Genomic DNA, 55228 nt, shown 5'->3' on the forward strand with positions numbered 1-55228 from the left:
CACTACCGGGATCCGGCCCGGGAACCGATCAGATCGGGTTGCTGTCGAGGAACGCGCGGATTTCCGGCACCAGCACGTCCTGCTTGTCTTCCAGCACGTAATGGCCGGCGTCCTCGAAGGCATGCACCTGGGCCTGCGGCAGCGCGGCCTGGAAACCCTTCAGGAAATGATGGTCGAACACGAAGTCGCGCAGGCCCCAGCCGAGGAAGGCCGGGCGGTCGGCGAATGACGGCAGCGCCTTGCCGGCGCGCTCCAGCAGCGACCAGGCCTTGTCGGCCGGTGACAGCGGGATGTCCTGCATGAAGCGGATGGTGCTGATGCGGTTGGCGTAGCTGTTGTACGGCGACACATAGGCACGGCGCACATCGGCCGGCATCTTCCGTTCCACGCCCAGCCACGAGGCGCCGGACGAGAACGCATTGAAGGTACGGATGATCCACTCACCGATCTTCCAGTGGCGGCCCAGCGCGATCTGCCACGGCATCTTTTTCGCCGCCGGCATCGGGAACGCGGCGGTGTTGAGCACCACCAGGCGCTTCACCTGCTCGTGGTGCGACAGCGCCCAGCCGAAACCGATCATGCCGCCCCAGTCGTGCACGGCCAGGGTCACCGGGCCGGTGATGTCCAGGTGCTTGAGCAGCGCATCGAGGTCGTCCACCCGCGACTGCAGGGTGTATTCGTAGCGGCTGTCGTCCGGCTTGTCCGACAGGCCCATGCCGATGTGGTCCGGCACGATGCAGCGGTACTTGTCCGACAGGCCGGCCACCAGCGTGCGCCAGTAATAGCTCCACGACGGATTGCCGTGCACCATCACCACCACTTCGCCGTCGCGCGGGCCTTCGTCGAGATAGTTCATCGACAGGCTGGGGCGCACGTCGAAACGCTGCGGGTGGGCGGGGTAACCGGGAAGCTGGGACATCGGATCGCACCTGTAGAAAGGGCCGGTAAACCGGCCCTTGGACACTTGGAAAATCATCGCTTTCCGTCGCGAGCGATTGGCCAGGCAATCGCGCAGCAGGTCAGCGGCGACTTTTTTACCAGACCACTTCAGCCATCGAGCAGTTCAGGCCCGAGCCGATGCCCAGAAGCGCGATACGATCGCCCTTCTTCAGCTTGCCCAGCTGCTTGAGCTTGCTCAGCACGATCGGCACCGAGGCCGGACCGATGTTGCCGTGCTCGCCGAAGATGGTCATGACCTTCTTCGGGTCGATGCCGAAGTTCTTGATGAACGCGGCCGTGTGCGGCTGGCTGACCTGGTGGATCACGAACTGGTCCAGTTCTTCCACGGCCCAGCCCAGCGCGATCTTGGCGGCGGTGAAGGTCTTCTGCGCCAGCTTGATGCCTTCGATCAGCAGCAGGCGGGTGTCGGTGACCATGCGGTCTAGGTTGCCCAGGCACAGCTGGTTCCACTCGGTGGCCGAGCGGGTCACGCCACCCTTGTAGCGCGGGGCGTCCGGCACCAGCTCCGAGCGCGCCATCACCATCGCGGCGGCGCCCGAACCGGTGGTCAGCGCGGCCAGTTCGTTGCGGAAGTCGTCGGCGGTGACGTCCGGGGCGGTCATGCGCTCCAGGGTCTTCTCGTACACCAGGTTGGCGGTCTCGCCGTCCACCACCAGCGCGTAGTCGATGTCACCGCGCTCGATCATGCGCGCGGCGATATCCATGCCGTTGATGAAGGCCAGGCAGGCATTGGCGACGTCGAAGGTCATGCACTCGTCGCTGACGCCCAGGTTGCCCGAGACGATCGACGCCGTGGACGGCTCGAGGTAATCGCGGCTGACCGAAGTGTTGACCAGCAGGCCCACCTGCGTCGCTTCGATGCCTGCGTCTTCCAGCGCCTTGCGGCCCGCCATGGTGGCGGCATCAGAGGCCAGCACGCCGTTGTCCCACAGGCGGCGGGCGTGGATGCCGGCGATATCGCCGAGCACATCGGTGCGGATACCCAGGCGATCCAGCGTCGGCTGCAGCCGCTCGTTGATTTCCTTGGTCGTCAGCGTATGCGGCGCGTCGACGTGTGCCAGGCCGGCGATCGAGACATTCTTGAAGAGCATCGAGGTTAGCGCCAAGGCTCAGGCAAAAGGGGGCGCTATTCTATAACCCCCGGGGCCTTCACCGCATCTTTACGAATTCAGGCTTGCCCGTATGGTGAAACGTTCAGCGCGGCGGGCACTGGAACGCGGCGAAGCGCTGGCTGCCGTCGGCAGGGGCTGCGGCGGCCTGCACGGCGTTGGCGCCGGCACTCGGGGCCTCGTTGCGGGCCAGGGTTTCCAGCTCTTCCTGCACGCGCAGCGGGTTGCGGTTGTAGAAGCCGACCTTGCTCTTCACGGTAACCACCACCTCGCCCTTGGCGATGCAGCCGGCCGGAACCGGGCCTGCCGGCAGCACGCGGGTCGCCTTGCCGGCCGGTTCGATCGGCACCCAGGTGCAGGCGGTGACGGTGAGCAGCAGGGAGGAAAGCAGCAGAACGCGCATGGGCAGATCCTGGAAGGGTATGGGGGGATTCTGCCTGAACAGCCTGAATCGGGGGTAGCCCGGCGAGCGGTGCCCTCGGGTCAGGGCTCACGGGGGTGCCGGCCAGCGGCCGGCACTACCGGGGGAGGCCTGCCCGCCGTAGCGGGCAGGCGCATCCCTTATTTCTTGACCGGGTTGCCTTCGGCGTCGATCACCGTTACCTCGCCCAGGTTCAGCGCGCGCACGGCCGCTTCGGTCTGCTTGAGGTCACCCACCACCACCCAGGTCAGCGCCTGCGGCTTGATCTCGGCCGCGGCCTGCTGCACCTGCGCCGGGGTCATCGCCTCGATCTCGGCCTTGCGACGCAGCACATAGTCGTCCGGGCGCTTGAACTGCACGATCGAGCCGATGGTCGCTGCCACCGCACTGGCGGTCTCGTAGGCGCCGGGCAGGCTGAGGGTCTGGATGTTGCGGATGCGGTTGACCTCGGCGGCGGTGGCCGGCTTGCTGCCGTCGGCGAACGCGGCGATTTCCTTGCGCATCTCCGCCATCGCCGGGCCGGTCTTGTCGATCTGCACCGGCGCACTGGCCATCCACGGACGCTGACCCACCGAATTGACCGCGCTGCTGCGCGCACCGTACGACCAGTGCTTGTCCTCGCGCAGGTTCATGTTCAGGCGCGAGGTGAAGTCACCACCGATCACGCCGTTGGCGATGTCGAAGCGGGTCGAGCTGGTGGCGCTGGACGGCGGCACCACCTGGCCGGCGAACAGGTTGGCCTGCACCGCACCCGGCTGGTCGATCAGGAACACGCGCGGGCCCTTGGGCAGCGCGACATCGGTGGCGGCCTTCACCTGCGGGGCATCGCCACTGGCCTTCCAATCACCCAGCTGCTTGTCCAGCAGCGGCACGATCTCGGCCAGCGTGGTGTCACCGACCACGATCAGGGTGCCGTTCTGCGGGCGCAGCCAGTCGTGGTGGAAGTCGACCAGGTCTTCGCGGGTCAGGCCATTGATCGCCGCTTCGTCACCGCTGCCGGTGAACGGAATGGCGTACGGGTGGCCCTTGCCGTACAGCAGCGGCGGCAGCACGCGCATCGCCACCGCACCCGGGTTGACCTTCTCCTGCTGGATCCCGGCGATCCAGGTCGCCCGGACCCGGTCAATCTCGCCCTGCTCGAAGCGCGGCTCGCGCAGCAGGTCGCGGTACAGCGCCAGCGACGGGGCCAGGTTCTCCTTCAGCGCGGACAGGTCCACGCTCATCGAATCCAGGCCGGCCGAGGCATCCAGGCTGGCGCCCAGTGCGTCGGCAGCATCGGCGAAGGCCAGCGAACCCAGCTTGCCGGCGCCTTCGGTCATCAGGCTCATGGTGAAGTTGGCGGTGCCCGGCTTGCGGCCCTGGTCGGCGCTGAAGCCGCCCGGGAACTGGTAGCTGAACTGCACCACCGGAATCTCGTGGCGTTCGGCCAGGATCACCTGGGTGCCGTTCTTCAGCGTGGCGCGCTGCAGCGCCGGGAACTTGAGCTGCGGGAACTCCCGGGTCTGCGGCACGCCGGCCTTGCGGTCCACCTGCTCGGGCAGGGTGCTGTACTTCGGGTCCACCGCCGGCACGGTGAACGGCTTCGGCGTCTGGCTCGGTTCTTCCTTCAACGCCACGCGCTCACCCGGCTCGATCACCAGGGTGTGGCTGCCCTTGTCCAGCCACTGCGCGCCCAGACGGCTCAGATCGCCGGCCGTCGCCTTGTCGATGTTGGCCAGCGAAGTGCGGAAGCAGCCCGGGTCGCCGGTGAACACGGCGCACTCGGCCAGCGCGTCGGCCTTGCCGCCAAAACCACCGATGCGCTCGATGCCGCGGATGAAGCCAGCGCGGGCGCCGGTCTTGGCGCGTTCAAGTTCGGCCGCGGTCGGACCCTGCTTGATCAGCCGGTCCAGTTCCTCATCGATGATCTTCTCGACCTTGGCCGGGTCCTGGCCCTGCTTCACGGTCGCCACGATCACGAAGTTGGAGCCCAGCTGCGAGGTCGACAGGCCCGAACCGATGCTGTCCACCAGCTTGTCCTGGTGCTGCAGGCGCTGGCTCAGGCGCGAGGATTTGGCACCACCCAACACCTGCGCGAACAACTGCAGCTGATCGATATCGGTGGTGCCGACCTGCGGCACGTTCCAGGCGCGGTAGATGCGTGCCTGCGGCACCTTGTCGGTCATCGTCTCGCGGCTGTCGGCACTGCGCTTGGCCACGTTCACCGCCGGCTGCGCCATGCTCGGGCCGGCCGGGATGCTGCCAAAGTACTTGGCGACCTTCTCCTTGGCGGTGGCCAGGTCGATGTCACCGGCCAGCACCAGCACCGCATTGTTCGGACCGTACCAGGTGCGGAACCAGGTCTTCACGTCGTCCAGCGAAGCCGCGTTGAGATCGTTCATCGAACCGATCACGCCGTGGTGGTACGGGTGGCCGACCGGGTACAGCGCCTTGTTGATCTGGTCCCAGGCCTGGCCGTACGGCTGGTTCTCACCCTGTCGCTTCTCGTTCTGCACCACGCCACGCTGCTCGTCCAGCGCCGCCTGGTCGATCGCACCGACCAGGTGGCCCATGCGGTCCGATTCCATCCACAGTGCCATGTCCAGCGCGGTGGTCGGCACGTTCTCGAAGTAATTGGTGCGGTCGGTATTGGTGGTGCCGTTCTGGTTGGTGGCACCGACCTGCTTGAACGGCTCGAAGAATTCGCCGTCATGGTTCTCGCTGCCCTGGAACATCAGGTGTTCGAACAGGTGCGCGAAACCGGTGCGGCCAGCCGGCTCGTCCTTGCTGCCCACGTGGTACCAGACATTGACCGCGACGATCGGCGCCTTGCGATCGGTATGCACGATCACGCGCAGGCCGTTGGGCAGGGTGAACTGCTCATACGGGATATCGACCTTGGCCGGGGCAGCCGGCTTGGCGGCCAGCACAGGGGTGGGCGCAAGCGTGCCCAGAGCGGTGCTGAGGGCGACAGCCAGCAGTGCAGCGCGCGGGCGAAGGGCGAGAGACATATCCGGATCCTTGGTCACGTAGGTGAACCCCGATCCTAGCGTGCGCACGCAGCGGCAGGAATCGGTCGCCAGTCACTGGGGGTGTTTGCCCCGATCCCCCATTCCGCCGCCTCACTGCGGCCTTCTGACAGGTCACATGCGGCGGCAACCCGCGTCCGGACAGTGTCCGTCGCCCATCGAATGGACAGGTGTCCGCCCAGCGGACACTTTTCAGATCTTAAAAAGCCTTTCAAATCAATAACTAAAAGTTGGCACGGGGATTGCTTGGTACTTCCTGCACCAGGAAGGGCTTCAGACGCAAGATGACTGAAGGCTGAACAAATGCAGGAAATCGAAAATTTTCCTTGCAAGCCCAGAATTGGTGTACTACCTTACTACCACACCACTGATCACCAACACTAAACAGGCCCCGTCATGAACGCCAAGACCATTGCCATCGCCATCGCCCTGATTGCCGGCACCGCGGTTGTTTCGTCGGTGCAGGCCTCCGAATCCATCAAGACCCTGTCCACCGTGCAGGTCCGCCCGGCCGCCGACCAGCTGGCCCAGCAGGCCTGGGAGCAGGCCAGCGGCATCCCGACCCTGGCCACCGTGGAGGTGCGCCCGAGCGCCGACCAGCTGGCCGGGCGCAACGGCTACGTCGCCGCCCCGGTCGCCGCCGCGATGCCGATCACCACCCTGGCCTCGGTGGAAGTGCGCCCGAGCCTGGAGCAGCGCGTCGCCCTGGCCGCCGAACTGGAAGCCCAGCGCTACGCCGCCACTCTGGCCGCCGCCGCTACCAGCGTCGCCCACTCGGTCATCGTCAACCTGCCGGCGCTGCAGGTGCGCCCGAGCGCTGCCGACCTGCAGGCCTTGGCCACCGAAACCGCCCAGGTCCTGCTGCGCCCGTAACCGGTGCCGCCCTGCCTCGTGCAGGGCGTGCGCCGTAAAGGCGGCGGCCGTCGCAGGTACACTGCGCCGATGAATGCCGCGCTCCAGTTCCACGTGATCCTGTTCCAACCGGAAATCCCGCCCAACACGGGCAATGTGATCCGGCTCTGCGCCAACACCGGCGCGCAGCTGCACCTGGTCGAGCCGCTCGGCTTCGCACTGGAAGACAAGCAGCTCAAGCGCGCCGGACTGGACTACCACGAGTACTCGCGCCTGCAGGTGCACCCCGACCTGGACACCGCGCTGGCGCGGATCGCGCCCAAGCGGCTGTTCGCGCTCAGCACCCGGGCCAGCGTGCGTTACGACAGCGTGGCCTTTGAAGATGGCGATGCATTCCTGTTCGGACCGGAAAGCCGCGGCCTGCCGCAGGACGTGCTCGATGCCTTGCCCGATGGCCGCCGCCTGCGCCTGCCGATGCGGCCGGACAACCGCAGCCTCAATCTTTCCAACACCGTGGCCGTGGTGATGTACGAGGCCTGGCGGCAGCATGGGTTTGCTGGCGGCGCGTAAACCGCCTCAGGTGGGTGTGAACCGCTGCCGGTGGGTATGACCTGCTTCTGGTGGGTATGACCTGCTTCTGGTGGGTGCGGACCTTGGTCCGCACCGATGCCCGGTCGCGCGCTGAAGCAATGTGCCAACCCAGGTTGGCACCCACCAGAACAGGTTTCAGAAGGCGTTGATGCCGGTCAGTTCGCGGCCGATCACCAGCTGGTGCACGGTCTCGGTGCCTTCATAGGTGATCACCGATTCCAGGTTCAGCGCATGCCGGATCGCCACGTGCTCGGTGGTGATACCCGCGCCGCCGAGCAGGTCGCGACACTCGCGGGCGATATCAATCGCCATGCGGCAGTTGTTCCACTTGGCCAGGCTGACCTGCTGCGGCTGCAGCTGGCCCGCTTCCTTCAATCGCCCCAGCTGCAATGCCAGCAGCTGCGCGGTGGTGATGCGGCGGGCCATCTCGGCCAGCTTGATCTGCGCGCTCTGCGTGGCCGCCAACGGGCGCCCGAACAGCACGCGCTCCTTGGCATAGCCCAGTGCTTCATCCAGGCAGGCGATGGCCGCGCCGATCGGGCCCCAGCTGATGCCGAAGCGGGCCTGGGTCAGGCAGCCCAGCGGCCCCTTCAGGCCCTTCACGTTCGGCAGGCGATGGCTGTCGGGCACGCGCACGTCGTCGAAGAACAGCGCACCGGTCAGCGACGCGCGCAGGCTCATCTTGTGCTTGATTTCCTGGGTGGTGAAGCCGGCCATGCCCTTCTCCAGCACGAAGCCCTGGATGCCGTCCTCGGTCTGCGCCCAGACGATGGCCAGGTCGGCCACCGGGCCACTGGTGATCCACATCTTGCTGCCGCTGATGCGCCAGTCACTGCCGTCGCGCACTGCGCGGGTCTTCATGCTGCCCGGATCGGAACCGCCGTGCGCCTCGGTCAGGCCGAAGCATCCGATCAGTTCGCCGCGCGCCATCGCCGGCAGCCACTGCTGGCGCTGTTCCTCGCTGCCATAGGCGTAGATCGGGTACATGCACAGCGAGCTCTGCACCGAAACGAAGCTGCGCAGGCCGGAGTCGCCGCGCTCCAGCTCCTGGCAGATCAGGCCGTAGCTGACCGCACCCAGGTCACCACCGCCGTACTCGGCCGGCAGGGTGGCACCGAGCAGGCCCAGCGCGGCGATCTCCGGCACCAGTTCGGCGGGGAAACGTGCCTGGTCGAAGGCATCGCCGATGATCGGCAGCACCCGCTCGTTGGTGAAGCGGGCGACGCTTTCCTGCACCGCGCGCTCTTCCTCGTTGAGCAGGGAACGGACATCGAACAGATCGTACGGATGCAAAGCCATGGCACTCACGCGCAGTCAGGACCAGGCCATTGTCGGTCATCCGGGCAGAGCGTGCCGACCCAGGTCGGCACCCACCAGAGCGACGGTCCTACGCTGCAATGCAGCAATCGGGATGTGAACATCGGCGATCTAGCTCGATCACGCGCGGCCCGGTACCCTGACACATTCAAACAACCGTTTCGCTCGTGGCTGCACGCGCGATTTCCAGGCACCGCCGGTGGCCCCGATGCCGGCCCTACCCACGAGTCATGCAATCGATGAGCGCTGAAGCCAACGCCCTGCCCCCGCGTGAAGTAATGGAGTTCGACGTGGTGATCGTCGGCGCCGGCCCCGCCGGCCTGGCCACCGCGATCCGCCTGCGCCAACGCGCGATCGAAGCCGGTCGCGACCTGTCGGTCTGCGTGCTGGAGAAGGGCTCCGAGCCGGGCGCGCACGTGCTGTCCGGCGCGGTGATGGACCCACGCGCGTTGACCGAGCTGTTCCCCGACTGGGCCGAGCGCGGCGCGCCGCTGAAGCAGAAGGTCACCCGCGACGAATTCCTGTTCCTCAGCGAAACCGGCGCGCGCAGCACGCCCAACGCGCTGCTGCCGGAGTGCTTCCACAACGAAGGCAACTACATCATCAGCCTGGGCGAAGTGACCCGTTGGCTGGCGCAGCAGGCCGAGGCGCTGGAAGTGGCGATCTTCCCGGGCTTCGCCGCCGCCGAAGTGCTGTATGGCGACAACGGTGAAGTGATCGGCGTGGCCACCGGCGACATGGGCATCGAAAAGGACGGCAGCATCGGCCCGGCCTTCGAGCGCGGCATGGCGTTGCAGGCGAAGTACACGATCTTCGCCGAAGGCGCGCGTGGCCACCTCGGCCGCCAGCTGATCGCTCGCTACAAGCTGGACGAAGGCAAGGACCCGCAGGCCTACGGCATCGGCATCAAGGAACTGTGGCAGATCGACCCGGCCAGGCATGAGCCGGGCCTGGTGGTGCACGCGGCCGGCTGGCCGCTGGACAACGACACCTATGGCGGTGCGTTCCTGTACCACGCTGACGGCGGCAAGGTTGCCATCGGCTACGTGGTCGGCCTGGACTACAAGAACCCGTGGCTGAGCCCGTTCGAGGAGTTCCAGCGCTTCAAGACCCACCCGTCCATCCGCAAGCACCTGGAAGGTGGCACCCGCATCGGCTACGGCGCCCGCGCCATCACCGCCGGTGGCCTGATGTCGCTGCCGAAGACGGTGTTCCCCGGTGGCGCGCTGGTCGGCTGCGAGGCCGGCTACCTCAACGTCAGCCGCATCAAGGGCAGCCACGCCGCGATCAAGACCGGCATGTTGTGCGCCGATGCAGCCTTCGACGCGCTGGCTGCCGAGCGCCAGCACGATGAACTGGACGCCTACCCGAAGGCGTTCGAAGCCAGCTGGCTGTTCACCGAACTGCAGCAGGCCAAGAACTTCAAGCAGTGGTTCAAGAAGGGCCAGACCGTGGCCACGCTGATGACCGGCATCGAGCAGTGGCTGCTGCCCAAGCTGGGCGTGCGCAACCCGCCGTGGACCCTGCGCCACAGCACCCCGGACCACGCCTGCCTGGAGCCGGCGGCCAAGCACACCCGCATCGCCTACCCGAAGCCGGATGGCGTGCTGACCTTCGACCGCCTCAGCTCGGTGTTCCTGAGCAGCACCAACCACGACGAGAACCAGCCCAGCCACCTGACGCTGAAGGACGCCAGCATTCCGGTGAAGGTGAACCTGGCCGAGTACGCCGGCCCGGAAGCACGCTACTGCCCGGCCGGCGTGTACGAGTTCGTCGGCGAGGCCGACAACGCGCGGCTGCAGATCAACGCGCAGAACTGCGTGCACTGCAAGACCTGCGACATCAAGGATCCGACCCAGAACATCGTCTGGGTGACCCCGCAGGGCGGCGGCGGCCCGAACTACTCGGGCATGTGACCGCCACGGGCTGCGACTGCATGTCGCAGCCCGGTCGTTTCCGCGCACCGCTATCCTGCCCGCCCATGCGCGCCTTCAACCTGCTCACCATCGTTGCCATGGCACTGGCGGCCACGGCCTGCCAGCGCCCGCCCGCCGCGCCGGCCACGCCCGAACAGGCCCACCAGCAGGCCATGCAGCGCGCGTTCGAACTGTGCGCCGGTTGCCATACCGTGCAACCTGGCGGCATCCATCGCTTCGGGCCGAACCTGCACGGCGTGATCGGTCGTCGCGCAGGCAGCCTGCCCGACTACGGCTATTCCGACGGCATGCGTCGCGCCGACATCACCTGGACCGCGCAGACCCTGGATGCCTTCCTGCAGTCGCCTACCCACCTGGTGCCCGGCACGCGCATGTACAACGCCTTCCCAAGCGCCGAGCGCCGCGCGTTGGTGATCGCCTACCTGCAGCAGCAGTCGGCTCAGTGAGCCAGCCGCTGCAGCTGTTGCTGCAGCCGGGCCACGAACGCGGTTACAGCTGCGAACAGCGGCCCCGGATCGGTTTCGGTTGCATCCTGCAGCCGTTCGACCAACGCATTGGCTTGGCCTGCCAGCGCGCCCGCCCCCACCGCCCCGAGACCACCGGCCTGGCGGTGCAGATGCAGCGCCGCGGCCGCACGGTCACCGGCCTGCAGCGCGCGCTGCACGGCCGCCAGATCATCCGCGCTGGCCTGCAGCAGGCTGTCGCGCAGCTGCTCGGCCACCGCGCGTGAGCCGAACCGCTGCTGCAGGGCAGCCAGATCGGGCAGCGCCATGCCATCGTCGGCCACCGCTTCCACCACCGGTTCGGCGAACGTCTGGCCCTGTGCCTGCGGCAACCAGCGCAGCAGCGCCGCTCGCAGCGTGGCCAGCGACAGCGGCTTGGCCAGCACTTCATCCATGCCGGCCTCGCGGCAGCGGCGTGCATCGTCGTCCAGCACGCTGGCGGTCAACGCCAGCACGGTCAGCCGGGGCTGGCCCGTGCGGCCTTCGCGTTCGCGCAGCAGGCGGGTGAAGCCGAACCCGTCCAGTACCGGCATGCGGCAATCGGTGATCACCAGGTCAAAACTCTCCACGGCCAGCCGATCCAGCCCCTGCTGGCCATCGCCGACCATCACGTGAGGCACGCCCAGCTGCTGCAATCGCCAGGCCATCATTGCCTGGTTGGTCGGGTGATCCTCGATCACCAGCACGCGCGCGCCGCGCAGCGCGGCCGGCAGCAATGCGGTCTGGTCCTGCTCGGCCACCAGGGCCTCGACATCACCACTGCCCGCTTCCACCAGCGACAACCGCACTTCGGCACGGGTGCCCTCGCCCAGCGTGCTGTGCAGGGTCAACTCGCCCTCCATCATCTGCGCCAGACGCTGGCTGATGCTCAGGCCCAGGCCGGTGCCACCGTGGTCGCGCTGGATGTAGGCCCCGGCCTGGGTGAACGGTGCGAACAGATGCTGCAGCTGATCCGGTGCGATGCCCATGCCGGTGTCGGTGACGCTCAGGCACAGCGGCTGGGCGCCGTCCTCGCGGGTTGGCCCCAGCACCTCCAGCTGCAGTCGGACCTCGCCCTGGGAAGTGAACTTGATGGCGTTGCTGAGCAGGTTGAACACGATCTGCCGAAGCCGTACGCCATCCACTTCGTGTGCGGGCGCAAGCTGTGGATCAATCTGCACGTGCAGCGCCAGCCCGCGTGCACTGGCCTGGGCCGAGAGCAGGCGGCAAACGCTTTCCAGCAACGGCCGCAGAGGCTGCGGCACCGGCTCCAGGCGCAGTGCACCGGCTTCAAGCCGGGAGTAGTCGAGGATGTCATCGAGAATCTGCCGCAGCATCTGCGCCGAATCCTCGATCACGCCCAGAATGCGTTGCTGCTCGGCGTCCAGCGGTGAATGCGCCAGTACTTCCAGCATGCCGAGCACGCCGCTCATCGGCGTGCGGATCTCATGACTCATGGTGGCCAGGAAGCGTGACTTGGCCTCCGCCGCCTGTTCGGCCTCGGCCTTCGCAGCTACCAGCGCATCGGCCTGTGCGCGCGCCTCGCTCACATCCACCCAGTAGCCACTCCACGTCACGGCACCGGCTTCAGCGGAATAGGGATGGGCCTGGCTGCGCACCCAACGCCCGCCGGTACCCTCGGCGCGCAGGCGGAACTCCAGGATCAACGGCGCAAACTGGCGCGCAGCCTGCTCGACCGCCTGCAGGATGCGCGCGCGATCGTCCTCCTCGACGCGCTCCAGCAGGGCCTTCGCATCCTGCTCGGCCTGCTGCCGGCTGATTCCGAACAGGGCCTGCAGATCGCCGGCGATGAACGGGAAGCTGAGCGCGCCGTCGGCGTCGCGGCGTGCCTGGTAGACCACTGCCGGCAGATTGTCGGTCACTTCCGCCAGGCGCTGTTCCAGATGACGCCGCCCCGCCACTTCGCGGCGAAGGCGCCAGTAGCCGATGCCGTGCACCAGCACGGCGGTCAGCAGCACCAGCAGCAGCGGGAGTCCCCAGCGCATCACCTGCTTCCAGTCAACGCCGTTGCGGTGTTCGGCTGACAGCCAGTTACCGCGCAGCGCCTCGTGCTCGCCGGGTGTCATCTGCAGCAGCAGGCGGTCGAAGGTCGTGGCCAGCGCGGCATGGCGGCGCTCCACCGCCATCACCAGCTGATCGTTGAAACCGGCCGGCGCAGCAACCTGCAGGCGCCCCTGGAAACGACCACGCAGCAGCTGGTTGACCAGCGCCAGGTTACCTACATAGACATCGGCTTGGCCATCAAGAACACGCTGCATCGCCTGTTCGGCGCTGCGTGCCGCCATGATCCTGGCCTGCGGTGCCTGCTGAAGCACATAGCCACGCACGCGCTCCGGATCGGACAGCAGCACGCGCTTTCCCTGCAGGTCCGACAGGCCCAGCAAGGCAGGACTGTCGGCACGGCTGACGATCACGTTCGGCACACTGATGAAGGGTTGACTGAACACCCAGTCCGGGCCCAGGTAACGTGAATCGGCGGGGATGCCCATCACCGCCTGCAGCTCGCCTCGGCGGGCCTTCTCGCGCACTTCGTACCAGTCGTGGCTGCTCTCCGGCTGCAGGTGTGCGCCGGCCTGCACCAACCGATGCAGGTACTCGCTGGCCAGGCCGCTGGGCGCGCCATCCTCGCCGGTGAACGACAACGGCGCCGCATTCGGGGCGAAGCCGATCTTCAGCGGCTGCTCCAGCACCCGCTTTTCGGCCTGGCTCAGCGCCATCTGCGCCGATGCCGACCATTGCGGTGGCGGCAACCAGCGCCTTGCCAGTGCATCGCGCTGGGCCTGGCTGGTTGCGGCCAGGGCCAGGTCCAGCGCTTCGGCCAGCGGCTGCTTGCTGGTGGGGATGCCGAAGTGCAGCCGCTCGGGGGGCAGGTCGCTGGGACGCAGCAGCACTACACCGTGCAGTCGCTGGAGGGCGATCAGTTCAGTGGCGACATAAGCATTGCCGATATAGACATCAGCTTTGTCGTCTCTGACCATCTCGAGCGCCGCCAGCGAGCTGTGTGCGACAAGCTGCCGGGCACGTGGGAACCGGGCACGCACCTGCGGACCGGTCAGGAAGTCCTGCTCGATCACCACCCGCAAGCCATCCAGATCGGGATTGTCGGAGGCACGCAGATCGCCCGGTCGGCCCACCAGGGCCAGGGGTGCTTCGCCATAGGCCGCCGTGTAGACCATGCAACGGGTGCGGTCGGCGCTGAGACCGACGTTCATCACCACGTCGACCTCGCCACGGCATGCCGCATCCAACACGGATGTCCAGTCCGGATAGCGACGGGCCTCGACCTTCACGCCCAGCTGGCGGGCGAGAAGCGACAGATAGTCCGGACCCAAGCCGACCTGCTGGCCATCGTGGAGGGACTCGAACGGCGGCCAGCCGCTGTCATACTGGCCCACAACGATGCTCGGATGGGCGGCGAGGTACTCACGCTGCAGGGAGCTGAGCGGCAGCAGCCCTGGAACGCCCTGCGCCAGGGCCGCTGGCAGCACCAGTACGGCCAGCAGCAGGACCAGCCCGCGAACAGCCCAGCTACGCATCGGCGTCGATCTCCTAGAATGCTGCCAGGGATCGCGATGGTCGCGGCCCGGCCTGCCCGGTGGTCATACTAGAGCATGAGCTTGCGCATCATCATCGCAGACGACCACCCGGTGGTCCGTATCGGCACCCGCGCCGTCATCGAATCGAGCGGGGTGGGCCGCGTGGTCGGCGAAGCCGACAGTGCACAGGCGTTGATGGCCCTGCTGGGCAGCCAGCCCTGCGACCTGCTGGTCACCGACTACTCCATGCCCGGCAGCCCCCAGGCCGATGGCTTTGCCATGATCGGCATGATCCGCCGTCGTCATCCCGAGCTGCCGGTGCTGATGCTGAGCGTTTCCAACAACCTGGCGATCCTGCGCATGGTGCTCGACAGCGGTGTGCTCGGCCTGGTCGACAAGAGCTCGTCGATGGACGAACTACCGCAGGCCATCCAGGCGGTCTACCGTGGCCAGGCCTACATCAGCCGCAGCCTGCGCGAGCGGGTCGAGGCCGCGGGCGGCTGGCGCATGCGCGAGGGCGACGGCAAGCCGCTATCGCCCCGTGAAGTGGAGGTGCTGCGGCTGCTCGGCACCGGCATGACCGTAAAGGAAATCTCGCTGCAGCTGCACAAGAGCGTCAGCACCATCAGCCGCCAGAAGGGCGACGCCATGCTCAAGCTGGGCCTGAAGGGCGACGCGGAACTGTTCGATTACCTGCGCGACGGCAATATCTGAGTTCCGGCGCGCATGACCCGCGCGCCGATGCTGCTGCACCAGCAGCAGGAACACCGCCAGGGACGGACCCGCCCGGCGCCTCGGACGATGCCGGGCCGGGCTGCGGAAGCCTTGCCGGACAAGGGCAGGGCACATCACACGCCGCCGCTTTCCCAACTGCCGGCTGAGCGGCCGGGTCCGCTTTCAGCCTTGCTTCATGCCTTCTGCCGCTAGATGAATGCGCAAGCCGCACGGTGCGCCAGGCAATGTTCCGGCAATGTTGGAACGCCAGCGTGGACACCACGGCAGCCGGGGCGCCCCGCGCCCTCCCTGCCCAGCGTGGCATGCACCTCACAGGAGAACGAACATGCTCAGTACTTCCACACTCAGCTTCCGTGGTCTGGCGATGGCCCTGGCACTGGTGGCCGGTGTCGCCGTGGTCAGCGATGCCAGCGCGATGTCGAGGAAGGACAAGCGCACCCTGGTTGGCGCCGTGGTCGGTGGCGTGGCCGGCAACCTGCTCTCCAACGGCGACCCTGCCGCGACCGTCGGCGGTGCCGTGGCCGGCGGCGCGATCGGCAACCTGACCACCTCCGACCGCCGCGACCGTCGCTATTACGACAACCGCTACTACGACAACCGCTACGACCGCCGTTATGACCGTGGTTACTACCGCAGCGGCTATTACGACCGTGGTGACGACCGCCGTTGGCAGCGCGATCGCTATTACGACAACCGCTACTACAACGACCGCGGCCGTCATCGCGGCTGGTAAGCGGCGGCACGGCACACCGCGAGCGGGCGCAGGGACGGGCGGGTCGATGACCCGCCCGTTTGCGTTGGCCGCGGGCATGGCGTTGAATGCGCAGCCTTGGATGTGACTTTCCCCTTTCGGGCTGCGGCATGACTTCTTCCTCCCACCGCGTGCAGGGCCTCAACAACGACGAGGTCGCCGCCGACTGGCCACCGATCAGCGCGCGGGACATCGGCTGGCTGCGCGAGCACTACCCGCAGCTTGACGGGCAAAGCCACGCACGCTGGCACAGCCCGCGGCCACTGTCGGCCGCCGCCATTGTCGACGGCACGCATGGTGCGGTGTTCATCAAGCGCCATCACCACAGCGTGCGCAGCGCGGCCTGCCTGGAAGAAGAGCACCGCTTCATCGCGCATCTCGCGGCGGCAGGCGTACCCGTGGTGCAGGTGCTGGCGGCCGCCGATGGCCATACCGCCGTCGAACAGGGCGAGTGGACCTTTGAACTGCACGCCATTGGCGTAGGCGACGATCTGTACCGCGATGCAGTGTCGTGGTCGCTGCTGACCGATGTCGCGCAGGCCCGCGAAGCCGGCCACATGCTGGCCCGGTTGCACCAGGCTTCGGCCAGCTACCACGCACCCCAGCGCAGCACCCATCTGCTGGTCGCGCGCGACGATCTGATCCGTGCCGACGATCCGATTGCAGCGATCAAGGCGGACCTGCCCACACGCCCCGGCCTGGCCCGCTACCTCGCACGCATCCCGTGGGAAGCCCAGCTGCGCCGCGATGTATTGTCGTGGCACAGCGGCCTGGCCGAGCGCCTGCGCGACGAACCCCGGCTATGGGCGCACAACGACTGGCACGTCTCCAACCTGCTGTGGCGCGACGGCCAGGTCAGCACCGTGCTGGATTTCGGCCTGGCCTCGCCCACCAGCGCACTGTTCGACCTCGCCACCGCGATCGAGCGCAACGCGGTGGCGTGGCTGCAGCTGGAGCGTGGCATGGAGGCAGTACGCATCGACATCGCACTGGCGTTGCTCGATGGCTATCGGCAGGTGCTGCCGCTGTCGGCCACGCGCGTGCACCTGCTGGCCGACCTGCTGCCGATGGTCCATTTCGACTTCGCACTGTCCGAAGTGGAGTACTTCGAAGGTGTCACCGGCTCGACCGCGAATGCCGACGTGGCCTGGCAACCCTTCATGCTGGGGCATCCGGCATGGTTCCACAGCCCACCCGGGCAGGCACTGCTGCAGGCCCTGCATGCCGCGGCATGAACGCCACCGGCTCGCAAATCCGTACCATTTGTAGTGAAATGGTCACCTGAAGCGGGGGTGCCTGGATCTGCCAGGCTGAGAGAGTCCCTTGGAACCTGATCCGGTTTGCACCGGCGTAGGGAGCTTTGAGCCGCAGCCACACCCCCGTCATGGGCCGTGCACCTGCGCGCCGTCGCTTCGTCTCCCTTGTTGTCCGAAGACGAACCGAATGAACCGCTGCCTGCGCCCCACCCTGCTTTCCCTCGCCCTCTGCGCCGCGCTGCCGCTGCATGCCAGCGAGGCCGACGCTGCTCCCGATGCGGCTGCCACCGGCACCGAACGTTCGCCCACCGAACTGGCGGCGGTGCGCGTGCAGGCCGGCAGACCGAAGGCGGATACCTCACGCGTGAATGCCTTCGGTGGCGGTTCGTGGAAGGACACGCCAGCTTCGGTGAACGTGCTCGAGCGCGACTACCTTGATCGCCGCCAGGTGCGTTCGCTGTCCGAGCTGGCCAGCAACGATGCCTCGCTGGGTGATGCGTATGCACCCGTGGGCTATTACCAGAACATCGCCATCCGCGGTTTCGCGCTGGATGCCGCCACCGGCTATCGCTTCAACGGCCTGTCCATCGCTGGCGAACAGCGCCTGGCGCTGGAGAACGTGCAGGCGGTGGAAATCCTCAAGGGTGAAGCCGGCCTGGCCGCCGGCGTGATGGCGCCGGGCGGCATCATCAACTACATAGGCAAGCGTCCGGCCGAAGTGCGCACCGCCACGCTCGGCACCGATTCGGAAGGCTCGCGCTACGTCGCCGTCGATGTCGGCCACTGGATCACCCCGCGCTTCGGCTTGCGCCTGAATGCCGCCTGGGATTCCAGCAATTCCTACGTCGAGCACGCCGATGGCCGCCGCAACTTCTACTCGCTGGCCGCCGACTGGCTGATCGGCGAACGCGGCAAGCTGGAAGTGGATGCCAACTACCAGACCAGCTCGCAGCGCTCGGTGTCGGGTTACCAGCTGCTGGGCGCGCGTGACCTGCCGCGCGGCGTCGACCGCGAGTACCTGCTCGGCTACCAGCCGTGGCAGCGCCCGGTGGATATCGCCAGCACCAACATCACCGCCCTGCACACCTACGACTTCAACGACGCGTGGCAGTCGCGCGTCTCGGTCGGCCACAGCCGCTCGGTGATCGATGACAACGTCGCCTTCGCCTACGGCTGCTATTACGCCGCGCAATGCGCCGATGGCAGCGTGCCGGGCAACTACTTCGCCCCCAATGGCGACTACGACGTCTACGACTACCGCAGCCCCGACGACACCCGGCGCAACCAGCAGGCGCGTGCCGAGCTGCGTGGCCGCTTCGAGACCGGCACTGTCGGCCACCAGCTGACCGTCGGTGCCGACTACTTCCGCCGTACCGTGGACAAGCGGCCCAGCGTCAACGAGTACGTCGGCACCAGCAACATCCACGACACGCAGGTGCCGGTGTTCGAGCCGTCGCCGAAGATGCCGGGGCCGTCCGCGCGACGCCTGGATAGCCGCCAGACCGCATTCTTCGCGCTGGACCGGATGAGCTTCGGTGACGACTGGCAATGGCTGGCCGGTGGCCGCTTCGTGCGCCTGGATGAACGCGCGTACGACAAGCGCGGCACCCCACAGCGCCACAGCCGCCTGTCGCGCTTCCTGCCGCAGACCGCGCTGGTGTGGAAGGCGACTGACCAGCTCAATGCCTACGCCAGCTACGTGCGCGGCATTTCATTGGGCCAGGAAGCGCCGTTCTGGACCAGCAATGCCGATACCTTCCTGCCGTCGGTGCAGTCGCGGCAGCTGGAAGTGGGCGTGAAGTACGTGCCGGTCGAGGCGCTGACGCTGGGCGCGGCGGTGTTCCGCATTTCGCAGCCGTACCAGTACGCCAAGCCGGACAACAGCGACGTCGGTTACACCTTCGTCGAGGAAGGCACGCAGACCCACACCGGCCTGGAACTGACCGCCAACGGCCAGCTGACCGATGCGCTGCAGATCGTGGCCAGCGCCAGCGTGCTGCAGGCGCGTGCACGCGACACCGGCACGCCAGCCTATGAAGGCCATCAGCTGGTGAACGTGCCGAAGGTGCGCGCCAGCGTGCACCTGGCCTACGCGCTGCCGTTCGTGCAGGGCCTGGAAGTGACCGGGGGCTGGCGTTATGCCGGCGCCAATGTCGCACGTGCCGACGGCGGCGTGCGTGCACCGGACTACTCGGTGTTCGATGCCGGCCTGCGTTTCCAGCATCGCCTGCACGAACGTGCGGTGACCTGGAACCTGTCAGTGGACAACGTGTTCAACCGCTTCTACTGGCGCGATACCGGCAGCAGCGGCGGTGACTACTACCTGTTCCCCGGCGCACCGCGACAGGCGCGCCTGTCGGTGACGTTCGCGCTGTGAGCGGCGTCGTGCTCGAGTGGACCGCCGCGCTGTGCAGCGTGCTTGGCGTCTGGCTGATGGCCCGGCGCCGGCTGTCGGCATGGCCGGTGGGCCTGTTGTCGGTGACGTTGTACGGGCTGGTGTTCGCCGAAGCCAAGCTGTACTCGGACACCCTGCTGCAGGTCGCCTTCGGCGGCTTCCTGGTCTACGGCTGGCTCAACTGGCGCCAGCATGCGGCCGACGAGGGCAGCATCCGTATCGTGCCGCTGCCGCGCGGAAAGCTGCTGCGCGACCTGGCCATCGGCCTGTGTGGCGGCGTGGCGCTGGGCGCGGCCATGCACACCTTCACCGATGCCGCGCTGCCGTGGCTGGACGCGATGCTGACCGCGCTGAGCCTGGTCGGCCAGTGGTGGCAGGCACGCCGCCACGTGGCGTGCTGGTGGGTGTGGATCGCAGTGGACGTGGTCTATGTGGGCGCCTACCTGTTCAAGTCGCTGCACGTGACCGCGGCGCTGTACGTGTTCTTCCTCGGCCTGGCCGTGTTCGGCCTGCGCGCGTGGAGCGCAGCCGCGCGCGAGCCGCAGGGTGCACCCGTACGTTGATAAGGAGGGCCGGACTGTGCGCTGGCCATCCACAGTAGAGCCACGCCATGCGTGGCTGAGGGGTCACCAGTAGGCGCATCCGCGCAGGGCGTGGCTCTACTTCGGTTCCAGCGCCAGGCCCAGCCGCAGCGGCTGGCGCATGTCCGGCGGCGGCGCCTGCAGGCGCGCGGCCAGCAGCGCCGCGCGCAGATCCGCGTCCACCTGCCGGTCGCCCAGGCTGTCGAATTCCAGTTTCGAGATGCGGCCATCGGCGGCGATCCACACGCTGACCGACAACGGCATCGGCGCATCCGGGTGTGCCTGCAGCCATTCCATCACGCGCTGTACCTGCGGATCCTGTTCCAGCTGCAGCCGCTGCTGCAGCTGGCCGCCTACGGCGGCGGCATAGGCCATCCAGTGCGCAGGAGCGTCCTGCGCGGACACGCTGGCACTCCCCAGTGCCAGCGCGCCGAACACCGCGGCCAATGGCCGCCACCAGCGCCGTGCGCCGGTCCTGTTCCCTGTCATGGCCATCGCCTGCCTCCTGCGCTCCCATCCAGCGCGCCATGGTCGGCGTCGTAGATGACAGGCAGATGGCGGAGGGTAGAGTCGAGCTTGCTCGACTGCCTTGGCCTGGTTATGGCGCAGTCGAGCAAGCTCGACTCTACGGCCGCGTACCCGGCGATCAGTCGCCCAGATCGGCCAGCACCTTGCGCGCGGGCGCGAAGAAGGTCACGCCGGTGACGGCGGTGGAGAAGTCGAGGATGCGGTCGTGCAGCGGCGCAGGATTACCGATGAACATGCGTTCCAGCATCGTCTCGATCACCCACAGGCGGCGCGTGTAGCCGATGAAGTAGGTACCGTACTCGCCACGGCCCGGCGTGGCGAACGGCATGTTGTCGCGCAGGATCTCGTGCTCGCCGTCGGCGTCCTCGATCGTGCACAGCGTCTTGTGCGACTTCTGCGCATCGGCCGGCGCGTCGTCCAGTTCGATGTTGTCGTGCTTGGTGCGGCCGATGATCGCTTCCTGGGCTTCGGTCTTCTGCGCGCGCCACGCATCGAGGTTGTGCAGGTACTTCTGCACCACCACGTAGCTGCCACCGGCGTGTTCCGGATCCTCGTCACCGACGATGGTGGATTCCGGCAGTGACAGCCCTTCCGGGTTGGCGGTGCCGTCGACGAAATCGAGCAGGTCACGGCCATCGAAATATCGGAAGCCGGCTACGTCATCAACGGTTTCCACCGCATCGCCGAAGGCCATCAGCAGATTGCGTTCGAATGCCACGATCAGATCCATGGTGCGCGCGCGGATGTGGTACAGCAGGTCGCCCGGCGTGGAAACCGCCGTGTGGGTGGCGCCCTTGATCTCGCGGAACGGCTTCAGTTCGCGCGGCGGCGTGCTGCCCACCAGCGGCTGCCATACGCGATGACCGATGGCCACGTTGCAGGTGAAGGTGCGCTCGATCTCGCGGATGGCGGTGTTCTTGATCAGGTCATCGGTACTGGCCAGCACCTCGCGCACCCTGGCGATGGAATCGGCATCGTCCTTCACCTTCAACACCAGGAACGCGGCCGAATGGGTCAGCGGCGCGGTGATCTGCTGCGGCTCGTTGTCGAGCGTGTGGTTGAGGGCGGTGATCGGTGCGGGCTGGGAGTTCACGGCGGTTCCTGCTGCTGGCTTGAGGCGGGCGCATCGCGCGTGGCGATGTGCGGGCGATCATAGCCGAAGCCCCTGGCCGGCGACGGAGCGGTTCTCAGTACGCAGCCGATGCCACGTCAGTTTGAGACGGGAGCACGACGCTGCTAGCCTGCACCCATGAGGCCTGCGGCAGCGGCCATCCAAGCACTTCACGGAGGAAGAAGCTGATGTCCCACGCATCGATGCAGTGGCTGCACGCACCCGTCGCAACCGTCGCCCTCGCACTGCTGTTGAGCACACCGCTTCGTGCGCATGCCGCAGTCGAGGATCCCTTCTTCACCGCCCTTGACCGCTACAGCGCCGATGACTTCGGCGAATGCGCGCGGCTGCTCGGCGAGCTGTTGCAGCGTGGCGGCCACTTCCCCGATGGCGGCGAACTGCTGCTGGTTGAATGCACCGCCGCTGCCGGCGACCGCGGCCAGGCAATGGACTACGTGAACCAACTGCAGCCCAGCGGACGCCTGTCATTCGATGATCTGCTGCACAAGGATCGACCGGGCCTGAACGCCCTGCGTGCCGATCCGGCGTGGCCGGACATGCGGCGGCGCGTGGAAGCCGCCGAGCGGCAACGCCTCGCCCGGCTGGATGCGCCGCTGCGCAGGGAACTGCTGGAGCGCGCCGCACGTGACCAGACCGCCCAGCATGTGGCCATCGACGCGGGGGGTGGCGATGCGTTCAAGGGCGTGGCGCCGGTAGCCCGGGCCAATGCCGATTGGTTGAAGTCCGTGATTGCCGACAAGGACTGGCCGACCTATTCGCAGGTCGGCCATGACGGGGCCAAGGCGGCGTGGTTGATCGTCCAGCATGCCGATCACGATCCCGCGTTCCAGGCACAGGTGCTGCCACTGGTCGAGCACGCGGCGAAGGGCGGCGAGGCCGACCTTCCCGATCTGGCCTTGCTGACCGATCGCGTACTGCTCGCGCAGGGCAAGCCGCAGCGTTACGGCAGCCAGTTCACCACCGCCGGCGACGGCACGATGGAGCTGCGCCCTACCGAAGACATGGACGGACTGGACGCACGCCGCCAGGCCATGGGGCTGCAACCGCTGGCGCAGTACAAGGCCGTGCTGTCAGAGGCCTATCGCAAGCCGGTCCGCTAGGGCTGTATCAACCAGGGCGCATCACGGGTCGCTGCAGACGTCGTACTGATGTGGATGGGTCCAGGCGATGCGCAGATACGCACCCTCGAGCAGGCCGCGGTCGCGAAGCCAGGCAAACACCTCGGCCGGGCTCCACTCGCGGCCGGCCGAGAACGCTACACCGAGATCACGCAGCGCGGCGAACAGGCGGGCTTTGCCGAGGTCGTCGCCCACTTCAGCACGCAGGGTAGGCAGCACGCCCTCGAAGCCGAGCGCCTGAAGCGCCGCGTGCGCGTCTGCGTCCAGCAGCACCACCTGTACGGTATTGCCGCCGGCCTGCTGCACATACGCGGAAATGGGGGTCAGCATGCGCTGGACTCTGCTTGGCTCGGCCCCAGTATGCCCGCTCCACGGCGCGCAATGGTTCCGCTGCAGTCCACAAAAAAGTGAAGCCCGGCGCGAGGCCGGGCTTCGGTTGGCGTGTGGGAGAGAGAGAGAGTCACACGCCAGCACAACACGCACTAACGACAGGCGTTTGTTACCAGGTGAAGCGCGGGCCCACGAACCACTCGCGGTCGCCGGCCTTGGCCAGCTTCACTTCGCCACTCAGGCCCCAGTTCTGGTTGAACTTGGCGGTGGCGCCGACGCGGCCGTAGAACTCGCCGTCCGGGTTGTAGCCATGCTTCTTGGTGTAGTCCTCGTAGCCGGCCATCACGTAGCCTTCCACGTACGGGTTGAACGCGGTGCGCACGCCCACTTCAGTGGAGTAGCCGTTGAAGTCCAGGCCATGCTTCATGTCGTACTTCTGGTACGCAACACGGGCCACCAGGTCGGTGTTCGGTGCGATGCCGTAGTTGTAGCCGACGCCCAGGCGCCACTGGTCGACGTCGTTCTTGAACTTGTCGGTCTCCTGCGCGCTGTAGTCGCCGAAGATGTGGAAGTTCGGGTGCACCGCCACCGAACCCTTCACCTTCCAGCCATCGGCGTCGCCGCCCTTGGCATCGGTGTTCACATAGCCGCCTTCAACGTAGTTGTACGACAGGCCGTCGGTTGCCGATGCAGCGAACGGCAGAGCAGCCAGAAGACCCAGGGCAAGCAGCGAATTCTTGTTCATCGGGACACACCTTTAATTATTTTGGTTTCGTCGACCGCCTCCCGGGAGGGGGAGAGAGAGGAGGCGATCGACAGGTGTGAATTATCCGTTAGGGGGTCTAATCGACCCTGAATATTGAACTGACTGGTGTATAAATAAGGCTCCCGTTCAGGGAACTTGGCCTGCGCAGCATTCGAACCCAGGGTTGCAAGATGAAGAGACTGGCGTGCCTGCTTCTGCTGCTCACGATGTGGATGCTTCCCTACGGCGCGAATGCGGCCCCTTCCGCAGTGGGGGTCAATGCAGCCGCGCTGGATGACTTCTTCGATCAGGTAGAGAAAAGCAATGCGGGCGTCGGCAGCCTGTCCATCTTCAGGAACGGGCAGCAGGTCTACAACAGAAGTTTCGGGCAGAAGCACCTGCCGCCCACCGTGTACGACGCCGACACCCGCTACCCGATTGCCTCAGTGACCAAGATGGTCACCGCCATCCTGGCGTTCAAGCTGATTGAAGAGGGGCGGTTGAGCCTGGACGATCACCTCTCGGACTTCTTCCCCGACATGCCGTCGGCGCAGCAGATCACCGTCGGCCATCTGCTGGCGCATACCAGTGGCCTGGGCAACTTCGCGATAAAGGATGGCGCGGTCTGGGTGGTGGACGAGGTGAGCCAGGCGCGGATTCTCGACGAGATACGAAAGCAGGGCACTGCGTTCAAGCCAGGTGCGCGCGTGGCCTACTCCAACTCTGCCTACCTGCTGCTGCGGATGATCCTGGAGCAGCGTTATGGCGTGGACTACCAGCACATCGTCGAACAGCAGATTGCGCAACCGCTTGGGTTGCAGCACTTTGCTGCGGCACCGTCGCACGTCGACAATACCTTCAAGTCCCATGCATACGCAGGGCAGTGGAACGAGATCAAGGACATCGCGTATACCAACGTGATCGGTGTGGGCGACATCGCCAGCACCACGCACGATCTGAACGTGCTGATCAACGCGCTGTTCCACAACCAACTGCTGCGCGGGGAAACCGTCGACCAGATGATGCCGGTTGCCGGCACAGGCTGGGGAAAAGGACTGGCCGAGTTCCCGTTCGGAGAGCGGCGCTTCCTGGGCCACGGTGGCGACGTACTGGGCTCCCATTCGCGGGTCATCTACAACCCCGTTGATGATCTGGCGATCGCATACGCCACCAATGGCGAACGCATTCCGACATCCGATTTCCTGCAGATCATCGTCAGCATCGTCTACGGGAACGGCTTCACACTGCCGGCGCTGAAATAGCCGCGTTTCCGCCTCGCATGAATGCGCAGAAGCCTCGCAGGGTGACATCGGCTTCATACGGATGAATTGGCACTTCTGAACAGGCGCAAGGCGATCCGCCGGCATGCATCAGTTCGCCTGATCCCGCTTGTTAATGCTGGGTCAGAAGCAGGCTTCACAGCCCTTCCACGTATTCAAATTGCAGCTGAAAGCGCTTGTCAGCGACGGGAACAAACGCCGCTATATTCCAGCTTCCCCAGACGAAGGAGGGAGTGCAATGAACCTGAACCCGCAACACATGAAGTCGGCCCGCGCACTTGCTGTCGCGCTCATCGCCACCGTGAGCCTTGGCGCCTGCGCCTCTTACAAGAACGAGTTTGCAACCATCAACTCGCGTCTCGATCAGCTCGACGTCAAGGTGCAGGGTGCTGCGCAGAGCGCGGAGTCCGCCAACCAGTCCGCACAGCAGGCCAACCAGCGCCTGGACCAGATCGAAGGCCGCGTCCAGCAGCTTGAAAGGGCACCCGCCGGCCGCAAGCCGCGCGGCTGATCGCTCCCTCACCGTTTGAATTGATCCATCTCTGCATCGGGAACCAGTGGCCTTCGCCGGCCACTGGCATCCTTCCAGCCGAAACTGCATTGCCAAGGAGTCGTCCCATTCGCATCTACTCCTCCCCCGCACGCCGCGTCCTGCATGCCGCACTGGTCATGGCGCTGGCCGTTGCGTGCAGCGGCGTCGCCAACGCCAGGGACAAGGACGCTCCTGCACCACCGGTGGCCGCCGTTGATGAACTTCCGCCCGACCAGAGCGTGTCCGAAACGGTGATCGAGCTGGCCGGGTGGGTGGTCGCCAGCAAGGACAACCAGGGCTATCCATTTGCAGTCATGGACAAGGCGGCGGCGCAGGTGCTGGTCTTCAGCGGGGAGGGCAAGCTGCGTGGCGCGGCACCGGCGCTGTTCGGATCGGCCATCGGCGATCACTCCGCACCCGGCGTCGCCAAGCTCGCGCTGAGTGCGATTCCCGGCCACGACCGCACCACGCCTGCCGGCCGCTTCATTGGTGGCTACGGCCCCTCCGACGATGCCGGGCGCGTGTTGTGGGTGGACTACGATTCCGCCGTGTCGATGCATCCGCTGCCGCCGGGCAGCCCGAAGGAAAAGCGCGCCGAACGGTTGGCCTCGCCCACGCCGGACGACAACCGCGTCACCCATGGCTGCATCAATGTCTCGCCCGCGTTCTACGAGCAGATCGTGCAGTCCACGTTCGAGAAGGGTGGCGTGTTCTACATCCTGCCGGACAAGGATTCGATCGCGAAGACGTTCCCGGCATTCGCGCAGAGCCGGGGTGACGCAAAGGACGAAGACGACAAGGGCGCACGGCGCGCAAGCAAGTAGCGGCGCAGCCCTACATGCCTCTGCGATAGTCGTCGCCATGGCCGACCTCGCCCATCAGCCACGGCGGGCTCTTGCTGACGCTGCACAGCGACACAGTCGATGGCATGTCCTCCTGCCTGGCCGCTCTCTACGAGACGTTGGGACGTTGACCGGAGTCGTTCGGCGGACAGGCCGAACGCAACCATCAATGCATGCCTGATACTTGCGCAAGCGGGGTGAATCAGGTTGATCGCCTCCGCCATGCCATGCCCTTGAGTCCGCTCGGGCATCCCCTGCGCAGTTGGCTCACCTCAGGCCGCTAAACCACCATGCACAGCAGATCCGTTCGACCCCCAGGACTTCGCCGGGTTCCGCTGCACAACCCCTTGTGGATGGCCGCTGTTCTACTGAGCACACTCAGCGCCGCCGCGCAGGCATCACCGTCCCGCCCGGTTGAGCAGGCGCCATCTTTCGCGCATGTCATCGAACGCGAAGTTCCCATCATCATGAAAGAGGCCCATATCCAGGGAGCCGCCGTGGGATTGATCGTCGGCGGCAGGCTGGTCTATGCGCAGGGGTTCGGCTACGCCGACCACGCCGGCAAGGTACGGGTGACGCCAGACACGGTATTTGTCGCAGCATCGCTGTCCAAACCCATTGCCAGTTGGGTCACGATGCGCCTCGCCCAACAAGGGCGCTTCCACCTTGATGACATCGTCGCCGATGCCGTAGTGCCCTGGCCGTTGGCCAACGGGCCGTACGACCACCGCAGGATCACCTACCGCCATCTGCTCTCACACACAGCTGGAACCAGTCTGGGCGGTTATCAAGGCTGGCTGGATTTCAAGGAACTACCCACGCTTGAGCAGTCACTGGCGGGCAGAACCAACGGACGCGGTGCTGTCGAACTCGTCGCACCCGCTGGCAGCAGGTTCCAGTACTCCGGCGGCGGCTACACCCTGTTGCAGCTGGCCATCGAACGAACAACCCACCGTCGTTACCAGGATCTCGCGCGTGAGCTGGTATTCGAACCGCTGGGCATGACCCGCAGCAGCGTGGCGATGACGCCGGCGGTGCTGGCGGGTGCCGCGGAAGGGCACGGCGACGACGGCGCGCCCACGCCAATGCGCTACTACGTCGAGCAGGTGCCGTCGACGCTGACCACCAGCGTTCGGGACTTCTCCCGCTGGATGATCGCGGGCATGCAGGGCACTGCGGGCGTGCATCCTTTGCAGGAGTCCGCGCTCGCGCAGCTCCATTCGCCTGCACACCTGAGCACGCCGCGTGCGGCTGACGAAGCGGTCTACGGTCTTGGCCATTTCATCGAGCACCTGCCCGACGACAGCCTTGCCGTCGGTCATGACGGGCGCAATCAGGCGGGCTTCCGTGCCAGGTTCCTGATGCGGCCCGCGTCGGCGGACGGCATCGTATTCTTCAGCAACTCCCGCACGGGCCTGGCGCTGGACCGCATCGTCTGCCTGTGGGGCGCTGATGCGGCAAAGGCTGATCCTGCAAAGGAGTGCCGCAAGTGAATGCGTGGAGGATGCGCGACGGCTCCGGTTCCGCAGTGGCCAGTCAGGCGTGCACTGCCGGCGGGAAGCGGGTTCGATGGTGTTCTCGGTCGAAGACGCTCACCCCTCCCGTTGACGTTCGTTCGCACGAGCATGCTCAACGGCACGTTGCAGTGAATCGAAGTGAAGCTCGTCAACTGCGAAGTACTCACCGTTGCTTGATATACCGTACCTGCGCATGAGCTTTCGGTCTGCAACCGAGAGGCGCAACGGCCAGTTTGGATTGGCAAGCGTCAGCGACCCGAATCGATGCAGGATCACTTCACCGATGAAGAGCGCCGGGAGGATGTGCGCCCCCATGATCGCGAAGTTGGTCAGGCTCCCCCTGTCGAGGTGGCCCGCTTCGGTGTAGGCGGCGAAGGGCGCCCACAACGGCCTGAGAAGGACAATCAACAGGACCATCAATGCAGCACTGATGACAGCGGTCACCGCACGAAGCGGCCAGCGGAATCTGACCGGCGCGCGGCAATGCGTGCAAAGGAACTGCCGATCACCCAGCCAATGGCGCGGGATGGGCTTCGTGCAATGAGGGCAAGCCAGTCTTCTTCCCACGTCCGCCTCGCCAGACTGCTGATCCTTGTGGAAGCCCCGGGGTGCGTTGCCGGCCCCACGTTGGCGGAGCTTAGGCCCGGGCAACCCCGCAGACAAGCGGGGCAACCCTCCTGCTGAAGCAACCTGATCGCCCCACGCGCGCCGCACCGGTTCAGCTCGTACAGGTACGACTCCGCCGATCCGGACGCTTTTCCCGCACCTCGCACCCACGCTGGAACCTCCGCCAACGCCGAGGTTCCGAGATGCCACACCGCTTTCCCAAGGTTGCCCGCTGGGCGGCTGGGCTGGTCTTCGCCCTGCTCTGCGCCGCCGTGGCCGCCTATGCCTTCACCGTGTTGTATGGCCAGCCACACCCGGACAACCGGTTGCAGATGAAGTTCGCGGCGTCCGGCCTGGACGTCCCCGCCCACCTCTTCGGCGGCGGGCTGGCCTTGTTGCTGGCGCCGTTGCAGATGAGCGGATGGGTGCAGCGACATCTCCCGCGGCTGCACCGGCTGAGCGGTGGCCTGTACGCAGGCGGCGTACTGGTTGCGGGATTGGGGGGCTTGTCACTGGCCCTGCATGCCGAAGGAGGAGCCCCTACCGGCATCGCCTTTGGCTTGTTGGCGCTGGCGTGGCTGGCCACCACCGGCCTCGGGATCGGTCACGCGCTGTCCGGCAACCTCGCCAGGCACCGGCAGTGGATGTGGCGCAGCATTGCCCTCACCGCGTCCGCAGTGACGTTCCGGTTGATTCTGGGCATCGGCCTGGGCGTGCTGCATCTGCCCTTCCCCCAGGTCTATCTGGCCGCCGCCTGGGGATGCTGGGTGTTCAACCTGGCACTCTGCGAACTTGTGCTGCGCTGGCCGCGGCGACCTCCGGCCACTGCATTGTCAGCGGCTCGGTGATTCCGGGGTGCCAGCCAACGCATGGCGCTTGCGGAAGGCACTGGGCGTTTCACCCAGCTGCCGCTTGAACGCCGCGTTGAACGTCGATTTCGACGTAAAGCCGCAGGCATAGGCGATGTCGAGAATGGTCCGGGTGTCAGCGCCATCGGCCAGATGGGAAGCGGCGGCTTCAATCCGCTGGCGGTTGATGTATTCCCAGAAATTCCCGCCGAAGCGGCGGTTGATCACCGCCGACACCAGATATTCGGGGTAGCCGGAGCGTTTGGCCAGCTGGCCGATGGTGAGCGCCGGTTCGCGGTAGAGCTGCTGTTGGGCCATCAGCTGCGACAGCCGCACCTCGACCTCGGCGACGCGTGAGTCGTCGTTGGCCGGTACCACTTCGCGGCTGGGGGGCGCCGGTTCCGGCGCAGGCTCGACCAGCACCGCCGTCTGGGTGAGGCTGAAGTAGCCCATCAGGAATACCCACGCTGCAACGAGGCCGTAGATCAGCGGATAGTCGATCCAGGGGATCCTGACCAGCCACTGCGTGGTGGCAATGAGCCAGATGAGGATCTGCGAGATCGCCATCGCATCGATCCAGTGCAGCGACATCCGGTCCACATCCGAACGCCGTTGCAGCAGCCCACGCCGATAGCGGCCGACCCGCAGCAGACCGGCAATCACATAGGAGAGGCTGTACGCGTACAGCACGATGTTCAGCCGCATCCATTCCAGTTCCGCGATGCCCGGCAACGTTCGCGCCAGCATGCCCTCGGCCGGCACCAATCCACGCAGGAAGAAGCCCGCATGCAGGGCCAGCACGATGAAGAATCCAGACAGATGCACAGCATCACGCCAGCGCGCGGCCCTGGCCTCGGTCAGGACCCGGACGTAGACATAGAACAGGCTGCCGTACAGGAACGGGAACAGGCCGACGAACCGCAGCGCCTTGGTGGGTGCGGCGTAGGACGGATCCCAGTAGAGCGCCTTCACCGCCAGATCGATGCCGATCAGCGCGATCCACATCGCCAGCACCCGGTTCGCCCCGGCATTGGCGGGCCGCCGCCACAGGGCCAGGGCAAGCAGCGCGGCCTGCGCGGCGCCAATGGCGAAGACGACGGTCCAGAAAGCCATGGAGAGAGGCCGATCGGCAACAGGTTGGGGTGGAAGCTTAGCAGCCGGTTTCCGGGCAGAAGAACAGGACGAACGGCCTACGCCCGGCCCAGCATGACCAGACGTTCCCCGCCGGCATCACCTCATTCGCAGAGCGCGCTGTCTTCCTTCAATGCGGCGTCATCCAGCGGGCGGACCTGTTCGATCTGCTCGCGTTGTTCGGCCGTGGGCTCGCCCAGCCACCACACCCGGCAGCGCGCGGTAAGGCGGCCGACCATCTTCGACTGATCGGGTGAGTACAGCATCGCCAGCGCGGTGCCGGGGCAGTCGTGGGCCTGGCAGGCGGCGTAGAACCACCAGGTCCCGTCCTGCAGTTGTTGCGGCCGGCCCGGTGCGCTGGGGCCACTGAGCAGGCGCACCCGCAGCGAGGGGATGTCCTTGTCGGACGATTCGGCCGCCGCCGTGTCCTTCATCAGCGCGTTGAACGCGGCCAGCACCTTCGGGTCCTTGCGGCCGCAGTCGTCCACGCTGTTGCCGCCGACCAGGGTAAAGAAGTACGTGGCCAATGGATTGTCGGCACAGGTCAGCTCGGCCTTCTGCGCCAGTGGCGGCTCGCTTTCCGGCTCGCCTTCGTTGTCCCACACCGACGGATCCACTCCGTCTTCGATGGACGGTTCACTCTCGACCACGGTGGTCGTCGCTGCCGGTGTTCCAGCAGGTGCGGCGGGTGCCACCGCAGGCATCGTTTCGACGGCCTTCTCCGGCGCCTGCCCGCAGGCCGCCAGCAGCGCGACCATCAGTGCCATCCCTGCAACCTGAAACTTCATTCCCTGTCCTTGTCTGATCTGCGATGCATGCGCCACGCCGGCGGCAGGGTGATTCTAACCAGCGGCGCGCTAGGATGCGTTCGCCGCTCCCGTCATCGCCAGGACCTGGACGCATGCGCCGTACACGACTCGCCGTGATCTTCTGCAGTGCCCTGTTGCTGGCAACGCCGGCCATCGCCAACGTTGCTGAAGGCGCGAAACCCGCACCACCGCTTCCCGATACCACCCTGCCTGCGCCGCTGGAGCGCGTGCTGCGCGACTACGAACAGGCGTGGCGCAAGGGGGATGCCAAGGCGCTCGCCCGGCTGTTCGCCGAGGATGGCTTCATCCTGCAGAGCAACCAGGCGCCAGTGCGCGGACGCAAAGCCATCGAGGCGGCGTACTCCGGCCAGAGCGGCAGCCCGTTGCGGCTGCGCGCGCTGGCGTATGCCGTGGAAGGGAACGTCGGCTACATCATCGGTGCCTACACCTTCGGCAACAACGTGGGGGACACCGGCAAGTTCACGCTGACGTTGAAGCGCGTCGGCGATGGGCCGTGGATGATCTTCTCGGACATGGACAACGGCAACGCGCCGCCACGGGCGCGGTGATCGGGCGTTGCAGCAAATCCACGCCATGCGTGGATATGCAGCGCGCGTGATGCCAAGCAAGCTTGGCACCCACCAGGGCCTGTCTCCGCCCGGCATCCGCAGGGTACTCCCTGATGAAAAAACCCCGGCGCATGGCCGGGGCTTTTCGATTCACTTGAACAGCGTGTCCGGATACTCCGGTTTCTGTTCCCGCGCCAGCAGCGCGCGCAGGCCTTCTTCGGGGGTCTGCTCACCGTGCAGCACGGCACGCACGCGGTCGGAGATCGGCAGGTCGATGCCATGGCGGCGCGCCTGTCGCATCACTTCGTCGGCGGTCTGCACCGACTCGACCACCTGGCCGATCTCGCGCACGGCATCCTGCAGCGTCTGGCCACGGCCCAGAGCCAGGCCCAGACGGCGGTTGCGCGACAGGTCGCCGGTGCAGGTCAGCACCAGGTCGCCGAGGCCTGCCAGGCCCATCAGCGTTTCCGGCTTGGCGCCGATCGCAGCGGCCAGGCGCAGCATTTCGTTGAGGCCCCGGGTGATCAGGCCGGCACGGGCGTTGAGGCCCAGCTGCATGCCATCGGCCACGCCGGTAGCCACGGCCAGCACGTTCTTCATCGCGCCGCCCAGCTCGGCACCGACCATGTCGTCGCCGGTGTAGGCGCGGAACGCCGGGCCATGCATCGCCTCGGCCACCGTCTGCGCGAACTCGGGCACGTCGCCGTGCACGGTGATCGCGGTCGGCAGGCCCTGGGTCACTTCCTTGGCGAACGACGGCCCGGTGACGACGGCCAGCGGCACGTCCTCACCCAGCACTTCGCGCGCCACTTCATGCAGGAAGCGGCCCGATCCGGGCTCGAAGCCCTTGGTGGCCCAGGCCACGCCGGCACCGGCCGGACGCAGCGGCGCCAGCGCACGCACGGTTTCACCGAATGCGTGCGACGGGGTCACCACCAGGATCCAGGCCGCGCCTTCCACCGCCGACGCCAGGTCGGTGGTGGCACGCAGGCTGTCCGGCAACGGAATGCCCGGCAGGTAACGCGGGTTCTCGTGGCGCTGGTCGATGGCTTCGACCACGGCCGCGTCGCGCCCCCACAGCACGGTCGGGTGACCGTGCCGTGCGAGCAGGCTGGCCAGCGAGGTTCCCCAGGAACCGGCGCCGAGCACGGCGATCTTGTCAGCGGTAGTGCTCATCCGTGACGTCGCAGCAGGGATCAGGCGTTGCCGGCCGGCTCGGAGTCAGCCAGCGACGGTGCGTCGCCCTGCTCCTGGCGCTGGCGCAGGGTTTCCGCGTACAGGCCTTCGAAGTTGATCGGCTGCAGGAAGAACGGCGGGAAGCCGCCGGCCTGGATCAGGTCGCTGACCAGCTGGCGCACGTACGGGAACAGGATGTTCGGGCACTGGGTGCCGAGCAGCACGTCGATCGACTGCGGGTCCAGGCCGACCAGGCCGAACACGCCGGCCTGCTTCACTTCGGCCACGTAGGCAGTGCGCTCGCCGGCCTGGCAGGTCAGGGTCACGGCCAGCACGACCTCGAAGGCGTTCTCACCCAGGCGCTGCACCTGCTGGTTCAGATTCAGCTGCAGCTCGGGCTGCACCTGGTCATTGAAGATGGTCGGAGCGTTCGGCGACTCGAAGGAGACGTCCTTGACGTAGATCTTCTCGACGGTGAAAGCGGGGCCGGTGGCGGCATCGACCGGCGCAGCGGCGCCGTTGGTGATCTCTTCGGACATTTCCAGTAACTCCAGGTGAATGCAATGAAAACGAGGGTCGAATTACTGCGATGGGGGCGGCATCAGGCCCATACAAGGCCGGATGCGCCACCTGCGGCAATCAGTTGCGGCCCTTGACCAGCGGCAGCTCGGCCTGCTGCCAGGCGGGAATGCCACCATCGAGCACGTAGACCTTTTCGAAACCAGCCTTCTTCAGCGCCTTGGCGGCGGTTTCCGAGGCGTTGCCGCTGCGGCATACCAGCACGACCGGCGACTGTTTGGCATTGGCTACCAGCTTGTTGTCCGGGCCGAAGGCACTGGCCTGGGCATTGCGGCTGCCGGCGATGTGGCCCTTCTCGAAGTCACCGCTGGCCGACAGGTCGACCACCACCGTGCCGCCCGCGTTCATCAGCTGGGTCAGTTCGGCGGGTTTGATGCCCTTGAAGCCCCGGAACAGGCGGCGGATCTCGGTGACGATGATGGCCACGGTCAGGCCGACCAGGGCCGCGGACAGCATCGGGTTTCGGCCTGCAAAGGCCAGCAACTCTTCGTAATTCACTCAGGTCACGGGTCGATTAAGCGGGCGCCGATTGTCGCACAAGCCGGACGCGGCCCGTCACTGCCCCTTCCACAGGTCCGGCAGGCCGGCCGACTGCCACCAGCGCTTGGCCTCCGGGTCCCAGCGCCAGCGCTCGACCACGACCACGGTGCGCTCGGCCTGGGTGTTCTGGTTGATCACCCCTATTTCGACGCGGCGCTCGACCTCGCCCCCTTCCAGCGAGGCGCTGCTGCGCTCGCGATAGGACGACACGCGCAGCTGCGCATAGCGGTTGAGCTCGAACTCGGTCGGCGGCTTTTCCTTGCGCAGCTTGGGGTCGAGGTAACCGATGGCATCGTCCATGCTGCCCCAGCGGATGGTCGCCCCGTAGGCGATCTGGGTCTCTTCCAGCAGCTTGCGCTGCTTGCGGCTGAGGTCGTCGGCGGAGGCCACGGCGCTGGCCAGCAGCAGGGAACAGATCAGGAACTGGATGAGGCGGCGCATCGGTGGATTCCCCAGAACGTCAGCCTGCCATCCTACCCTTTGGCGAAGGCAACGAAGCGACCACTGAACTCGGCAGCAGGCTTGCCATCGGCACCAGGCTGGGTGGCGATGATGCTGATGCGGGCCTTGCGGCGCTGGCGGAAGGTATTCAGGAAGGCGTCCCAGCCGCTCGCTTCGGCGGCTTCGGCATGGGCGTGCAGGTCTTCGTAGACCGGTGCCAGGTAGCGCAGGTTGCTGTCGGCCACGTAGACCTCGGCATCGTGGCCGGCCAGGCGCAGGCGCAGGCTGACCAGCGCCCAGCCGGACAGGGTCAGTACCGAGGCCAGGCTGCCGCCGAAGGCATTGCCCTTGTCGTTGACGTTGGCGGCCAGCGGCGCGGTGATGCGCAGCACGCCATCGGCATAGCCGTCGAGCTGGATCTGCATGGCGCGGACCGCTGGCATGCAGTCCAGTACGTCCTGCAGGGCGGCCAACGAGGAAGTCAGGGCATCAACGGACATCGGAGCAGCGACCACGACAACGAAGGGCCCGCATAATGCAGGCAATGGCCGACCATACGATACCCACTGGCGCCGCTGGCTCCGACGCGGCCTGGACCCTGATTTCACTGCGCCCGCAAGGCCAGCATGCGGCGCTGCGCCGCGCCGTTGCTGGGCTGGGCGGGCATGTGCTGGCCCTTTCACCGTGGCGGTTGCAGCGCCTGCACGGCACGCCCGTGGTGCGCCAGCTGCAACGCGCGCTGAACTGCGATCGCGTGGTGTTCACCAGCCCGGCTGCGGTTGCTGCGGCCGCTTCCCTGCTGACGCTGGTCGAGGCGCAACGCAGCCCGTGGCTGACGGTAGGCGAAGGCACCGCGCGCGCGCTGCAGGCACACGGCATTTCCGAGGTGCATGCACCACAGCGGATGGACAGCGAAGGCCTGCTGGCGCTGCCGGTACTGGCCAACGTGCAGGACCTGCGCATCGGCCTGGTGACCGCGCCCGGTGGCCGCGGCCTGATTGCCGCGCAGCTGCAGGCGGCCGGTGCCAGCATCGAACGCGCCGACGTCTACCAGCGGCGTCTGCTGCGCCTGGCGCCGCGCACGCTGGCGCGACTGGCACATTCAGCCTACCCGTGGATGCTGGCGGTCAGCAGTGGCGAAGCGCTGCAGCATTTCTGGCAGCAGCTTCCGCCGGCATTGCAGCAGCGCCTGCAGGCGCACGCGACCGCAGTGGTGGCCAGTGATCGCCTCGCTGAACAGGCACGGGCGCTGGGCCTGCAGCACGTGGTGCGCGCGGCCGGCCCCACCACCGCACAGCTGGTGGCGGCTGCACACGCCACGCTCACCGTCCCGGCAGCGACCTGAACAGGGACGTGGGTCACGCTTGCCGCTGCCGTCGGCAACAGTGATGCTGTGCACAACGCGGCCTGCCGATCCCCCACCGGCGACGGTGCCGACAAGGAAGCCCGATGAACGACACTCCGCCCGTTTCCCCACCCCGTCGCTCCGCACGCTGGCTGCTGCCGCTGGCCGGTGTGGCCGTGCTCGGCGCGGGCGGCTACGCGGGCTGGTACTTCTGGCAGCAGCAACAGAGCGAACAGGCGGCGCAGGCACAGACCACCGCGGTGCAGCTGCAGGGCCTGGAGGCCACGCTGGATGCGCTGCGCCGCGACCAGCGCGCGACCAGTCAGCGCCTGCAGGACGCGGCCACCACCAACCGCGTGCTGCGCGACGAGATGCTCGGCCTGTCCCAGCGCAGTGCACTGCTGGAAGAAAACCTGGCCAAGCTGGCCGACAGCGCTAACCAGGGCCGGCAGGCGGTGCAGCGCGACGAGGCCGAATTGCTGCTGACCCAGGCCGCGCAGCGCCTGAACTACGCCGACGATGTGGATGGCGCACGCCGCCTGTATGCCCAGGCCGCCACTGCGCTGGCCGATCTGCCCGACAGCGATGGCCTGAACCTGCGCCAGGCGCTGGTGCAGGAACGCGATGCACTGGATGCGCTCGGCGCCGGCCCGCGCGTGCAGTCGTTGCAGCGCCTGGATGCATTGGCCAAGGCCTTGCAGGGCCTGCCCTCGCAGGTGACCGGCAGCGCTGCGCCGCCTGCCGCCAGAGCCTGGTGGCAGGCCACGCTGGCACCGTTCGTGGACATCACCCCGAGCCGTCAGAACGGCCCGCTGACGGCTGCCGAACGCCGCAATGCCGACGATGCGCTGCAGCTGGAACTGACCCTGGCGCGCGCCGCGATCGAGCGCGGCGACCGCGCTGGCCGTGATACCGCGTTGGTACGCGTGGAGCAATGGGCGCAGCGGCGCTGGCCGGATTCACCGGCCCTGCGCGCACAACGTGCTGAACTGAAGGCCTTGCGCGAGCTTCCGCTGCAGGCCAGCAACACCGTTCTTGGCAGCACCCTGCAGCAACTGCGCACCCAGACCGACCGGAGGTAATCCCGCATGAAACCCCTGCAATCCCTGGTCGTGCTGTTGCTGGCCGTGGCCATCGGCGTGGTCGCCGCGCAATGGCTCGGCGCCGATGACCTCAACCGTTTCGGCGAAGTGATCCTGCGTTACGGCGGCTATGACTACCACAGCAACCTGCCGAAGGTCGCGTTGCTGGCGGTGATCGCGGTGCTGGTGCTGTGGCTGCTGTGGAGCCTGATCGCCGCACCGTTCCGGGCCTGGGGCCGCTACCGCCGCAAGCAGGGCCGGGTGCGCCTGATCGACGGCCTGCAGGCTTACGAGCACGGCCAGTGGCAGCGTGCGGAGAAGCTGCTGGACGGCGCCGCCAAGGACCCCGAAGTAAGCGCAGTGGCGCTGGCCAACGCCGTGCGCAGTGCGCAGGCACGGGCCGACGGCCCCGCCGGCGAAGCACTGCTGCAGCGCCTGGGCGAAAGCGATGCCACCCTGCAGGCGCTGCTGCGTGCCGAACAGCTGCTGGCCCGCGAGCTGCCGGTGGATGCGATCAACGCGCTGGACGTGGCCGCGATCCAGCCGCTGCCGCCGCGTGGCCTGTGGCTGCGCACCGAGGCACTGGCGCAGGCTGGGCGCGCACACGAGGCCTATGGGCAGCTGGGCGCGCTGCGGCAGAGCAAGGTGCTGCCGACCGACGCCAGCAGCGAACTGGAAGCACGCCTGGCAGCGCAGGCGCTGCTGGAAGCGGCCGACGTCAATGCGCTGGCCGCGCAGTGGGAAGCCACGCCGAAGGCACTGCGGCCGACACCGGACGTGGTGGGTGCCTATGCCAGCCGTGCGGTGGCCCTGAACTGGGATGAGCCGGCGCTGCTGGCGCTGGAACAGGCGTTGGACCAGCGCTGGGATGACGAACTGGTGGCGCTGTATGGCCGCCTCCCGGCCGAGCGCCTGGCCACCCGTCAGGCCAACCTGCAGCGCTGGGGCAACGTGCATGACGGCTCGGCCGCGCTGCGCCTGGCGCAGGGCCGCGTGGCACTGGCGCAGCAGCAGTGGGATGCCGCCGACGCGTTCCTGCATGAGGCGATCGCCAGTGGCGCCGGGGCACCGGCATGGGAAGCGCTGGGTGAACTGTTCGCCCAGCGTGGCGAGCACGCACTGGCCGCGCAGTGCCTGGCCAATGCGCTGCGCCTGCAGCGCGGCGAGGACAGCGTGGCGCTGCTACGCGGCAGCGAAGCGCCGCTGCGTGCCACGGTGGAAGAGCAGCCGATTGCGGTGCAGCCGCCGGTGTATGACGCCAATGAAGAGCGCGACGAGTTCGGTAATCCGCGCTTGCCCTGATCGGTAGTGCCGGCCGCTGGCCGACACCCACCGGCGAATCTGGCACCGTGCCAAGCAAGCTTGGCACCCACCAGAGCAACCATCCGGGCAACAACAAAAACGCCGCCCATCGGGCGGCGTTTTTGTAGGTAGATCCACGCCATGCGTGGATGCGATCAGCGTTCGACGATCGCCACCACGCCCATGCCGCCGGCGGTGCAGATCGAGACCAGCGCGCGGCCACCGCCGCGTTCGGCCAGCTGCTTGGCGGCGGTGGCGATCACGCGTGCGCCGGTGGCGGCGAACGGGTGGCCGGTGGCCAGCGATGAACCCAGCAGGTTGATCTTGTCCGGGTCGATGCGGCCCAGCGGTGCATCCAGGCCCAGGCGGTTACGGCAGTAGTCCTCGCTCTCCCACGCACGCAGCGTGCACAGCACCTGCGCGGCGAAGGCTTCGTGGATCTCATAGATGTCGAAGTCCTGCAGGGTCAGGCCATTGCGCTTGAGCATCTCCGGCACGGCGATGGTCGGCGCCATCAGCAGGCCTTCGCCATGCACGAAGTCCACCGCCGCCACGTGCGCATCGCGCAGGTAGGCCTGCGGCTCGTGGCCGTGCGCGCGCGCCCACTCTTCGCTGGCCAGCAGCACCGCAGCGGCACCGTCGGTCAGCGGCGTGGAGTTGGCGGCGGTCAGCGTGCCGCGGCCGGACACCTTGTCGAACGCCGGCTTCAGCGTGGCCAGCTTTTCCAGCGACGTATCCGGGCGCAGGATGTTGTCACGCTCGACACCACGGAACGGAGCGATCAGGTCGTTGAAGAAGCCGCGCTCATAGGCCGCGGCCAGCTTCTTGTGCGAGGACACCGCCCACTCGTCCTGCGAGTCGCGCGAGATGTTCCATTCCTTGGCCATGTCCTCGCAATGGTCGCCCATGCTCTTGCCGGTGCGCGGCTCGGCCACGCCCGGGAATTCGGGCTTCAGTTCGGACAACTTGAAGCCGGAGGTGAGCGCGCGGATCTTGTCACCGGTGCTCTTGGCGCGGTTGGCAGCCAGCAGGCGCGCGCGCAGCTTCTTGCCGTAGACGATCGGCACGTCGGACGTGGTGTCCGAACCACCGCCGATGCCCGATTCGATCTGGCCCAGCGCGATCTTGTTGGCCACGGTGATGATGCTGTCCAGCGAGGTGCCGCAGGCGCGCTGCAGGGTGATGCCCGGGGTCAGCGGCGACAGGCCGGAGGACAGCGTGGCTTCGCGGCCCAGGTTCCAGTCGCTGGAGTGCTTGATCACCGCACCCATCGCCACTTCACCGAGCTGCTGGCCGTGCAGGCCGAAACGTTCGACCAGCGCGCCCAGCGTACGGACCGACATGCCGAGGTTGCCGACATCCGAATACGCGGTGTTCTGGCGGCAGAACGGAATGCGGACGCCACCGAGGATGGCGACGGGACGAGCGTTGGGCATGGAGATACCTGGCATGGATGAGGGTGTCTGCAACATGGCCTGCACGACGGAGCAGGCATAATGGAGCCAAGTGTAGCTGCCGCCCTGTGATGGGCCAACCGTGGAACCATGAGCAAACCCGACCCTGCGATGAATGCCCTTGGCGTGCTGGCCCTGGAACTGGCCGGCGGCGAAATCCCCCGCCAGGCGGTACTCAGCGCCGAACAGGCCGGTGAACTGGCCGAACGCGTCGGCCGCGACCTGTCCAAGCTGGTGCCACAGGTAGCCGAGCTGGACCTGGTGTTCGCCGCCGCGCATTTCGACCCGGCCGAAGTACTGCGCCCGGGCTGGCCAATCCACCGCCGCCTGGAAGAACTGCAGATGCGTGCGCCGGGCCGCAACCAGGGCCCGCGCCTGCTGGCGTTCGGCACCGATGCCAACGGCGACGTGCCGCTGCCGTTCCAGGCCGATGCCAGCCTGGTGGGCGGTGGCCTGCGCGTGGTGCCGTTCCTGCTGACCGGCAGCGATGTGGCCACCACCAACGCGGTCGCCAATGCGTTGGAGGAAACGCTGCTGGCCAACGGCATGGCGCATGCCGACACCGCACTGATGGCGCAGAACACCTTCGGTGCCCGCATCGAGCATGCGCGCTATTTCACCGTGAACGACCTGGCTGCGATGATGTCGATGCAGTACGACAACCAGGGCCTGGCCGCGCTGTGGCCGCTGATCGAGACCGCGATCATGGCGCCGGGCGAGGACGAGTGGCTCAACGCCGCGCCCGAGCCGCTGCTGCGCTACACCCATGGCGAGGCGCGCATGGCGCTGTTCGATCCGGCCGGCTGGTGCGCGCACTACAACCACAGCAACAACGACTGCGACCGCCTGAAGGGCATCTACGAGCAGTTCCTGATGCGCCAGCGGCAGATGGCCGCGGTGCTGGAAGCGCACGGCGTGCCGGTGCTGTTCGTGCACTGCGAGGCCGGGCAGGACGCGCGCGAGCTGCTGGCGCGCTGATGGTAGTGCCGGCCGCTGGCCGGCACCCCCCGGATCTGCGATTGCCGGCCAGCGGCCGGTACTACCGATCAGGAAAAACGCCGGCTTGTGCCGGCGTTTTCCGTTTGCAGCAAAAGCGTCCTTACGGCGCCTTCTTGATCACCGCACACGCCAGGCGTGCACCGGCATTGCCGGTCGGCTGGGTCTTGTAGTCGTCCGCGTCGGCGTGGACGATCAGGCCGCGGCCGATGATGTCGAAGTCATCACCCTTGCCGATGTTGACGTTGCTCGACACCGGGCCATCGATGGTGGCCACGCCCTTGTCGTCGGCCTTGATGTTGGGCATGTCGCCGCCGTGGTGCGGATCGGTGGCGACGTTGCCGTGATCCTGGTGGCCCGGGTTGAAGTGGCCGCCGGCGCTCATGCCGTCCGGCGCGCTGCAGTCGCCCTTCTCGTGGATGTGGAAGCCGTGCTCGCTGCCCGGCTTCAGGCCGGTGATCTGGCCGGTCACGTGGACCTTGCCGTCGACCACCTTGAAGGTGACGCTGCCCTTGGCCTCGTTGCCCTGGGTCGGCGCCAGTTCGGCGGTGGCCGACGCATCGGCCGCGGGTGCAGCTGTCGGTGCCGGGGTGGCCGCCGGTTCGGTGGTGGCTCCCTCGGCCGGAGCGGCCGGCGGGGTTTCAGCCTGGGGCGCGGCGGGCTGCTGGCCGCAGGCCGCCAGGCCCAGCGCGGTAATGGCGGCAAACAGCGAAGTGTGGATCAGACGCATGCAATCTCTCCCTGGATGGAGCCTGCAGTGATCAGCGGACAACCCGGATCACGCCACAGGCAATGCGGACGCCGGCATTGCCGGCGGGCTGGCTGCGATAGTCGTCGGCGTTGGCATGCACGACCAGTGCACGTCCGGCGACATCGGTGGCGGCGCCTCCGCCAAGGGTAACCCCCTTGAGGTGGATATCGACGTTGGCGCGGCCCTGGGCGTCGGCACGCAGGTTATCCATGTCGCCCAGGTGGTGCTTGCCGGTGCCGGCGCGGCCATGCGCGGCGCCACCGGGATTGAAGTGGTTGCCGGCGCTGCTGGCATCCACGGCACTGCAGTCGCCGCGCTCGTGGATGTGGAAACCGGCCTGCTGCATCGGCTGCAGGCCACCGATCAGGCCGGTGATGTGGATGCCACCGGGCTCCACCATCAGCGCGATGCGGCCACTGACAATGCTGGCCGAGGCCGGCGACAGATTGGCCTCGGCCTGCTTGGCGGCGCTGACCACGTTCGGCGGCGGTGGGGTGGGCTCGGCCTTCTTCGGTGCACTGCCACAGGCAGACAGCAGCACGGCGGCGGACAACGGCAGGATGGCAAAGGACAGGCGCATCGAAGACTCCTTGCAGATAACACTAAGGACGGCATCGTCCATGAACGATCAACGGTTCGGCAAGCAGGCGCGAGGATCGCGTGCAGGGACCGTTCAATGGCCCCCGCGGCGGCGCCCGGCGCCCAGCTTGCGGGTCAGGGTATTGCGGCCGAGGCCCAGGCGGGCAGCGGCTTCGGCGCGGCGGCCATGGGTGATCTGCAGGGCGGCCTCCAGCAGCGCATGGTCGACCCGCTCGCGCACCTGCGCGTGCAGCCCTTCCACGCCTTCGGCCAGCTGCCGGCGTGCCCATTCGGCCAGCAGCGCTTCCCACTGCCCCGGGTCGGCCGTACTGGCACTGCTGCGGCGGCCGCGTGCACGGTTCAGCGCGGTATCGACATCGGCCACGCCGATGGTGTCTGCAGCGGCCAACGCGGCCATCCGCCAGCACACGTTCTCCAGCTCACGTACATTGCCCGGCCACTCGTGCTCGCGCAGCGCCTGCAGGGCCGCAGCAGTCAGGCGCTTCGGCGGTGTATCAAGCTTGCGTGCGGCGGCGGCCAGGAAGGTGCTGGCCAGCTGCGCGATGTCCTCGCGGCGCTCGCGCAGCGGCGGCAGCTGCAGGCGCACCACGTCCAGGCGGTGCAGCAGATCGGCGCGGAACCTGCCCTGCGCGACCAGCCCTTCCAGATCCTGGTGGGTGGCGGCGACCACACGTACATCGACGCGGATCAGCTCGCGGCCACCGACACGGAAGAACTCGCCCTGGGCCAGCACGCGCAGCAGGCGGGTCTGCAGCGGCAACGGCATGTCACCGATCTCGTCGAGGAACAGTGTGCCGCCGTTGGCCTGCTCGAAGCGGCCGATATGGCGGCGCTGCGCACCGGTGAAGGCGCCGGCTTCGTGGCCGAACAACTCGCTTTCCAGCAGTTCGGCAGGGATCGCCGCAGTGTTGAGCGCGACGAACGGACCCTGCGCGCGCGGCGACTCGCGATGCAGTGCATTGGCCACCAGCTCCTTGCCGGTGCCGGTCTCGCCGGTGATCAGCACCGCCAGCGGCGCCTGTGCCAGGCGACCGATGGCGCGGAAAAGTGCGCGCATCGGCGGGGTATCGCCCACCAGTTGCGGCGGCTGGTCGCTCGGCGTTTCGGCAGCGGGCGTGGGCGTTGCCATGGCCGGTGCCACCGCCGGCAGCACGCGTTGCGCCAGCGCCACCGCATCGTCCAGGTCGAATGGCTTGGACAGGAATTCATGCGCGCCACCGCGGAACGCCCCGGCGGTGCTGGCCACATCGGTGTAGGCCGACATCACCACCACCGGCAGCTGCGGCAGCGCGCCCTTGAGCTTGTCCAGCAGCACCAGGCCGTCGTCACCCGGCATGCGCACGTCGGTGAACAGCAGCGCCGGCGGCGGACCCTCGCCCAGCGCCTGCAACGCTGGCGCGGCGCTGTCGAAATCAACGACCTCGTAGCCCGCTTCGCGCAGCGCGGTGCACAGCACGAAGCGCACGGCGCGGTCATCGTCGACCACCCAGATGCGTTGTGCGGCGGTGGAGAAGTCAGACATCGCGCGGGGCCTCCTCGGCCGGGGCGGCGCCATTGCCGATCGGCAGCAGCAGGGTGAACACGGTATGGCCCGGGCGCGAGCGGTAGGTCAGCGTGCCGCGATGCTCGCGCGCCACCTGCTGGGCCAGCGCCAGGCCCAGGCCGGTGCCTTCGGCGCGGCCACTGACCAGCGGCAGGAACAGGTGTTCGGCCAGCTCCTCCGGCACGCCCCGGCCGTCGTCGGCGATCTCCAGGCGCAGCGCCAGCGTGTGCAGCTGTTCGGCGATGCGCACGCCGTGCTCCACGCGGGTGCGCAGGGTGATGCTGCCGGCGCCGGCCTGGATCGCGTTGCGCACCAGGTTCCAGACCGCCTGGGTGAGGCGGTCGGCGTCGCCATGGAATTCGGGAATGCTGGGGTCGTAGTCGCGCTGCAGGCGTACCGCCCAGCCGGCCTCGTTCTCGGCCAGGCGCAGCACGCGCTCCAGCGCGGCATGGATGTTCAGTTCGGCATGCGGCGCAGCCGGGGCCGGCGACAGCAGCTGGTCGAGCAGGCCGTTGAGGCGCTCGATTTCCGAGCCGATCAGCTCGATCAGCTCACGTTCGCTGGCATCGCGCTGGGCCGCGCGGCGGGCCAGCAGCTGGGCCGCACCCTTCAGGCCGGCCAGCGGGTTGCGCAGCTCGTGGGCCAGCCCCTTCAGCGCCGCGCTCAGTGCGCTGGGCAGGGCCTGGGTGGGATCGAGCCCAGGGAACTCATCGACCGGGTGCGCCTCCAGCAGCCAGCCGCCATCGTCGCGGCGGCTCATCCAGCCCTCGGCGAAGCGCGGCGCCTCGCCGGGCACGGCCAGCGCCAGCCGGTTCAGGCGGAGGCTGTCGCGCTCGTCACGGGCCAGGAAATGGGCCAGGGCCTCGCCCTGCACTTCCAGTGCGGCCAGCGGTCGACCCAGCAGGCGCCGCGCGCTGACGCCCAGCCAGCGGGCGAAGGCCGGATTGCAGCCGGCAATGCAGCCATCGGCGCCGGCCCAGGCCAGCGGCGTGCCCAGGGCATCGAGGGACGGCGGGGGTGCGGGGTCGGACATTGCACCAATGTAGTGCAAAACGCGGGCCCGGGGTCAGAGCCCTTTCCCTGCGGAAAGGGACCCGATCCCGGGTGGGCAGCGTTACACCGGGTAGCCGGTGGCTTCCCGGGCCTTCTTCCATGCGCTTTCGAATTCGCGCGCGGAGATCTCGTCGTCTTCGTCGAAATCCAGGAACGACACCGGCTGGTCGGCCAGCAGGAAGCGGTCGTCGCTGTGGGCATGCTCGTCGGCCCAGACCATCTTGGTGCCGTAGATCTCCACCTGGCGCACGATCTTCTCGCCTCGCGCTTCCATCAGCACGTTGCCCTTGCCCAGGCCCGATTCGGCCCAGTGCTTGTAGTACTTCTTGGCGGCGGATTTCGCGCCGGATCTTGCGTTGTGCTTTGCGTAGGTCATTGCAGGGGTCCTGGCCGCAGGTGCGGCCGGAAAGTTCGGAATGGCGCCATTATCAGGCATCCAGGGGTCAGATCCCTGCCAACCTACTGCGGCAGCGCTACGCCCTTCGGCCACAGCATCCAGATGTTGCCCTTCTGCTTCATGTCACCGGCCAGCTTGCCGGCGGCATCGCCACTGCCCCAGTACAGGTCCGCGCGCACTTCGCCGGCAATGGCGCCGCCGGTGTCCTGCGCAGCCACCGGGCGCACCACGGGCGTGCCGTCCGGGCGGGTGGTGGACAGCCACAGCAGGCTGCCCAGCGGCACCACGGTGCGGTCCACCGCCACGCTGTAACCGGCGGTGAGCGGCACGTTCAACGAGCCACGCGGGCCTTCCGGGCTGTCCGGGTTGCGCACGAAGAACACGTAGCTGGGGTTGCTGCGCAGCAGTTCCGGCACGCGCGCGGGGTTGGCCCGGGCCCAGGCACGGATCGCGTCCATGGTGACGTCTTCCTTCTTCAGTTGGCCCTGGTCGACCAGCCAGCGTCCGATGGCGCGGTAGGGGTGGCCATTCTGTTCCGCATAGGCCAACCGTACCTGCGTGCCGTCAGCCAGGCGCACCCGGCCGGAGCCCTGGATCTGCAGCAGCTGCAGGTCCATCGGGTCGGTCAGCCAGGCCAGCACCGGGGCCTTGGCCCCTTTGCTGGCAATCGTGCCGGCGTCGTCATACGGCTTGAGCACCTTGCCGTCGACACGGCCGCGCAGGCGCTTGCCCTTCAACTCGGGGTAGAGGCTGTCCAGCTGCACCACGACCAGGTCATCGGGCGTGCCGTACACCGGCACCGTCGCGGTGGCCGTGCGGGTGAGGCTGCCGGCGTAGATCGGTTCGTAGTAGCCGGTGATCAGGCCATCGGCCTGGTGGCCCCCGGCGCGCAGCGCGTAGACATCGAGGTCGCGCTGCAGGAACTGGCGGATCGCGGCCGCGTCCTTGTCTGAAACCGCCGCTGCCGTGGCGCAGGGCCTGGCCCAGACCGCATCGGTCTTCAGGCGGGTGCAGCTGCTGCGCCAGGCAACGAAGCCAGCCTGCAGATCGCCGTCGGAGACCGGCGGCAGCGCGCTCCACGCCGCCTTGGCATAGGTGGCCGCTGGCGGGGTGGGTGCCGGCGCTTCGGATCCGGATCCGGATCCAACACGGGGGGCAGTGGTGGCGCAGCCAGCGAGCACGGCCAACGCAACAAGGCTCAGGCACGTGCGGTTCAGAGGGGCGATGACGTCTTTCATAGCCCCAATGTAGAGGAATTGGCGCGGTGCCGGATCCTTCCGGCACCTGGCATACGCCCTCCCTTCAGCGTCCGCCGCCGCCCAGCAGGTCGCAGCGCCGGGCGTCGCCCGGTGCCTGCGGCTATGGATCAGGGCATCTGCAGCAGCAGCGAATGCAGGATGCGGGCGTCTTCGGCATCCAGCATCTTCGGCAGGTCGTCGCGGCCACGGAAGCGGCGGTGGAAGGCGGCGACGGTGGCTTCGCGGTTGTCCAGCGGATAGCCGAAGCGGGCCAGCGCGTTCCACGCATCGAAGCCTTCCGGTGCGGCACCATCGGCGGCGCGCGGCCAGACGCCGAAACCGGCCTCGGCCAGCTGTTGCCACGGGAAGAAACGGCTCGGGTCCTGCTTGCGCGTCGGCGCCAGGTCGGCATGGCCGATCACCTGCCGCGGCGGAATGTTCAACCGGGTGGTGAGATCGCGCAGCAGCACGATCAGCGATTCGATCTGCGCCGCACTGAATGGGCTGCGGCCATCATTGTCGAGCTCGATGCCGATCGAGGCTGAATTGAGATCGGTGATGGTGCCCCAGCGCCCGGCCCCTGCGTGCCAGGCGCGGCGCTCATCGGCCACCAGCTGGTAGCGATGACCATCGGCACCGATCAGGTAGTGCGCACTGACCGGCCCGCCGCTGTTGGCAGTGCGCAGCGTATGCAGGCTCTGCTGCACCGATTTCTGTTCGGTGTGGTGGATGACGATGATGACCGGCGTGCGCGCGTTCTGGTTGGGTGACGGCACCCAGGTGGCGAGCGGGTTGTGCTGCATGGGCACGGTGGCGGTGCAGGCCGTCAGGGCCAATGCCAGCACTGTGGAAACCAGAAGGCGGGGGCTGATCATGGGCAGAGTGTAACCATGGACCGCGGCCATCGCTCGGCCAGCCAGCGTGCCGCTCAACCCCGGAAGAACGACAGGTTGTACAGGAACAGGCCCCAGACCACGGTCGCGAGTGGGATCTCGAAGAATGCGGATCGGTGCCGCAGCGCCATCCGGATGAACATCACCACGGTCAGTATGGGCTGCCCGAAGAAGCAGACCCAGAAGAGCGCCTCTACACCCGGCACAGCGGACAACTCGTAGATTCCGAGGGAGTTGCCGGTGTTCCGGTTGAAAGTGACCGCCCCCCAAAGGGCGAGCAGGAAAAGCCAGGCCAGTGCACTGGCGCTCGACAGAAGCACGCCCCATCCCTTCGTCACACTACCCGCGTTGCTCACATTCATTGCCTGCCACGTTGATTGGACCCCACGGAGGTGTTGCAGAACGAAGCACCTGCTACACCTGGGCCTGCGTCGGGTCGACGATGCCGAACCGGAAGCCTGTGTCGGACGCTGGAAGATGCCCGTGCAGGCCATCCGGGTCTTCTGAATACTCGGCCTGGACTCAATCCAGTGCGTGTAGCACGGTCTCAAGGTTGGCACCGACTTCAACCTCAAGGAACAGCGAAATGCTCATCGCCAAACCTTCACGCGCTGCAGCACGTTGATGTCGTCTTGAGTGTGGGTCAGCTTGGCATTGCCGTGGCCCTGGATCGATGTCTTGAAGCAGGCATCGGAGATCCCGAGAGGGCCGCACTCATCATCAGTGAAGAATCGGGTATCCAGATCCTGAGCGGGCTCCATTCCTCCATACACAGCGCGCGCACCAGTCAACAACTTCAATTTCAGGAAATGCCGATGGAGCATGGGCATGGCCACGCCAGCATTCGACCAATCCATATCGAATGAAAGATCGATGCTTGCCAGCCCGTCGAACCTGAAGACGCGAATCAGCAACGTGGGAATATGGACGGCAGATCCCAACCTGAAGTCATTGATCACCTGGACCAGGCACGAACTGCACGCGAACTCATCGAAATTTCCGGCAAGCCAGTCGCCAATCGCTACCGGGTCGCCATGCACCTCAGTCTGCGAAACAGACTCAGCCATGCACCCGATCGATTCCAGCATCGTGGACATGTGATCCCAGGGGATAGCCTCCATGACAATCTCAAACGAGTCACGCACCATTTGATCCCTTGAACCGTCCATCCATGTTCAACTCAGCCCCTTACCGCCTGCAAGCCTCTTCTCAAGGAATGTGATACCGGCGTCATTTGTCGCAGGCTGATCCCACCTGACTCCTCCTGCCCCCGAAAGAGTAGCTAGTAGGAAGTGAAATGCGTCGCGGAAAGACCAGAAAGAGCCAACGAAGAAACAATCAAACAAAGCTCAAGACGCCCGCAACGGCGGTACCACATGAAGCGCACCATCGCCACGAGGCTCATGACGGGCAACATGACCAGTCCAGCGATGAGGATGTGGTTGATCGAGCTCTCTAGTAGATCGCATGCAAAGAGTGTCACCCCGTGCATCTGGCCACAACCGCGGAAGGTGATTCCGAATACGAAGTTGAGGAAGACAATCGCCCATGCGATCAGGCACGCCGACCAGATGGATAGATACACGCCCTTCAACACGTAGATACCGCCACGCATCTTGTCCATTTCCCATGTGCTGACGTGATTGCCTCAACGGCCCCTCTGCCAGCGGGCACTCCCGAATGGCACTCTGCAGGAATTCCTGAGGGTCATGCTCCGCCATCCGGATGATTCGTGGCGCCGGGCACGCCCCCGCGACGCGGCTGCGTGCGTTGCGTCCCTGTTCCACGATGCTTTTCCCTGCAGATGGCTGCCAGACCGGCGAAGAACCGGTCGGAAGAGGCAGCACTTTAAGGGAATCGCGTTACGGGAAACAGAGCCGCCGGGCGGCGACCGCGAGGCGTTCAACGCAAAAGTGTGAAGCCCGACGAAGGGCATTCTGCTGCCGGCCTGCGTGTGGACTCTGCCCCGAGTGGGCCGTCGCGTCAGCAGGTGCCCGCGATGCAAGGTGATGCCGGCAATCCCCCCACCGCCACGGGCAGTGGGAGGACGCCGTTGAAACCGTGAAGCCGGTCAGGCCTCGTAGGCCGATTCACCATGCGAAGTGACATCCAGGCCGGTGCGCTCCGCTTCTTCGGTCACGCGCAGGCCGACCACGCTGCGCACCACCAGCAGGATCAGCGTGGTCACCACCGCCGACCACAGCACGGTGAGGCCAACGCTGACCACCTGCACCCACACCTGATGGGCGATATCCAGATCAGCCTTGGTGCCGCCCAGCGACTGTGCGCTGAACACACCGGTAAGGACCGCGCCGACGATGCCGCCGACACCGTGCACACCGAACACGTCGGCGGTGTCATCCACCTTCAACAGGCGCTTGAGACCGGTCACACCCCACACGCAGACCACGCCGGCGACGAAACCAATCACGATCGCGCCGAGCGGGCCGACCGTACCGCAGGCCGGAGTGATGCCAACCAGGCCAGCCACCGCACCCGAGGCGGCGCCCAGTGCCGACGGCTTGCCCTTGCCGATGGCTTCCACCAGCGTCCAGCCCAGCACGGCAGCGGCGGTGGCCAGTACGGTGTTGAGGAAGGCCAGCGAGGCGACAGTGTCGGCGGCAGCCGCGGAGCCGGCGTTGAAGCCGAACCAGCCCACCCACAGCAGCATTGCGCCGATATAGGTGAACGGCACGTTGTGCGGCTTCAATGCGGTCTGGCCATAGCCCAGGCGCTTGCCGACGAACCACGCAGCGACCAGACCGGCCACGCCGGCATTGATGTGGACCACGGTCCCGCCGGCGAAGTCGATCGCACCCAGTTCACCGAGGTAGCCACCACCCCAGACGATGTGCGCCATCGGGATGTAGCTGAGGGTGAACCACAACGCCGAGAACAGCAGCACCGCGCGGAACTTGATGCGCTCGGCGAAGGCACCGACGATCAACGCGGTGGTGATGCCGGCGAAGGTCGACTGGAAAGCGACGAACAGGTAGTCCGGCAGGCCCTTGATCGGCGTGTTGCCGACCGACTCGGGCGTGAAGCCCTTGAGGAAGGCGAATTCAGTGAACGAGCCGAAGAACGGATTGCCGGCGCTGAACACCGCGCTGTAGCCATAGGCCACCCACAGCAGCAGCACCAGTGAGAACACCACCAGGATCTGGCTGAGGATCGACAGCACGTTCTTCGAGCGCACCAGACCACCGTAGAACAGGGCGAGGCCCGGTACCACCATCAGCAGCACCAGCAGGGTGGAGGTGAGCATCCAGGCAACGTCACCATGGTCGAAGGCGGGAGCCGCAGCCTCGGCGCTGGCCGGTGCAGCGGCAACCGGTGCCTGCAACGGTTCGACCGCCACGCTTTCGCTCGGCAGCGGTGACACCTGGGCCTGGGCGTGGGCACTGCCCGGCCATGCACCGGCGGCCAGCGCGCTGAGCAGCATCAACAGGCACACGATATGGAACCGGGCTTGCCACCCGGTGAGAAGGCGCATCTTCATGGGGGAATCTCCGGAAGGGGGATTACAGCGCGTCGGCACCGATCTCGCCGGTGCGGATGCGGATGACCTGTTCGACGGCGGTGACGAAGATCTTGCCGTCACCGATCTTGCCGGTGCCTGCCGACGACTGGATCGCCTCGATCACCGCATCGGCACGCTCGTCGGTGACCACGGTTTCGATCTTGATCTTGGGCAGGAAGTCGACGACGTACTCGGCGCCGCGATACAGCTCGGTGTGGCCCTTCTGGCGGCCGAAGCCTTTCACTTCGGTCACGGTGATGCCCGACACGCCTGCGTCGGAGAGGGCCTCGCGGACCTCGTCGAGCTTGAACGGCCGGATGATGGCGGAGATCAGTTTCATGCGCATGTCCCGAGGGTGGATGGGGCCAGCGCGCCAGCGCGCGTTGGCATCAGGCAACCACGGGCCATCAGGATGATGGCCGTGGCTGTTGCACCGGACACGTACAGGGCCGGGACGGCCGTGCCTCTCTCCTTGCACGACCGACGCGGGAGGGAGGGCGGCCCTGGTCGCGTATCCGGTCTCTCTTGCCCCTGCTTCAGCGGACTGACAGTCCGCTCTACCGCAGCGGGCCAGCGGCCCGCTCTACCACGGCAGACCGGGCCCGCCGCGCGGCTCCCCAGCCGCGAAGTCGGAAGCGATGGCGGCGGGTGGGAGGGGGGAGCCCACCGCCATCGCCACCGGTCAGCTGGCGTAGTACAGCTGGTATTCCAGCGGGTGGGTGGCCGCGCGGAACTTGGTCACTTCCTGCATCTTCAGCGCGATGTAGCCGTCGATGAAGTCATCGCTCATCACGCCGCCGGCCTTCAGGAACTCGCGGTCCTTGTCCAGCGCTTCCAGTGCCTGGTCCAGCGAGGAGCACACCTGCGGGATCAGCTTCTCTTCTTCCGGCGGCAGGTCGTACAGGTCCTTGTCGCTCGGTGCGCCCGGGTCGATCTGGTTCTTGATGCCGTCCAGGCCGGCCATCATCAGCGCGGTGAAGGTGAGGTAGCCGGACTGGATCGGATCCGGGAAGCGCATTTCGATGCGGCGCGCCTTCGGGTTGGACACCCACGGAATGCGGCACGAGGCCGAACGGTTGCGGGCCGAGTAGGCCAGCATCACCGGGGCTTCGTAGCCCGGTACCAGGCGCTTGTAGCTGTTGGTGCCCGAGTTGGCGAAGGCATTGATGGCCTTGGCGTGCTTGAAGATGCCGCCGATGTACCACAGCGCCAGCTGGCTCAGGCCGCCGTAGCCGTCACCGGAGAACAGGTTGGTGCCGCCCTTGGACAGCGACTGGTGCACGTGCATGCCGCTGCCGTTGTCACCGACGATCGGCTTGGGCATGAAGGTGACGGTCTTGCCGTTGCGGTGCGCGACGTTCTTGATCACGTACTTCATGCGCAGCAGTTCGTCGGCCTTCTGCACCAGGGTGCTGAACTTGGTGCCGATCTCGCACTGGCCGGCGGTGGCCACTTCGTGGTGCTGCACTTCCACTTCGATGCCGACCTGTTCCAGCGTCTTGCACATCTCGGCGCGCAGGTCGTGCAGGGTGTCGGTCGGCGGAACCGGGAAGTAACCGCCCTTCACGCCCGGGCGGTAGCCGCTGTTGGCGCCGTCGTACTTGGCACCGCTGTTCCACGCCGCTTCTTCCGAGTCGACCTGGAAGAAGGTGTGGCCCATTTCATTGGCGAAGCGGACCGAGTCGAAGATGAAGAATTCCGGCTCCGGGCCGAAGAACGCGGTTTCGGCGATGCCGGAGGACTTCAGGTAGGCCTCGGCGCGCTTGGCGATGCCGCGCGGGCAGCGGCCGTACGGCTGCATGGTGGCCGGGTCGAGGATGTCGCAGCTGATCACGATGGTCGGATCGGCGTAGAACGGGTCGACGTAGGCGCTGGCGGTATCCGGCAGCAGCACCATGTCCGATTCGGCGATGCCCTTCCAGCCGGCGATCGAGCTGCCATCGAACATCTTGCCTTCTTCGAACAGCGACGGCTCGACGATGCTGACCGGGAAGGTCACGTGCTGCTCGACACCACGCATGTCGACAAAGCGCAGGTCGACGAACTCGATCTGGTTGTCCTTGATCAGCTTTTCTACGTTTTCCACGGACATCGGTACGACCTCGGATGGGGATGAATGCCTGCTGAGGTACAGCAACGACCGTGCCAACTTTTCAATGACTGCAAGTCATTGATTTCAAACAGGGCGCCCCGTCGCGGTGCAGAACGGTGCGCACCAAACGGGTGCGCCCGCCACCAGACGCACCCGTTTGGTGCAGCAGGGATCGTCTATCCTCTCGACCTTCTTCCTTCCGCCGCGCGTGCACGCACCGTCCATGTCCGACCTGCTCTCCGCCCTGCTGCTGGGCATCCTCGAAGGCCTCACCGAATTCCTGCCGATCTCCAGCACCGGCCATCTGCTCATCGCCCAGCACTGGCTGGGGGCCCGCTCGGACTTCTTCAACATCGTCATCCAGGCCGGCGCGATCGTGGCCGTGGTACTGGTGTTCCGCCAGCGCCTGCTGCAGCTGGCCACCGGCTTCAACCAGCGCGAGAACCGCGACTATGTGTTCAAGCTGGGCGCCGCCTTCCTGGTCACCGCCGTGGTCGGCCTGGTGGTGCGCAAGGCGGGCTGGTCGCTGCCGGAAACCGTGACCCCGGTGGCCTGGGCGCTGATCATCGGCGGTGTCTGGATGCTGCTGGTGGAGGCCTATACCGCGCGCCTGCCCGACCGCGACCAGGTGACCTGGACGGTGGCGATCGGCGTAGGCCTGGCGCAGGTGGTGGCCGGTGTATTCCCGGGCACTTCGCGTTCGGCCTCGGCGATCTTCCTGGCCATGCTGCTGGGCCTGAGCCGCCGTGCGGCCGCCGCCGAGTTCGTGTTCCTGGTCGGCATTCCCACCATGTTCGCCGCCAGCGCCTACACCTTCCTGGAAATGGCCAAGGACGGAAAGCTGGGCAGCGAGAACTGGACCGACGTGGGCGTGGCCTTCCTTGCCGCTGCCGTCACCGGCTTCGTCGTAGTGAAGTGGCTGATGGGCTACATCAAGTCGCACAGGTTCACCGCCTTCGCCATTTACCGCATCGCGCTGGGCGCGGCGCTGCTGCTGTGGTTGCCGTCCGGCAGCTGAACAGCGCCGGGGCCCGGCAACCCCGTTGCCGGCCCCACCCCGTTTCCCCCACGGTTCCCCAAGGAGAATCACCATGAACCGCAAGCTCACCCTGCTCCTCCCGCTGGCCCTGATGGCCGCCTGCAGCCAGACCCCGGCCCCGGCCGGCACCGGCGGCGACGACGTGGCCCCGGCCGCAGCGAAGGCGGCGGACCAGCAGACGCTGGCGCACCTGGATGCGCAGCGCCTGCAGAGCCAGCATTGGCTGCTGCAGCAGGCCACCGCCGCCGACGGCAAGCGCATCGATGCGCTGTTCGCCCGCGAAGACAAGCCGGTCACCCTGGACTTCGCGGATGGCCGCCTGTCGGTCAGCAACGCCTGCAACCACATGGGCGGCAGCTACAGCCTGGCCGATGGCAAGCTGACCGTGGGCGCGATGGCGTCGACCATGATGGCCTGCACCGACAAGGCGCTGATGGCGTTGGACGAGGCCGTGTCGAGCCGCCTGCAGGGCGAGCTGAAGGCCACGCAGGATGCCGACGGCAAGCTGACCTTGACCACCGCCAAGGGCGACGTGCTGGTGTTCAACCCGGAACCGACCGCTGAAACCCGCTACGGCGGCGCCGGCGAAACCGTGTTCCTGGAAGTGGCCGCCAGGACCGAGAAGTGCTCGCACCCGCTGATCCCGGACTACCAGTGCCTGCAGGTGCGTGAGGTGAAGTTCGACGACAAGGGCCTGAAGCAGGGCGAGCCGGGCAAGTTCGAGAACTTCTACGGCAACATCGAGGGCTACACCCACGAAGACGGCGTGCGCAACGTGGTGCGCGTGAAGCGCTACGAAGTGAAGAACCCGCCGGCCGATGCGCCGTCGCAGGCGTACGTGCTGGACATGGTGGTCGAGTCGGCCGTCGAGAAGAAGTAAGACGACAGAAGGGCGGCCGAGAGGCCGCCCTTCTTCATGGTGGGTGGGGTAGAGCCGGCCGCTGGCCGGCTGCCCCGGGGGCGCCGCCAACACACGGATGGTGCCGGCCAGCGGCCGGCACTACCCAGATGCATCGGGAGATCGGCATGAAGCACGTCCCCGTCCTCATCATTGCGGCACTGCTGGCCATGTCTGCGGATGTGGCCGCTGCCAGCACGCCCAGCACCGATTGGCTTGAAGCACACCGGTGGCAACTGGCGCGCGCCACCGACGCGCAGGGCCGGCGCATTGACGCGTTGTTTGTCCCGGGCCACGCGCCCTACACGCTGCGCTTCCGGTCCGGTTTCATGGGCGAGTTGAACCTGTGC

The 55228-nt window shown here is 66.9% G+C and carries 55 protein-coding genes and 1 riboswitch (1 of these 56 only partly in view); of the genes, 23 read left to right on the top strand and 32 right to left on the bottom strand.

Features of this window, described 5'->3' with window-relative positions; genetic code table 11:
* Positions 1–28 precede the first annotated feature (28 nt).
* The 4 genes from SSKA14_RS01170 to SSKA14_RS01185 all read right to left on the bottom strand — a co-directional run bounded on the left by SSKA14_RS01170 (position 29) and on the right by SSKA14_RS01185 (position 5480).
* Complete coding sequence (locus SSKA14_RS01170; RefSeq protein WP_040006704.1) at positions 29–919, bottom strand: alpha/beta fold hydrolase; 891 nt, start codon at positions 917–919, stop codon at positions 29–31.
* A gap of 115 nt (positions 920–1034) precedes the next feature.
* The gene (locus tag SSKA14_RS01175; protein WP_008264841.1) at positions 1035–2051 is read right to left on the bottom strand and encodes a 3-oxoacyl-ACP synthase III; all 1017 of its coding nucleotides are present in this window, start codon (positions 2049–2051) and stop codon (positions 1035–1037) included.
* A gap of 103 nt (positions 2052–2154) precedes the next feature.
* A complete protein-coding gene (locus tag SSKA14_RS01180) occupies positions 2155–2472 on the bottom strand; it encodes a DUF4156 domain-containing protein (protein WP_005407628.1) in 318 nt (105 codons plus the stop codon).
* A gap of 158 nt (positions 2473–2630) precedes the next feature.
* A complete protein-coding gene (locus tag SSKA14_RS01185) occupies positions 2631–5480 on the bottom strand; it encodes a pitrilysin family protein (protein ID WP_040006708.1) in 2850 nt (949 codons plus the stop codon).
* A gap of 414 nt (positions 5481–5894) precedes the next feature.
* On the opposite strand from SSKA14_RS01185, the gene SSKA14_RS01190 reads away from it, so the two are divergent.
* Together SSKA14_RS01190 and SSKA14_RS01195 are read left to right on the top strand one after the other, a co-directional pair.
* Positions 5895–6371 carry a hypothetical protein gene (locus tag SSKA14_RS01190; protein WP_008268508.1) on the top strand — a complete coding sequence of 159 codons (477 nt, stop codon included), beginning with the start codon at positions 5895–5897 and terminating at the stop codon, positions 6369–6371.
* Between the two features lie 69 nt (positions 6372–6440).
* Positions 6441–6920 carry a tRNA (cytidine(34)-2'-O)-methyltransferase gene (locus SSKA14_RS01195; RefSeq protein ID WP_008267965.1) on the top strand — a complete coding sequence of 160 codons (480 nt, stop codon included), beginning with the start codon at positions 6441–6443 and terminating at the stop codon, positions 6918–6920.
* Positions 6921–7076: 156 nt separating this feature from the next.
* Here SSKA14_RS01195 and SSKA14_RS01200 read toward each other — a convergent pair whose 3' ends face one another.
* Positions 7077–8240, bottom strand: coding sequence for an acyl-CoA dehydrogenase family protein (locus tag SSKA14_RS01200; RefSeq protein WP_004153579.1), 1164 nt, complete (start codon positions 8238–8240; stop codon positions 7077–7079).
* 257 nt (positions 8241–8497) lie between these two features.
* Between SSKA14_RS01200 and SSKA14_RS01205 the strand changes: the two genes are divergently transcribed.
* Positions 8498–10174 carry an electron transfer flavoprotein-ubiquinone oxidoreductase gene (locus tag SSKA14_RS01205; protein ID WP_040006710.1) on the top strand — a complete coding sequence of 559 codons (1677 nt, stop codon included), beginning with the start codon at positions 8498–8500 and terminating at the stop codon, positions 10172–10174.
* Positions 10175–10239: 65 nt separating this feature from the next.
* A complete protein-coding gene (locus tag SSKA14_RS01210; protein ID WP_008268418.1) occupies positions 10240–10641 on the top strand; it encodes a c-type cytochrome in 402 nt (133 codons plus the stop codon).
* On the opposite strand, the gene SSKA14_RS01215 is transcribed toward SSKA14_RS01210, so the two are convergent.
* Entirely contained in the window at positions 10635–14234 is a 3600-nt protein-coding gene (locus SSKA14_RS01215) for a transporter substrate-binding domain-containing protein (RefSeq protein WP_008268335.1), read from the bottom strand. The two genes, SSKA14_RS01210 and SSKA14_RS01215, sit on opposite strands and share 7 nt — an antisense overlap.
* A gap of 75 nt (positions 14235–14309) precedes the next feature.
* Between SSKA14_RS01215 and SSKA14_RS01220 the strand changes: the two genes are divergently transcribed.
* The 5 genes from SSKA14_RS01220 (at position 14310) to pnuC (ending at position 19934) form a co-directional block, all read left to right on the top strand.
* A complete protein-coding gene (locus SSKA14_RS01220) occupies positions 14310–14948 on the top strand; it encodes a response regulator transcription factor (protein WP_008268795.1) in 639 nt (212 codons plus the stop codon).
* Between the two features lie 346 nt (positions 14949–15294).
* Positions 15295–15702, top strand: a complete 408-nt coding sequence (locus SSKA14_RS01225; RefSeq protein WP_040006712.1) for a glycine zipper 2TM domain-containing protein — start codon at positions 15295–15297, stop codon at positions 15700–15702.
* 128 nt (positions 15703–15830) lie between these two features.
* A complete protein-coding gene (locus SSKA14_RS01230; protein ID WP_008264797.1) occupies positions 15831–16955 on the top strand; it encodes a phosphotransferase in 1125 nt (374 codons plus the stop codon).
* Positions 16956–16998: 43 nt separating this feature from the next.
* A riboswitch (TPP riboswitch) is annotated at positions 16999–17094 on the top strand.
* A 69-nt stretch (positions 17095–17163) separates the two neighbouring features.
* Positions 17164–19353: a TonB-dependent siderophore receptor gene (locus tag SSKA14_RS01235; protein ID WP_008265415.1), complete on the top strand. Its 2190-nt coding sequence runs from the start codon at positions 17164–17166 to the stop codon at positions 19351–19353.
* Positions 19354–19361: 8 nt separating this feature from the next.
* Complete coding sequence (gene pnuC, locus SSKA14_RS01240) at positions 19362–19934, top strand: nicotinamide riboside transporter PnuC (protein ID WP_040009220.1); 573 nt, start codon at positions 19362–19364, stop codon at positions 19932–19934.
* A gap of 96 nt (positions 19935–20030) precedes the next feature.
* Here pnuC and SSKA14_RS01245 read toward each other — a convergent pair whose 3' ends face one another.
* Both SSKA14_RS01245 and SSKA14_RS01250 read right to left on the bottom strand, forming a co-directional pair.
* A complete protein-coding gene (locus SSKA14_RS01245) occupies positions 20031–20447 on the bottom strand; it encodes a hypothetical protein (protein ID WP_008266022.1) in 417 nt (138 codons plus the stop codon).
* 151 nt (positions 20448–20598) lie between these two features.
* Entirely contained in the window at positions 20599–21573 is a 975-nt protein-coding gene (locus tag SSKA14_RS01250) for a Dyp-type peroxidase (RefSeq protein ID WP_008266715.1), read from the bottom strand.
* A 206-nt stretch (positions 21574–21779) separates the two neighbouring features.
* Here SSKA14_RS01250 and SSKA14_RS01255 point away from each other — a divergent pair, with 206 nt between their 5' ends.
* The gene (locus SSKA14_RS01255; protein WP_008268225.1) at positions 21780–22712 is read left to right on the top strand and encodes a DUF6624 domain-containing protein; all 933 of its coding nucleotides are present in this window, start codon (positions 21780–21782) and stop codon (positions 22710–22712) included.
* Between the two features lie 21 nt (positions 22713–22733).
* Here SSKA14_RS01255 and SSKA14_RS01260 read toward each other — a convergent pair whose 3' ends face one another.
* Positions 22734–23060: a hypothetical protein gene (locus SSKA14_RS01260; protein ID WP_008267217.1), complete on the bottom strand. Its 327-nt coding sequence runs from the start codon at positions 23058–23060 to the stop codon at positions 22734–22736.
* Positions 23061–23229: 169 nt separating this feature from the next.
* On the bottom strand, positions 23230–23805 hold the full coding sequence (locus SSKA14_RS01265; protein WP_008266099.1) for an Ax21 family protein: 576 nt from the start codon (positions 23803–23805) through the stop codon (positions 23230–23232).
* Positions 23806–23996: 191 nt separating this feature from the next.
* Between SSKA14_RS01265 and SSKA14_RS01270 the strand changes: the two genes are divergently transcribed.
* From SSKA14_RS01270 to SSKA14_RS01285, 4 genes are all read left to right on the top strand, one after another.
* Positions 23997–25067: a serine hydrolase domain-containing protein gene (locus tag SSKA14_RS01270; RefSeq protein ID WP_157635898.1), complete on the top strand. Its 1071-nt coding sequence runs from the start codon at positions 23997–23999 to the stop codon at positions 25065–25067.
* Between the two features lie 256 nt (positions 25068–25323).
* Complete coding sequence (locus SSKA14_RS01275) at positions 25324–25596, top strand: hypothetical protein (RefSeq protein ID WP_004153561.1); 273 nt, start codon at positions 25324–25326, stop codon at positions 25594–25596.
* A gap of 158 nt (positions 25597–25754) precedes the next feature.
* Positions 25755–26441 (top strand): hypothetical protein, encoded by a 687-nt coding sequence (locus tag SSKA14_RS01280; protein ID WP_008265254.1) that lies wholly within the window; start codon positions 25755–25757, stop codon positions 26439–26441.
* Between the two features lie 371 nt (positions 26442–26812).
* Positions 26813–27952: a serine hydrolase domain-containing protein gene (locus SSKA14_RS01285; protein ID WP_008266535.1), complete on the top strand. Its 1140-nt coding sequence runs from the start codon at positions 26813–26815 to the stop codon at positions 27950–27952.
* A 99-nt stretch (positions 27953–28051) separates the two neighbouring features.
* Here SSKA14_RS01285 and SSKA14_RS01290 read toward each other — a convergent pair whose 3' ends face one another.
* Complete coding sequence (locus SSKA14_RS01290; RefSeq protein ID WP_157635900.1) at positions 28052–28420, bottom strand: hypothetical protein; 369 nt, start codon at positions 28418–28420, stop codon at positions 28052–28054.
* Positions 28421–28854: 434 nt separating this feature from the next.
* Here SSKA14_RS01290 and SSKA14_RS01295 point away from each other — a divergent pair, with 434 nt between their 5' ends.
* The gene (locus SSKA14_RS01295) at positions 28855–29430 is read left to right on the top strand and encodes a DUF2306 domain-containing protein (protein WP_157635901.1); all 576 of its coding nucleotides are present in this window, start codon (positions 28855–28857) and stop codon (positions 29428–29430) included.
* Here SSKA14_RS01295 and SSKA14_RS01300 read toward each other — a convergent pair.
* Both SSKA14_RS01300 and SSKA14_RS01305 read right to left on the bottom strand, forming a co-directional pair.
* Positions 29416–30543, bottom strand: a complete 1128-nt coding sequence (locus SSKA14_RS01300; protein ID WP_008266646.1) for a helix-turn-helix transcriptional regulator — start codon at positions 30541–30543, stop codon at positions 29416–29418. The genes SSKA14_RS01295 and SSKA14_RS01300 overlap by 15 nt on opposite strands.
* A gap of 122 nt (positions 30544–30665) precedes the next feature.
* Positions 30666–31349 (bottom strand): Ivy family c-type lysozyme inhibitor, encoded by a 684-nt coding sequence (locus SSKA14_RS01305; RefSeq protein ID WP_040006718.1) that lies wholly within the window; start codon positions 31347–31349, stop codon positions 30666–30668.
* Between the two features lie 113 nt (positions 31350–31462).
* Here SSKA14_RS01305 and SSKA14_RS01310 point away from each other — a divergent pair, with 113 nt between their 5' ends.
* Positions 31463–31939, top strand: coding sequence for a nuclear transport factor 2 family protein (locus tag SSKA14_RS01310; protein ID WP_050413325.1), 477 nt, complete (start codon positions 31463–31465; stop codon positions 31937–31939).
* A gap of 150 nt (positions 31940–32089) precedes the next feature.
* Here the strand turns inward: SSKA14_RS01310 and SSKA14_RS01315 are convergent, their stop codons facing one another.
* The 5 genes from SSKA14_RS01315 to SSKA14_RS01335 all read right to left on the bottom strand — a co-directional run bounded on the left by SSKA14_RS01315 (position 32090) and on the right by SSKA14_RS01335 (position 35175).
* Positions 32090–33115, bottom strand: a complete 1026-nt coding sequence (locus SSKA14_RS01315; protein ID WP_040006720.1) for an NAD(P)H-dependent glycerol-3-phosphate dehydrogenase — start codon at positions 33113–33115, stop codon at positions 32090–32092.
* Between the two features lie 20 nt (positions 33116–33135).
* Positions 33136–33654, bottom strand: a complete 519-nt coding sequence (secB, locus tag SSKA14_RS01320; RefSeq protein ID WP_004153553.1) for a protein-export chaperone SecB — start codon at positions 33652–33654, stop codon at positions 33136–33138.
* 100 nt (positions 33655–33754) lie between these two features.
* A complete protein-coding gene (locus SSKA14_RS01325; RefSeq protein WP_004153552.1) occupies positions 33755–34192 on the bottom strand; it encodes a rhodanese-like domain-containing protein in 438 nt (145 codons plus the stop codon).
* 57 nt (positions 34193–34249) lie between these two features.
* Positions 34250–34675: a hypothetical protein gene (locus SSKA14_RS01330; protein WP_004153551.1), complete on the bottom strand. Its 426-nt coding sequence runs from the start codon at positions 34673–34675 to the stop codon at positions 34250–34252.
* Between the two features lie 32 nt (positions 34676–34707).
* Positions 34708–35175, bottom strand: coding sequence for a YiiD C-terminal domain-containing protein (locus tag SSKA14_RS01335; protein WP_008266702.1), 468 nt, complete (start codon positions 35173–35175; stop codon positions 34708–34710).
* 35 nt (positions 35176–35210) lie between these two features.
* On the opposite strand from SSKA14_RS01335, the gene SSKA14_RS01340 reads away from it, so the two are divergent.
* The 3 genes from SSKA14_RS01340 to SSKA14_RS01350 all read left to right on the top strand — a co-directional run bounded on the left by SSKA14_RS01340 (position 35211) and on the right by SSKA14_RS01350 (position 38404).
* Positions 35211–36020, top strand: coding sequence for a uroporphyrinogen-III synthase (locus SSKA14_RS01340; protein WP_008267025.1), 810 nt, complete (start codon positions 35211–35213; stop codon positions 36018–36020).
* Between the two features lie 104 nt (positions 36021–36124).
* Positions 36125–37102, top strand: a complete 978-nt coding sequence (locus SSKA14_RS01345; protein ID WP_008267186.1) for a uroporphyrinogen-III C-methyltransferase — start codon at positions 36125–36127, stop codon at positions 37100–37102.
* 6 nt (positions 37103–37108) lie between these two features.
* Positions 37109–38404, top strand: coding sequence for a heme biosynthesis HemY N-terminal domain-containing protein (locus SSKA14_RS01350; protein WP_008265107.1), 1296 nt, complete (start codon positions 37109–37111; stop codon positions 38402–38404).
* A gap of 155 nt (positions 38405–38559) precedes the next feature.
* Here SSKA14_RS01350 and SSKA14_RS01355 read toward each other — a convergent pair whose 3' ends face one another.
* Positions 38560–39855: an acetyl-CoA C-acetyltransferase gene (locus SSKA14_RS01355; protein WP_087944925.1), complete on the bottom strand. Its 1296-nt coding sequence runs from the start codon at positions 39853–39855 to the stop codon at positions 38560–38562.
* Positions 39856–39948: 93 nt separating this feature from the next.
* Here SSKA14_RS01355 and SSKA14_RS01360 point away from each other — a divergent pair, with 93 nt between their 5' ends.
* The gene (locus SSKA14_RS01360; RefSeq protein ID WP_040006724.1) at positions 39949–40836 is read left to right on the top strand and encodes a hypothetical protein; all 888 of its coding nucleotides are present in this window, start codon (positions 39949–39951) and stop codon (positions 40834–40836) included.
* Positions 40837–40957: 121 nt separating this feature from the next.
* On the opposite strand, the gene SSKA14_RS01365 is transcribed toward SSKA14_RS01360, so the two are convergent.
* From SSKA14_RS01365 to glnA, 13 genes are all read right to left on the bottom strand, one after another.
* Positions 40958–41584, bottom strand: a complete 627-nt coding sequence (locus tag SSKA14_RS01365; protein WP_008266281.1) for a superoxide dismutase family protein — start codon at positions 41582–41584, stop codon at positions 40958–40960.
* A gap of 31 nt (positions 41585–41615) precedes the next feature.
* On the bottom strand, positions 41616–42185 hold the full coding sequence (locus SSKA14_RS01370; RefSeq protein WP_008267660.1) for a superoxide dismutase family protein: 570 nt from the start codon (positions 42183–42185) through the stop codon (positions 41616–41618).
* A 93-nt stretch (positions 42186–42278) separates the two neighbouring features.
* Positions 42279–43727 carry a nitrogen regulation protein NR(I) gene (ntrC, locus tag SSKA14_RS01375; protein ID WP_008266278.1) on the bottom strand — a complete coding sequence of 483 codons (1449 nt, stop codon included), beginning with the start codon at positions 43725–43727 and terminating at the stop codon, positions 42279–42281.
* Positions 43720–44781: an ATP-binding protein gene (locus SSKA14_RS01380; protein ID WP_008268783.1), complete on the bottom strand. Its 1062-nt coding sequence runs from the start codon at positions 44779–44781 to the stop codon at positions 43720–43722. Before SSKA14_RS01380 ends, ntrC begins: the two co-directional genes overlap by 8 nt.
* An 81-nt stretch (positions 44782–44862) precedes the next feature.
* Positions 44863–45177 (bottom strand): hypothetical protein, encoded by a 315-nt coding sequence (locus SSKA14_RS01385; RefSeq protein ID WP_008268793.1) that lies wholly within the window; start codon positions 45175–45177, stop codon positions 44863–44865.
* A gap of 83 nt (positions 45178–45260) precedes the next feature.
* Positions 45261–46436 carry an MltA domain-containing protein gene (locus tag SSKA14_RS01390; RefSeq protein ID WP_008268555.1) on the bottom strand — a complete coding sequence of 392 codons (1176 nt, stop codon included), beginning with the start codon at positions 46434–46436 and terminating at the stop codon, positions 45261–45263.
* A 128-nt stretch (positions 46437–46564) separates the two neighbouring features.
* Entirely contained in the window at positions 46565–47311 is a 747-nt protein-coding gene (locus SSKA14_RS01395) for an N-acetylmuramoyl-L-alanine amidase (protein WP_040009231.1), read from the bottom strand.
* 53 nt (positions 47312–47364) lie between these two features.
* Complete coding sequence (locus tag SSKA14_RS01400; RefSeq protein WP_157635902.1) at positions 47365–47691, bottom strand: hypothetical protein; 327 nt, start codon at positions 47689–47691, stop codon at positions 47365–47367.
* A 228-nt stretch (positions 47692–47919) separates the two neighbouring features.
* Positions 47920–48396: a hypothetical protein gene (locus SSKA14_RS01405; RefSeq protein WP_157635903.1), complete on the bottom strand. Its 477-nt coding sequence runs from the start codon at positions 48394–48396 to the stop codon at positions 47920–47922.
* Between the two features lie 215 nt (positions 48397–48611).
* Positions 48612–48953: a hypothetical protein gene (locus SSKA14_RS01410; RefSeq protein ID WP_008266969.1), complete on the bottom strand. Its 342-nt coding sequence runs from the start codon at positions 48951–48953 to the stop codon at positions 48612–48614.
* 447 nt (positions 48954–49400) lie between these two features.
* Positions 49401–50828, bottom strand: a complete 1428-nt coding sequence (gene amt, locus SSKA14_RS01415) for an ammonium transporter (protein ID WP_040006730.1) — start codon at positions 50826–50828, stop codon at positions 49401–49403.
* Between the two features lie 22 nt (positions 50829–50850).
* Positions 50851–51189: a P-II family nitrogen regulator gene (locus SSKA14_RS01420; RefSeq protein WP_004134334.1), complete on the bottom strand. Its 339-nt coding sequence runs from the start codon at positions 51187–51189 to the stop codon at positions 50851–50853.
* A 342-nt stretch (positions 51190–51531) separates the two neighbouring features.
* Positions 51532–52941, bottom strand: coding sequence for a type I glutamate--ammonia ligase (glnA, locus tag SSKA14_RS01425; protein ID WP_004153533.1), 1410 nt, complete (start codon positions 52939–52941; stop codon positions 51532–51534).
* Positions 52942–53164: 223 nt separating this feature from the next.
* Between glnA and SSKA14_RS01430 the strand changes: the two genes are divergently transcribed.
* The 3 genes from SSKA14_RS01430 to SSKA14_RS01440 all read left to right on the top strand — a co-directional run.
* Entirely contained in the window at positions 53165–53959 is a 795-nt protein-coding gene (locus tag SSKA14_RS01430; RefSeq protein WP_040006734.1) for an undecaprenyl-diphosphate phosphatase, read from the top strand.
* 73 nt (positions 53960–54032) lie between these two features.
* Entirely contained in the window at positions 54033–54860 is an 828-nt protein-coding gene (locus tag SSKA14_RS01435; RefSeq protein WP_008266410.1) for an META and DUF4377 domain-containing protein, read from the top strand.
* Between the two features lie 146 nt (positions 54861–55006).
* On the top strand, positions 55007–55228 hold the beginning of the coding sequence (locus SSKA14_RS01440; protein ID WP_040009236.1) for an META domain-containing protein. Its footprint extends 240 nt past the window's final position; only the first 222 of its 462 coding nucleotides appear in the window; it begins with the start codon at positions 55007–55009; its stop codon lies off the right edge, out of view.

It is taken from the genome of Stenotrophomonas sp. SKA14 (assembly GCF_000158575.1).
GTDB lineage: Bacteria > Pseudomonadota > Gammaproteobacteria > Xanthomonadales > Xanthomonadaceae > Stenotrophomonas > Stenotrophomonas forensis.

What these genes read in the sequence shown, in the direction of transcription:
- SSKA14_RS01170 (WP_040006704.1), bottom strand. Translation starts at nt 919, where the DNA reads ATGTCCCAGCTTCCCGGTTACCCCGCCCACCCGCAGCGTTTCGACGTG.
- SSKA14_RS01175 (WP_008264841.1), bottom strand. Translation starts at nt 2,051, where the DNA reads ATGCTCTTCAAGAATGTCTCGATCGCCGGCCTGGCACACGTCGACGCG.
- SSKA14_RS01180 (WP_005407628.1), bottom strand. Translation starts at nt 2,472, where the DNA reads ATGCGCGTTCTGCTGCTTTCCTCCCTGCTGCTCACCGTCACCGCCTGC.
- SSKA14_RS01185 (WP_040006708.1), bottom strand. Translation starts at nt 5,480, where the DNA reads ATGTCTCTCGCCCTTCGCCCGCGCGCTGCACTGCTGGCTGTCGCCCTC.
- SSKA14_RS01190 (WP_008268508.1), top strand. Translation starts at nt 5,895, where the DNA reads ATGAACGCCAAGACCATTGCCATCGCCATCGCCCTGATTGCCGGCACC.
- SSKA14_RS01195 (WP_008267965.1), top strand. Translation starts at nt 6,441, where the DNA reads ATGAATGCCGCGCTCCAGTTCCACGTGATCCTGTTCCAACCGGAAATC.
- SSKA14_RS01200 (WP_004153579.1), bottom strand. Translation starts at nt 8,240, where the DNA reads ATGGCTTTGCATCCGTACGATCTGTTCGATGTCCGTTCCCTGCTCAAC.
- SSKA14_RS01205 (WP_040006710.1), top strand. Translation starts at nt 8,498, where the DNA reads ATGAGCGCTGAAGCCAACGCCCTGCCCCCGCGTGAAGTAATGGAGTTC.
- SSKA14_RS01210 (WP_008268418.1), top strand. Translation starts at nt 10,240, where the DNA reads ATGCGCGCCTTCAACCTGCTCACCATCGTTGCCATGGCACTGGCGGCC.
- SSKA14_RS01215 (WP_008268335.1), bottom strand. Translation starts at nt 14,234, where the DNA reads ATGCGTAGCTGGGCTGTTCGCGGGCTGGTCCTGCTGCTGGCCGTACTG.
- SSKA14_RS01220 (WP_008268795.1), top strand. Translation starts at nt 14,310, where the DNA reads ATGAGCTTGCGCATCATCATCGCAGACGACCACCCGGTGGTCCGTATC.
- SSKA14_RS01225 (WP_040006712.1), top strand. Translation starts at nt 15,295, where the DNA reads ATGCTCAGTACTTCCACACTCAGCTTCCGTGGTCTGGCGATGGCCCTG.
- SSKA14_RS01230 (WP_008264797.1), top strand. Translation starts at nt 15,831, where the DNA reads ATGACTTCTTCCTCCCACCGCGTGCAGGGCCTCAACAACGACGAGGTC.
- SSKA14_RS01235 (WP_008265415.1), top strand. Translation starts at nt 17,164, where the DNA reads ATGAACCGCTGCCTGCGCCCCACCCTGCTTTCCCTCGCCCTCTGCGCC.
- SSKA14_RS01245 (WP_008266022.1), bottom strand. Translation starts at nt 20,447, where the DNA reads ATGGCCATGACAGGGAACAGGACCGGCGCACGGCGCTGGTGGCGGCCA.
- SSKA14_RS01255 (WP_008268225.1), top strand. Translation starts at nt 21,780, where the DNA reads ATGTCCCACGCATCGATGCAGTGGCTGCACGCACCCGTCGCAACCGTC.
- SSKA14_RS01260 (WP_008267217.1), bottom strand. Translation starts at nt 23,060, where the DNA reads ATGCTGACCCCCATTTCCGCGTATGTGCAGCAGGCCGGCGGCAATACC.
- SSKA14_RS01265 (WP_008266099.1), bottom strand. Translation starts at nt 23,805, where the DNA reads ATGAACAAGAATTCGCTGCTTGCCCTGGGTCTTCTGGCTGCTCTGCCG.
- SSKA14_RS01270 (WP_157635898.1), top strand. Translation starts at nt 23,997, where the DNA reads ATGAAGAGACTGGCGTGCCTGCTTCTGCTGCTCACGATGTGGATGCTT.
- SSKA14_RS01275 (WP_004153561.1), top strand. Translation starts at nt 25,324, where the DNA reads ATGAACCTGAACCCGCAACACATGAAGTCGGCCCGCGCACTTGCTGTC.
- SSKA14_RS01280 (WP_008265254.1), top strand. Translation starts at nt 25,755, where the DNA reads ATGGCGCTGGCCGTTGCGTGCAGCGGCGTCGCCAACGCCAGGGACAAG.
- SSKA14_RS01285 (WP_008266535.1), top strand. Translation starts at nt 26,813, where the DNA reads ATGGCCGCTGTTCTACTGAGCACACTCAGCGCCGCCGCGCAGGCATCA.
- SSKA14_RS01300 (WP_008266646.1), bottom strand. Translation starts at nt 30,543, where the DNA reads ATGGCTTTCTGGACCGTCGTCTTCGCCATTGGCGCCGCGCAGGCCGCG.
- SSKA14_RS01305 (WP_040006718.1), bottom strand. Translation starts at nt 31,349, where the DNA reads ATGAAGTTTCAGGTTGCAGGGATGGCACTGATGGTCGCGCTGCTGGCG.
- SSKA14_RS01310 (WP_050413325.1), top strand. Translation starts at nt 31,463, where the DNA reads ATGCGCCGTACACGACTCGCCGTGATCTTCTGCAGTGCCCTGTTGCTG.
- SSKA14_RS01315 (WP_040006720.1), bottom strand. Translation starts at nt 33,115, where the DNA reads ATGAGCACTACCGCTGACAAGATCGCCGTGCTCGGCGCCGGTTCCTGG.
- secB (WP_004153553.1), bottom strand. Translation starts at nt 33,654, where the DNA reads ATGTCCGAAGAGATCACCAACGGCGCCGCTGCGCCGGTCGATGCCGCC.
- SSKA14_RS01330 (WP_004153551.1), bottom strand. Translation starts at nt 34,675, where the DNA reads ATGCGCCGCCTCATCCAGTTCCTGATCTGTTCCCTGCTGCTGGCCAGC.
- SSKA14_RS01335 (WP_008266702.1), bottom strand. Translation starts at nt 35,175, where the DNA reads ATGTCCGTTGATGCCCTGACTTCCTCGTTGGCCGCCCTGCAGGACGTA.
- SSKA14_RS01340 (WP_008267025.1), top strand. Translation starts at nt 35,211, where the DNA reads ATGCAGGCAATGGCCGACCATACGATACCCACTGGCGCCGCTGGCTCC.
- SSKA14_RS01345 (WP_008267186.1), top strand. Translation starts at nt 36,125, where the DNA reads ATGAACGACACTCCGCCCGTTTCCCCACCCCGTCGCTCCGCACGCTGG.
- SSKA14_RS01350 (WP_008265107.1), top strand. Translation starts at nt 37,109, where the DNA reads ATGAAACCCCTGCAATCCCTGGTCGTGCTGTTGCTGGCCGTGGCCATC.
- SSKA14_RS01355 (WP_087944925.1), bottom strand. Translation starts at nt 39,855, where the DNA reads ATGCCAGGTATCTCCATGCCCAACGCTCGTCCCGTCGCCATCCTCGGT.
- SSKA14_RS01360 (WP_040006724.1), top strand. Translation starts at nt 39,949, where the DNA reads ATGAGCAAACCCGACCCTGCGATGAATGCCCTTGGCGTGCTGGCCCTG.
- SSKA14_RS01365 (WP_008266281.1), bottom strand. Translation starts at nt 41,584, where the DNA reads ATGCGTCTGATCCACACTTCGCTGTTTGCCGCCATTACCGCGCTGGGC.
- SSKA14_RS01370 (WP_008267660.1), bottom strand. Translation starts at nt 42,185, where the DNA reads ATGCGCCTGTCCTTTGCCATCCTGCCGTTGTCCGCCGCCGTGCTGCTG.
- ntrC (WP_008266278.1), bottom strand. Translation starts at nt 43,727, where the DNA reads ATGTCTGACTTCTCCACCGCCGCACAACGCATCTGGGTGGTCGACGAT.
- SSKA14_RS01380 (WP_008268783.1), bottom strand. Translation starts at nt 44,781, where the DNA reads ATGTCCGACCCCGCACCCCCGCCGTCCCTCGATGCCCTGGGCACGCCG.
- SSKA14_RS01385 (WP_008268793.1), bottom strand. Translation starts at nt 45,177, where the DNA reads ATGACCTACGCAAAGCACAACGCAAGATCCGGCGCGAAATCCGCCGCC.
- SSKA14_RS01390 (WP_008268555.1), bottom strand. Translation starts at nt 46,436, where the DNA reads ATGAAAGACGTCATCGCCCCTCTGAACCGCACGTGCCTGAGCCTTGTT.
- SSKA14_RS01395 (WP_040009231.1), bottom strand. Translation starts at nt 47,311, where the DNA reads ATGATCAGCCCCCGCCTTCTGGTTTCCACAGTGCTGGCATTGGCCCTG.
- SSKA14_RS01400 (WP_157635902.1), bottom strand. Translation starts at nt 47,691, where the DNA reads ATGAATGTGAGCAACGCGGGTAGTGTGACGAAGGGATGGGGCGTGCTT.
- SSKA14_RS01405 (WP_157635903.1), bottom strand. Translation starts at nt 48,396, where the DNA reads ATGGCTGAGTCTGTTTCGCAGACTGAGGTGCATGGCGACCCGGTAGCG.
- SSKA14_RS01410 (WP_008266969.1), bottom strand. Translation starts at nt 48,953, where the DNA reads ATGGACAAGATGCGTGGCGGTATCTACGTGTTGAAGGGCGTGTATCTA.
- amt (WP_040006730.1), bottom strand. Translation starts at nt 50,828, where the DNA reads ATGAAGATGCGCCTTCTCACCGGGTGGCAAGCCCGGTTCCATATCGTG.
- SSKA14_RS01420 (WP_004134334.1), bottom strand. Translation starts at nt 51,189, where the DNA reads ATGAAACTGATCTCCGCCATCATCCGGCCGTTCAAGCTCGACGAGGTC.
- glnA (WP_004153533.1), bottom strand. Translation starts at nt 52,941, where the DNA reads ATGTCCGTGGAAAACGTAGAAAAGCTGATCAAGGACAACCAGATCGAG.
- SSKA14_RS01430 (WP_040006734.1), top strand. Translation starts at nt 53,165, where the DNA reads ATGTCCGACCTGCTCTCCGCCCTGCTGCTGGGCATCCTCGAAGGCCTC.
- SSKA14_RS01435 (WP_008266410.1), top strand. Translation starts at nt 54,033, where the DNA reads ATGAACCGCAAGCTCACCCTGCTCCTCCCGCTGGCCCTGATGGCCGCC.